Here is a 56,536-nt window from a genome sequence, read left to right on the forward strand (position 1 = left end):
TTCCTTCGGGGCGTCCCCCAAGGGGACTTCCTTCGGGGCGTCCCCCAAGGGGACTTCCTTCGGGGCGTCCCCCAAGGGGACTTCCTTCGGGGCGTCCCCCAAGGGGACTTCCTTCGGGGCGTCGGCAAGGGCGCGCGTCCGCGCGTCGCGATCCTGCGCGAGCAGGGCGTGAACTCGCATCTGGAGACGGCCTATGCATTCGATCGCGCCGGCTTCGATGCGCACGACGTGCATATGAGCGACCTGCTCGCGGGCCGCGCGAACCTCGCCGATTTCGCGGGCGCGGTCGCGTGCGGCGGCTTCTCGTACGGCGATACGCTGGGCGCCGGCGAAGGCTGGGCCAAGACGATCCGCTTCAACGCGCAACTGGCCGACATGTTCGCCGCGTTCTTCAGTCGTGGCGACACGTTCGCGCTCGGCATCTGCAACGGCTGCCAGATGATGAGCAGCCTCGCGTCGATGATCCCCGGCGCCGAAGCATGGCCGAAGTTCACGCGCAACAAGTCGGAGAAGTTCGAGGCACGCTTCTCGCTCGTCGAGGTGCAGGCATCGCCGTCGCTCTTTTTCGCCGGCATGGAAGGCTCGCGCATTCCGGTCGCGGTCGCGCACGGCGAAGGCTTTGCGGACTTCTCGCAGCAGGGCGACATGTCGAAGGTCGCGGTCGCGATGCGCTATGTCGATCACCGTGGTCAGGCGACCGAGCAGTATCCGTTCAACCCGAACGGTTCGCCCGAGGGCATCACGTCGGTCACGACGGCCGACGGCCGCTTCACGGTGCTGATGCCGCACATGGAGCGCGTGCATCGCGCGGTGCAGATGAGCTGGCATCCGCAGGGCTGGGGCGAGATCGGCACGGACGCGAGCCCGTGGCTGCGCGTGTTCCAGAACGCGCGTCGCTGGCTCGGTTGATGAGTCAGGGGGCTGCCGCCCGCGTGCGGCGGCTCCTGTTTGCGGCAGCCACGCACGCCGCCGCTGCAAATCTTGCAGCAACAAAAAAGCCGCCCACGGGCGGCTTTATCGCATTCAGGCTTCAGAGCCAGGCGGACTATCCGAAGACAATCTGCCCGCCGACCCTTACTGAATCTTCGCGTTCTTGCGCAGATTCTCTTCGAACGCCTGCAGCTTTTCCTGCTGAATCTGCTGCACGATCTGCGCACGCACCTGCTCGAGCGGCGGCGGCGTGACGGCGCGGATGTCGTCGACACGGATGATGTGCCAGCCGAATTGCGTATGCACCGGCGTGTCGGTCATCTGGCCTTTCTGCAGATGCGTGGCCGCGTCCGCGAATTCAGGCACGTAGGCCTTCGGGTCCGACCAGTCGAGATCGCCGCCGTTCTTGCCCGATCCCGGGTCCTTCGAGTACTGCTTGGCCAGGGCCTCGAAGCTCGCGCCGGCCTTGATCTTCGCGATCAGGTCCTTCGCCTGTTGCTCGTTGTCGACGAGGATATGGTGCAGGTGATATTCCTTGCCGCCCGCATCCTTGACGAGCGCGTTGTAGCGCGCGGTGATTTCGGCGTCGGTCGGCTGATTGTTCTTTACGAAGTCTTCGATCAGCGCGCGCAGCACGACAGTTTGCTGCGCGACCGCGATTTGCGCCTTGACGTCCGGACGGTTCGGCAGCCCGCGACGCAGCGCTTCCTGCATCAGGATTTCGCGATTCACGAGCTCTTCGCGCACGGCCTGCTGCAACTGCGGCGTGTCCTGCTGTCCCTGGTGAACCAGTTGCTGGATCAATGCATCGGCGCGCGACTTCGGAATCGGCGTACCGTTCACCACGGCGATGTTCTGTGCGAATGCAGGTGCGGCTGCGAACGCAGCCAGCAATACCCAGAGGCGGGTTTTCTTCAAGGTCATCGAAAGGTTCCTAGCGGGGCAACAAAGCAAATTCTTCGGGCGTATACGCCGTGATGGCAAGGGCATGAATGCCGCGCTGCATGGCATCGGCCAGCGCATCATACACCATGCGATGCCGCGCCACGCGGGGCTTCCCGGCAAACGCGACGGCCACGATCGTGACACTGAAATGACCGCCGGCCGAGGCGCCGGCATGGCCGGCGTGCTGCGCGCTGTCGTCGGTGATGCGGATCGACTCGATGGGCGCGAGCGCGGCCGTGAGGCGTGCCTCGATCAGCGCGGCGCGCTCGGCGGTGGTGGCGTGCATGAACAGGTCGCTCATGTCATTCCTCCTTCATGTACTTCGACAGCCACAGGCTCTGTCCGACGATGAACACGAGCAGGCAGCCGGTCGCGCCGAACAGCTTGAAATTAACCCACTGATCGGTCGTGTAGTGATACGCGACGAACAGGTTCAGCAGACCGAGCAGCACGAAAAACACCGCCCAGATCAGGTTCAGCTTGCCCCAGATCGCGTGCGGCAGCGTGATCTGCTTGCCCATCATCGCTTCGATCAGGTTCTTGTTGAAGCCGAGCTGCGACACGATCAGCCCGACGGAAAACGCCCAGTACAGCACGGTCGGCTTCCATTTGATGAAGGTGTCGTTGTGCAGCACGAGCGTCGCGCCGCCAAATACGACGACGACGCCGAGGCTCACCCACAGCATCGGGTCGACCTTGCGGTGGCGGAACGCCACCCACGCGATCTGCACCAGCGTGGCGACGATCGCCACTGCCGTCGCCGTGAAAATGCCCCAGATCTTGAAGGCGACGAAGAACAGGATGATCGGGAACAGATCGAACAGGAATTTCATTATCTGATCGGGAAGTCGGAGAGTGAGTCGAACGTTGAAGCGCGCCCGCCTGGCGTGCAAGGTGTGCGGTGCCCGCTGGCGAGCGGGACTGCCGCATTGGAAGGGCGCCGCGCACTTCCAATGCGGCGCCGAAGGCGGGCAGGGATGCTGCCGCGCCGCGTTACTTGGGCTCGAATTGTAACGCAGCCGAATTGATGCAGTAACGCAGACCGGTCGGCGCCGGTCCGTCCTCGAAGACGTGGCCCAGATGCGCGCCGCAGTTCTTGCACTGCACCTCGATGCGCAGCATGCCGTGTGAGCGGTCGGTCTTCTCGGCGATCACCTCGCCGTTGATGGGGCGGAAATAGCTCGGCCAGCCGCAGCCGGCGTCGAACTTGGTGTCCGATTCGAACAACGGCGTGCCGCAGCACACGCAGTCGTAGACGCCGCGTTCCCAGTGATCGTCGTAGCGGCCCGTGAACGGGCGCTCGGTGGCCGCATGGCGCGTCACCTGGTATTCCATGTCGGTCAGCTGCTTGCGCCACTCGGCGTCGCTTTTCTGTACGGCTGGGGCGTCATGCTTGAGATCGTCGGGGTTGTTCATGGTCGGGTTCCTGTCTCGGGTTTGTCTCGGTGCTTTCTCGTGGGGCGGCCGTGGCGATTCAACCGCGCTGGCGCGTCATGACGAGCAGCTCACTTCCAGTGAGTTCGCCCAGTCGGGCGGCAGGCCCGCATACGACGCGCATTCGGGCTGCTCGTCGAACGGGTGACGCAACACGGCCGCGAGCCGTCCCACCTCGGAGAAATCCTTCTCCTTCGCGCGTTGGATCGCCGTTTCCGCCAGATGGTTGCGAAGTACGAATTTGGGGTTCACGCGATTCATTGCAATGGCGCGCGCAACGTCGTCGCGTGACTCTTCGGCGAGCCGCGCGCGATAGTCGTTCGCCCATGCGTCGAAGGCGACGCGATCGAGGAACAGGTCGCGCACCGGCGTGTCGCCGCTCGCATCGTGTTTCGACAGGCGCGCGAGATGGCGGAACGTCAGCGTGAAATCGGCGCGGTTCGCGTGCATCACTTCGAACAGCCGGTTGACCAGCGCGTCGTCGCCGTCGCGCGCCTGTTCGAGGCCGAGCTTCGCGCGCATGCGGTTTTCGAGCGCCGGCGCGAAACGGTCCTTGAAGCCGGCTAGCACGTGCTGCGCATCTTCGACCGCCTTGTCGGCGCGCACGCTTTCGTCGTGCTTCTCGCCGAACAACGGCAGCAGTCCCTGCGCGAGGCAGAACAGGTTCCAGTACGCGATTTGCGGCTGCAGCCGGTAGGCGTAGCGGCCCTGCGAATCGGAGTGATTGCAGATGTGGCCGGCATCGAAGCCATCCATGAAACCGAACGGGCCGTAGTCGATCGTCAGGCCCAGGATCGACATGTTGTCGGTATTCATCACGCCGTGACAGAAACCGACCGCCTGCCAGTCGACCATCAGATCCGCGGTGGAGCGCACCGCCTCGGCAAGCAGCGCCAGATACGGATCGTCGGCCTCCTTGCAATGCGGATAGAAGCGCTCGATGACGTGATCGGCGAGCGCGCGCAACGCGTCGACACGATCGTTCGCGTAGAAGTGCTCGAAGTGGCCGAAGCGCACGAAGCTCGGCGCGACGCGCGTGACCACCGCGGCGGTTTCGATCGTCTCGCGCCGCACCGGCTGGTCGGAGCCGATCACGCACAATGCGCGCGTGGTCGGAATGCCGAGATGATGCATCGCCTCCGAGCACAGATATTCGCGGATCGACGAGCGCAGCACCGCGCGGCCGTCGCCCATGCGCGAATAGGGCGTGCGGCCCGCGCCTTTGAGCTGCAGTTCGTTGCGCTCGCCGTCATGTTCGAGCTCGCCCAGACCGAGCGCGCGGCCGTCGCCGAGCTGGCCGGCCCACACGCCGAACTGATGCCCCGAGTACACCGACGCATACGGCAGCGTGTCGGCCGGCCAGTCGCGCGTCGCGTTGCCGCAGAACAGCTCGATAAAGCCCGGATCGTGCTCGATGCCCTCGGGCATCCCGAGCCGCGCGGCGGTCTCGGCCGAGAAGCCGACGAGATAGGGTGCGTCGAGCGGCGCGGCGGGCAGGCGCGTGAGGAACGTGCCGCCGAGCCGCGCGAACGCGTTGGCTGGGGGAGTGGCGAGTGTGTTGGAAAGATCCGTCAAAGCTGCGGATAGCCCTGCAAAGCTTGGGGAAAACGACATGTTGAGCGCCTCTGGATTAGCCGATATTGTAAGTCCGCGCCCGCGGCGCTGCTGGGCGGCCGCCTTCATCGTTCGGACCATGCTGCTGCGCTCGACGCCGCCGCGATCTTGCGCCAACCCATCGACCCACTAACAAGCCGAGGAGACCCCGCCTTATGACGACGCCGCTGCTGGGCCAGATGATGGACGTGCCGCTCACCGTGTCATCGTTGCTCGCGCATGCCGCGCGGCATTTCGGCAGCACCGGGATCGTGTCGCGGCGCATCGAAGGCGACCTGCATCGCTACACCTATCGCGATTGCGAGCAGCGCGCGAAGCAACTCGCGCAGGCGCTGATCGCGCTCGGTGTCGAACCGGGCGAACGCGTCGCGACGCTCGCGTGGAACGGCTACCGGCATCTCGAAGCGTATTACGGCACCACCGGGTTCGGCGCCGTGTGTCACACGATCAACCCGCGGCTTTTCCCCGACCAGATCGCCTACATCGTCAATCATGCCGACGACGCGTACGTGCTGTTCGACACGACGTTCGCCGCGCTGGTCGACACGCTCGCGCAGCAGTGCCCGCGCGTGCGCGGCTGGATCGCACTATGCGATGAGGCGCATCGGCCGCCGATGCAAACGTCGGTGCTGTGCTACGAAACGCTGATGGACGGGCAGCACGGCCGCTTCGACTGGCCCGCGCTCGACGAGCGCCAGGCGTCGTATCTCTGCTATACGTCGGGCACGACCGGCAATCCGAAAGGCGCGCTGTATAGCCATCGCTCGACGGTGCTGCACGCGTTCGGCGCGGCGTTGCCCGACGCAATGAACCTGTCGGCGCGCGACTCGGTGCTGCCCATCGTGCCGATGTTCCATGTCAACGCATGGGGCCTCGCGCACGCAGGGCCGCTGACCGGCGCGAAGCTCGTGTTCCCCGGCAAGGATCTCGACGGCAAGTCGCTGTACGAACTGATGGAGAGCGAACGCGTCACGTGCTCGGCCGGCGTGCCGACCGTGTGGCTCGGTCTGCTGAACCACCTGCGCGAAACGGGCGCGAGGTTTTCGTCGCTCGAGCGCACGGTGATCGGCGGTTCCGCCTGTCCGCCCGCGATGTTGCGGATACTCGAGGACGACTACGGCGTGCAGGTGATCCATGCATGGGGCATGACGGAGATGTCGCCGCTCGGTACCTTGTCGAAGCTGACCTGGGAGCAGAGCCAGCGGCCGCTCGCCGATCAGCGCAAACTGCTCGAAAAGCAGGGTCATGCGATCTACGGCGTCGACATGAAGATCGTCGGCGAGGATGGCCGCGAGCTGCCTTGGGACGGCGTCGCGTTCGGCGATCTGCACGTGCGCGGGCCGTGGGTCATCGACCGGTATTTCCGCAAGGAAGACTCGCCGCTCATCGACGGCTGGTTCCCGACCGGCGACGTCGCGACGATCGACCCCGACAGCTTCCTGCACATCACCGATCGCTCGAAAGACGTGATCAAGTCGGGCGGCGAATGGATCAGCTCGATCGACGTCGAGAACGTCGCGCTCGCGCATCCGGCGGTAGCGGAAGCCGCGTGCATCGCGTGCGCGCATCCGAAGTGGACCGAGCGCCCGTTGCTCGTCGTCGTCAGACGCGCGGGGCAAGACGTCACCCGCGACGAACTGCTCGCGTACTACGACGGCAAGGTCGCGAAGTGGTGGATCCCCGACGACGTCGTGTTCGTCGACGACCTGCCGCACACGGCGACCGGCAAGCTGCAGAAGCTGAAGCTGCGCGATCTGTTCCGCGACCACGTGCTGCCGTCCGCGCTCGAAGACGGCCGCAACTGTCCGCTGACCCCCGAGTCCCAGGGGAAACCCCACTCGGGAATAAATTGAACGTTCGTTCTTTTTTGGTGTATCGTGCCTGCTGACCCCGGAACCGTCGCTTGAAAAAGTCTGACCATAAGCAGGCTCGATGAACCGGACGGGCGGCGCATCATGCGCCGCCTCAATGCATGGATCGCACGGAGGCACGCAGATGGCAGTGGACTACATAACTCGTGACGGCGTGGCCGTCCTCACGCTGAACAATCCGCCCGTCAATGGGCTCGGTCTGTCGACGCGCGCGGGTATCGTCGAAGGGCTCGAGCGTGCGCAGAACGATCCGGCCATCAAGGCCATCGTGCTGACGGGCGCGGGCAAGGCCTTTTCGGGCGGCGCCGACATCACCGAATTCAATACGCCGAAGGCGACCCAGGAGCCGACGCTCGCGACCGTCATCAAGGCCGTCGAAGGCAGCGCGAAGCCGGTCGTCGCGGCGATCCACAGCGTCGCGATGGGCGGCGGCCTCGAACTTGCCCTCGGCGCGCATTACCGCGTCGCCGCGGCCGGCGCGCAGATTGCGCTGCCCGAAGTGAAGCTCGGCATCCTGCCGGGCGCGGGCGGCACGCAGCGTCTGCCGCGCGCCATCGGTCTGGAAGCGTCGCTGAACATGATCGTGTCGGGCGCGCCGGTGCTCTCGGAAAAGCTCGCCGATTCGGGGCTGTTCGACGAAGTCGTCGCGAATCCCGCCGAACTGGCCGACGCCGCGCTCGCGTTCGCGCGCAAGGTCGGCGCCGAGGCCGGCCCGCATCCGAAGGTGCGTGACCGCAAGATCGAACATCCGAATGCGGCCGGTTTCATCCAGTTCGCGCGCAATAGCGTCGCGGCGATCGCGAAGAACTTCCCGGCGCCGCATAAATGCATCGACGCGGTCGAAGCCGGTGTGAAGGACGGCTTCGACAAGGGCCTCGCATTCGAGCGCGAATGCTTCATCGCGCTCGTGCAGACGCCGGAGAGCCGCGCGCTGCGTCACGCGTTCTTCGGTGAGCGGGCGGCGAGCAAGATTCCCGACGTGCCGGCAGATACTTCGGTGCGCGACATCGAGCGGGTGGCCGTGATCGGCGCCGGCACGATGGGCGCCGGCATCGCGATGAACTTCCTCAACGCGGGCATTCCGGTCACGCTGCTGGAAACGAAGCAGGAAGCGCTCGACCGCGGTCTCGCGACGATCCGCAAGAACTACGAGGCGACCGTCAGGAAAGGCAAGCTGAAGCCCGAGGCGATGGAACAGCGCCTCGCGCTGCTGAGCCCGACGCTCTCCTACGACGACCTGAAGCACGCCGACATGATCGTCGAAGCCGTGTTCGAAGAGCTGGGCGTGAAGGAGCAGGTGTTCCGCCGGCTCGATGAAGTCGCGAAGCCCGGTGCGATCCTCGCGTCGAACACGTCGACGCTCGACGTCGACAAGATCGCCGCGTTCACGAAACGTCCGCAGGATGTGGTCGGCATGCACTTCTTCAGCCCGGCCAACGTGATGAAGCTGCTCGAAGTCGTGCGTGGCAAGGAGACCGCGAAGGACGTGCTCGCCACCGTGATGAAGCTCGCGAAGAAGATCAGGAAGACCGCGGTGATGTCGGGCGTGTGCGACGGCTTTATCGGCAACCGGATGATCGAGCAATACGTTCGTCAGGCGCTCTTCATGCTCGAAGAGGGCGCGTTGCCAGCGCAGGTAGACAAGGCCATCGAGAAGTTCGGCTTCGCGATGGGTCCGTTCCGCATGAGCGACCTCGCCGGTAACGACATCGGCTGGGCGATCCGCAAGCGCCGCTATCTCGAACACCCCGACATGCACTACTCGAAAATCGCCGACCGTCTGTGCGAGATGGGCCGCTTCGGCCAGAAGACCGGCGGCGGCTGGTACGACTACAAGGCGGGCGATCGCACCGCATACCCTTCGGGCGTGGTCAACGAAATGATCGGCGAGTACTCGAAGGAAACCCACTCTGAGCGCCGCAAGATCAGCGACGAGGAAATCGTCGAGCGTCTGGTGTTCGCGCTCGTCAACGAAGGCGCGAAGATTCTCGAGGAAGGCATCGCGTCGAAGGCGTCGGATATCGACATGGTCTATCTGACCGGCTACGGCTTCCCGTTGCATCGCGGCGGCCCGATGCTGTACGCGGACACGGTGGGGCTCTACAACGTCGAGCGCGCGATTCGCCGCTATGCGGCGCGGCCGAACGGCGACGCGTGGAAGCTCGCCCCGAGCATCGCTAAACTCGCGGCCGAAGGTCGCGGGTTCAACGGCTGAGCGCGGCCGGCTTCAGCCCACGAATTGAGCGGTGCGGGTTCCCCCAGCATCGCTCGCATCAAACGACAGAGGCGGCGCGGCGATGCGCTTTTGAACGCACGGCAGTGAGCCGGCGCGCCACTTTCGACACTGCAATTGGAGACATGCATGACTGACGCCGTAATCGTATCCACCGCCCGCACGGGTCTCGCCAAATCGTGGCGCGGCGGGTTCAACATGACGCACGGCGCGACGCTCGGCGGCCACGTGACGCAGGCCGCGGTCGAGCGCGCGAAGCTCGATCCGGCGCGCGTCGAGGACGTGATCATGGGTTGCGCGAATCCGGAAGGCGCGACGGGCGGCAATATCGCGCGGCAGATCGCATTGCGCGCGGGCTTGCCGGTCAGCGCGGCGGGCATGACCGTGAACCGTTTCTGCTCGTCGGGATTGCAGACGATCGCGCTTGCGTCGCAGCGCGTGATCGCCGGCGAGGGCGACGTGTACGTCGCGGGTGGCGTCGAGTCGATCTCGTGCGTGCAGAACGAGATGAACCGCCACATGATGACCGACGGCTGGCTCACCGAGCACAAGCCGGAAATCTACTGGTCGATGCTGCAGACCGCCGAGAACGTTGCGAAGCGCTACTCGATCTCGAAGGAACGCCAGGACGAATACGGCGTGCGCTCGCAGCAACGCGCGGCGGCCGCGCTCGAAGCCGGTAAATTCAAGGACGAAATCGTGCCGTTGACGGTGCTCGCCGGCGTCGCCGACAAGGCGAGCGGCCGTCTCTACACGAAGGAAGTGACCGTCAGCAGCGACGAGGGCATCCGCGCCGACACGACGCTCGAAGGCGTGTCGAAGATCCGCACCGCGCAGCCGGGCGGCGTGATCACCGCGGGCAATGCGAGCCAGTTCTCGGACGGCGCATCCGCTTGCGTCGTGATGAACGCGACGCTGGCCGAACGCGAAGGGCTGCAGCCGCTCGGCATCTTCCGCGGCTTCGCGGTGGCCGGCTGCGAGCCCGACGAGATGGGCATCGGGCCGGTGTTCGCGGTGCCGAAGCTGTTGAAGAAAGCCGGCCTCAAGGTCGAGGACATCGGCCTGTGGGAGCTGAACGAAGCGTTCGCGGTGCAGGTGCTCTATTGCGCCGACCAACTCGGCATTGCGCACGACCGCCTGAACGTGAACGGCGGCGCGATCGCGGTGGGCCATCCGTACGGCGTGTCGGGAGCGCGGCTCGTCGGCCATGCGCTGATCGAAGGCAAGCGGCGCGGCGTGAAGTTCGTCGTCGTGACGATGTGCATCGGCGGCGGGCAGGGCGCGGCGGGTTTGTTCGAAGTGGTTTGAGCGGGCGTGGGCCGGCGTCATTACCAGCCCGTGTCCGACGACGGCAGGCTCAGCGTCCCCTGATCGGTGAATCGCGTCGTACCGGTCACGCCACCCGCGAGCTTACCGCGCAGAACGTACGGAACCTGTCCCGACTGCGCGGCGCCGGCTAGCGCAAAGGCTTGACGAACCGCGGCGAAAGCCGGCACGGTCAGCGGCACGGTGACGACGGTTTCACCGAAGCGCGGCACGGTGCCGCTCTGGTCGCTGACGCCGCTGGCGAACGGCTTGCCGTTCAGTTCCAGATCGAGCGACACGCCGTTGAAGCTGACCGCGGAGTCGTTGGGATTCTGCACGCGCAGCTTGACGTTGAAGCGCATCTCCATGCCCTGGCCAGCGATCGGCTCGATGCCCGCCACATTGACGCGCAACGGGTCGGCGCCGAACAGGCCCGCGCAGCCAGCGAGTGTCAGCGTGACAGCGACGACGGCGGCGAACAGGCGCCACACCCGTGAGACCAGGCCCGGCTGCAGCGCGCGAAAGAATGACATGACCTGCACCTCGAACGAAGCGGGTTGGTCATGCATTGTAACGGGCCACGTGGCGCGCGCAGCGACGTTTCAGGCGGCGCGCCGCCACCGTGTGCGCACGACGCAAGCGAGACGTCGAGCGGCTTGCAGAACGAAACCGCGTGCGCTGTGTTCAGCGTGTGCAGGCAGCACGCTGAATGCAGCGCGATCGGCCTGCGTCGCGCGGATCGACACGACGCCACGTTGCGAGGTCACAAACCGCTCACCTTCGTGCAACGTGAGCGCCGTGAGCGGGGCGTCGTTGCCGAGCCAGGCCAGCGAATGATCGCGGAAGACGAGTTGTAATGCACCTTCGACCGCGATGATCGAACTGCGCGCGCGCAAGTCGTGCAGGGCCATCTGACCGGCGGCAAGATGCGACGCCGCGGTGCAATCGACTTCTGCACCGGGTAACAAGCGATCGTGGTATGGACGCACAGGCATGACCGATTCCTTTAAACCGTCTTCGTGTCACACAGCTTAGGGAATCCGTCCGGATGAAAACAGCCGCAGCTGTCGACAATCTGAACCGGTACAGTGGTGCGTTTCGTCACGCTGTATCGGTCCGAATCACGTCGATGTGTATCTGTCGCGGCGCGCGGACTATCCGCACCATCGATTCATGAGCGAACCCCTCTTCACACCGCAAGGTCCCTCGACGGACCGGCCAGCCGAGCGCCAGCCGCTTTACCGGCAACTGGCCGACCAATACCGCCGCGCGATCGGCAACGGCGCGCTGCGCCCGGGCGACCGCATGCCGTCGATGCGCGCGTTCATGCAGCGCCACGGCGTGAGCCTCGCGACGGCGACCGAGAGCTATCGCGAACTGGAACGCGCCGCGCTGATCGACGCGCGGCCGCGCGCCGGCTATTTCGTGCGCGTGCCGCCGACGGCTGCGTTGCCCTGCGCCGCCGAGCCCGATCTCGCGATGCAGCCCGGCGCCGCCGCGCAGTTCGTGGGCATTCACTCGGAGATTTCGGCGCTCGTGTCGAAATTTCAGCGCTATCCGCATGCGCTGAATCTCGGCGGCGCGACCGCGTCGCCCGATCTCTATCCGACCGATGCGTTGCAAAAGGCCGCGGTGCGCGCGTTGCGCCGGCGGCCCACCTTGCTGACCGCCGTCGGGCCCGATCAGGGTGATCCGGCGTTGCGCGCGCTCATCGCCCGGCGCGCGCTCGAGGCCGGCATCCAGATCGGCGCGGACGACATCATCATGACGCACGGCGGCGTCGAAGCGATGAACCTCGCGTTGCGCGCGGTGACGCAGCCGGGCGACACGGTCGCGGTCGAATCGCCGTGCTTCTTCGGTTTGCTGCAGGCGCTCGAAAGTCTCGGTCTGCGCGCGCTCGAAATTCCGACCAGCCCGAGCACCGGCCTCGCGATCGAGGCGCTGGCGTTCGCGCTACACACGCATTCCGGCATCAAGGCGGTCGTGGTGGTGCCGAATCTGCAAAACCCGCTCGGCAGCGTGATGCCCGACGCGCACAAGGCGAGCCTCGTCGAACTGTGCGCGCGCGCCGGCATCGCGCTGATCGAGGACGATCCCTACCGCGAGCTCGTCGATGCCGCGCCGCCGCCCCGCTCGCTGAAGGCGTGGGACACCGATGGCACCGTGATCCATTGCACATCGTTCAACAAGACGCTGGCGCCTGGCATGCGCGTCGGCTGGATCAACGGTGGCCGGTGGCATCCGCGCATCGGCATGCTGAAGTTCGCGCAGTCGCGCCACAACGAGCAGTTGTCGCAAGTCGTGCTCGCCGGGTTCCTGGAGACGAGCGCGTACGAGCGCCATTTGCGGCGTTTGCGCGAGAGCTTGCAGCTGCGGCGCGAGCGGATGGCCGCGGCGGTGGCGGCATCGTTTCCCGACGGCACGCGGTTCACGCCGCCGCGCGGCGGGATGTTTTTCTGGATCGAATTGCCGCGTCACGTATCGTCGTCGGCTTTATTCGACGCCGCGTTGCATGGCGGTATTCGCATCATGCCGGGCACGGTATTTTCGAACGCCGGGCGTTTCGATCACTTCATTCGGCTCAGCTGTCCGAGTGCGGATCTGGATCTGACCGACGAAGCGGTGCGCAGACTGGGGCGCCTCGCGGCACGGATGGCAGCTCATGCCCCAACGCGATAGCGGGTATCATTTCCCGCCGTAGGCTCGACACGCGCCGTCGGCTACGAAATCCGATATCTGAGCCATGACCGATCCATCCACCTCATCCAGAACGGGCCATGCATCGTTGCCCGAAAGCCCCTTCATCGACCGTCTCGGCGCACAGTTGTTGTCGGCCGCCGACGGCGTCAGCGAAGTCGTGCTGCCGTTGCAACGCGATCATATGAACACGTGGGACGTCGCGCATGGCGGCGTCACGATGACGCTCGCCGACGTCGCGCTCGCGATGGCCGCGCGCAGTCTCGCCGGCGACGGCGTCGGCGTCGTCACCGTCGAGATGAAGGTCAACTTCATGCAGCCGGGACGCGGCGAGTTGCGCGCGACCGGCCGCGTGCTGCATCGCTCGACGACCATGGCCTATTGCGAAGGCGAGATCCGCGACAGCGAAGGCCACTTCGTCGCGAAAGCGCTCGGCACCTTCAAATACATGCGCCGCCTCGCGGTGGGCCGCGACGTCACGCGGCAGCGTCTGCGCAGCGACCCGGCGGCGAAGCCCGGTCCGAGCGACTGAGCACCCCATAACCCAAGGAGACGACCGCATGGCCCAGATCAATCGCCAATTGCTGCTGGTTTCGCGCCCCCAAGGCGAAGCCACGCCCGATAACTTCAAGCTCGTCGAAACGCCGCTCGCGCCGCTCGCCGACGGCGAAGTACGGGTGCGCAACCACTATCTGTCGCTCGATCCGTATATGCGCGGACGCATGAACGACAGCAAGTCATACGCGGCGCCGCAGCCGCTGAACGAAGTGATGATCGGCGGCACGGTCGGCGAGGTCGTCGAGACGAGGAATCCGAAGTTCGCGGTCGGCGACAAGGTCGTCGCGATGTTCGGCTGGCAGGAGTACGGCACCTCCAATGGCACGGACATGCAGAAGGTCGACGACACGCATGTGCCGCTGTCGGCGTTTCTCGGGCCGGTCGGCATGCCGGGCGTCACCGCATGGTACGGGCTGAACCGCATCATCGCGCCGAAGGCCGGCGAGACGGTGGTCGTCAGCGCGGCGAGCGGCGCGGTGGGCAGCGTGGTCGGCCAGCTCGCGAAGGCGGCGGGCGCGCGCGCGGTCGGCATCGCGGGCGGCGCGAACAAGTGCCGCTATGTGGTCGAGACGCTCGGCTTCGACGCGTGCGTCGACTACAAGGCCGGTAACCTGTACCAGGACCTGAAGGCCGTCACGCCCGACGGTGTCGACGGCTGCTTCGAGAACGTCGGCGGCGACGGGCTCGACGCGACGCTCGCGCGCATGAACGCGTTCGGGCGCATCGCATTGTGCGGCTTCATCGCGGGCTATGACGGCCAGCCGCTGCCGCTCAAGCATCCGTCGCTGATGCTGACGCAGCGGCTGCTCGTGCAGGGCTTCATCGTCAGCGAACACATGGACGTGTGGCCCGAGGCGCTCAAGCAGCTCGGCACGCTCGTCGCGCAAAAGAAGCTGCACTATCGCGAGACGATCGCGCAAGGGCTCGAAGCCGCGCCCGAGGCGTTCATCGGCTTGCTGAAGGGCCGTAACTTCGGCAAGCAACTGGTCAAGCTGATCTGAGCGCGACGTGATCATGCAACGGCAAGCCGCCGCTCAACCAGGGAGTCACAGAATGTTCGAATTCGCGGGCAAGGTGGCGGTGATCACCGGCGCGGGCAGCGGCTTTGGCCGCGCGTTCGCGCACAAGGGCGCGGCGCTCGGCATGAAGCTCGTACTCGCGGACGTCAACGCGGACCAGCTCGCGCAAACCGTCGACGCCTTGCGCGAAACCGGCGCCGAGGCGATCGGCGTGCCGACCGACGTATCGAACGCCGCGCAGGTCGAGGCGCTCGCGCAGGCGGCGCTCGCCGCGTTCGGCAAGGTCCACGTGCTGTTCAACAACGCGGGCGTCGGCACCGGCGGCTTCCTGTGGGAAAGCTCGGCGAACGACTGGTCGTGGGTGTTCGGCGTCAACGTGATGGGTGTCGCGCACGGCGTGCGCGTGTTCGCGCCGATCATGCTCGCGCAGAAGGAGCCCGCGCATATCGTCAATACAGCGTCGGTGGCGGGGCTGCTGGCGCCGCCGGCAATGGGCATCTACAACGCGTCGAAGCATGCGGTGGTGGCGCTGACCGAGACGCTCTATCACGACCTGAAGCTCGCGCAGGCCGGCACGGGGGGCGAGGTCGGCTGTTCGCTGCTGTGTCCCGCCTTCGTGCCGACCGCCATCGCGGAGGCCGAGCGCGCGCGTCCCGACGAGTTGCGCAACGCGGGCCGGCCGACGCGCTCGCAGATCGCGGCCGGCAAGCAGTTGCAGCGCGCGGTGCAGTCGGGCAAGCTCACGGCCGACGATGTCGCCGACATCGCGTTCGAGGCGATCGCCGCGCGGCGTTTCTATATCATCACGCATCCGGGCATCATGGCGACCGTGAAGCTGCGTCACGAGGATATCGAGCAGTTGCGCGAGCCATCCGATCCGATGTCGCTGAAGCCCGAGGTGAAGAACGCGCAGTAGCGGCCGGTGCGCCGGCTTTTGTCAACCCTTGGCGCACTGCGCGCCGCCCGATGCGCGACGCGCACCGCGTTGCCGAAACCATGCCGCTTAATCCCACGATCGAGCAGGTGCTCGACATGATCGCGCGGGCCAAACGCCCGCAGTATCACCAGATGAGCGCGCAAGCGGCGCGCGCGTCGTACGAGAGAAGCGCGCCGATCCTCGAGATCGCGAGCGCGCCGATGTTCTCCGTCGAAGATCTGCGCGTGCCGACGCGCGACGGCGCGACGATCCGCGCGCGCCTGTACTGTCCGGTCGAGCCGGGCTGGGCCGAGCCGCTGCCGGCGTTCGTGTACTACCACGGCGGCGGCTTCACGGTCGGCAGCGTCGATACGCACGATGCGCTGTGCCGGATGTTCGCGCGCGACGGCCAGTGCGCGGTGCTGTCGGTCGATTACCGGCTCGCGCCCGAGCACAAGTTTCCGACCGCTGTCGACGATGCCTTCGACGCCCTCAGCTGGCTACACGCGCACGCGGCCGAATTCGGCATCGACGGCACGCGGCTCGCGGTGGGCGGCGATAGCGCGGGCGGCACGCTCGCGACGGTTTGCGCGGTGCTCGCGCGCGACGCCGGCCTCGCGCTCGCGCTGCAATTGCTGATTTATCCGGGCACGACCGGCCATCAGCAGACCGACTCGCACTCGCGCCTCGCCGACGGCTTCCTGCTGTCGGGCGACACGATCCAGTGGTTCTTCGAGCACTACGTGCGAGATAGCGGCGATCGCGACGACTGGCGTTTCGCGCCGCTCGACGGCGAGCGCGGTGCGCCGGATTTTCGCGGCGTCGCGCCCGCGTGGATCGCGACCGCCGAATACGATCCGCTCAGCGACGAGGGCGATGCGTATGCGGAGAAACTCCGTGCGCTCGGCAATCCGGTCACGCTCAAACGCTACGCCGGCATGATCCACGAGTTCTTCAAGATGGGCGGCTTCGTGCCCGAAGTCGCGCAGGCGCATGCGGACGCCGCGGCGGCGTTGCGCGCGGCATTCGGCATCGGGTGAGGGCGGTGATCGCGAAGCGATGAGCGGCCGGCGGCGAATGCGCCGGCCAGGCGGTGCTCAAACGATCACGCCACGCTCATCCGGTCGCGCTCGACATTGAACGCGAAGCTGCGCTCGAAATCGCCGGGCCGCACGATCCGGTGCGAGCCGTTGTCGTCGCTGCGCTCGGCGACCGCGACGCCGATCACGTCGCCATAGGCGGCGACGCGCAGCGCGGTGGTGCTGCGCGTGCCATAGTCCGGCGATTCGATGAACGCCGCCGACAGCACGCGTTCGCGTTCGAGCGGAATACCGGTCGACGGCAATTCGTCGTCGCGCGCGAGCCGCGGATCGCGCATCAGATCGATCAGGCGTTCGAGCGGCGGCATCGGATCGCGCGCGAGCAGCGTGCCGAGCTCGCCGCGCTTTTTGACCAGCTTCGGCCACGCGGTATCGAGCACCGCGTTCGAGATGCCGTGCGTGCCCGGCGCGAGCAGCGCGGGACCGCTGTTTGCGTCGACGGCGCCGCGATTGCAGTACCACGCGAGCTCGCGACGCGTCCAGTCGCCGACCAGCAGATTGAAGCCGTTGTAGATGTCGCCGGATTGCGCGACGTGCCGCAGATACGCGAGCGGCGTCTCGTGCGGATTGCCGTCGGCGTCGCGCGCGGCGCTCGTGAGCCAGTCGCTGACGAGCGTGCCGCGGGTCGGCGCATCGGCGCGCATTTCGCCCGGCGCGCGGTAATTGGTCAGCGCGGCGAAGCGGCCGTCGCGCGATAACCCGAGCCACGTGCCGCCGCCCACGAGGTCGCGGCCCCCCAGCACCTCCGGCGCGTCGCGCCACCAGCCGATCGGCTCGGCCGTGCGGCGGAAGAACTCGTCGCGATTCGCGGCGAGCGTGAACAGCGGACCATCGAGCGCATCAGGTCGCCAGTCGAAAACGATCAGGCACATCGGGGAGCATCTCCCGTTCAGAGCATGGGGCGGCCGCCTGATGCAGCGACGCAGGCGGCAAACGAAAGCGGCAAAAAACAGACGAGAATAAAGCAGTCAATAAAAAACGGCGCCCGATTGCGCCGCTTCTTACCCTCTCCAACGATCAGACTTCGGCCGGCAGCCCGTAGGGCAGCGTCAGGAAGCGCAGCGCGGGGCCGTCGGCCGCGCCGACATGTACGCTGCCGCTGTCGAGCGCCGTGAGCTTGATCTCGACCAGCAGATCGACGCCGCCGCCTTGCGCCGATGCCGCGTTGACGATCATCCCGCACGGCTGGCCCGGATCGTCCGAGTGGAACAGCTCGGTGCCGGGCCGCACCGTGTCCAGTTCGCCGGCGACGTTGGCGAGCGACGTGCGCCGCTTGATCGTGCCGCGATACTGGCTGCGCGCGACCACTTCCTGACCCGGATAGCAGCCCTTGCGGAAATTGACCGCGCCGAGCACGTCGAAGTTGACCATTTGCGGCACGAACTGCTCGACGACCGGCTGCGTGATGCGCGGCTCGCCCGCGCGGACATCGAGCCAGTCCCACACGGCCGGCGACACGCGCTTTAGCCTGCCGTCGAGCGTCGGCAGCAGCGCTTCGATCCGCGCTTTCGGGCCGATCCACAGATAGCGCAGCCGCTCCAACGCATCGGGCACGCGGATCAGCGTGCCCGCTGTGCCGTCGACCTGCACGTGCACACCGTCGGGCAGCGCGTCGAACACGCCGGACAGCGCGCCGCGCACGTCGCCCGCGAGGCCGACCACCGCGAACTCGCCGCTCGCGTCGGCGAGCCTGGCCTTTGCGCGCAGCACGAACATCGACAACCGCTTTTGCACCGCGGCCTGCACGTCTTTCGATACCAGCAGGCGGATCGTATCGCCGCTGCGCCAGCTGAGGAACGACGCTAGCAGCCGGCCCTTGGCCGAGCAGTAGCCGGAGAGGCGCGCGTTCGCGGCGTCGAGATGCTGGACGTCGTTGGTCAACTGGGCGTGCAGGAAGCTCGCCGCGTCGTCGCCGGTCGTGTCGATCACGCCGAACTGCGTCAGCGGCATGTACGCGCCATGCTCGAGCACGGCGGCGAATTCTTCGGCCGACGGGCGCGGCAGGATGGGCAGGGCGGCGGGCGCCGCCGCGGCGGGAGTGAGACCGGAAGCGTTACCTGAGGCGTTCACGAGCGGTGTGTTCATGGATTCCGGGAACAGTCAATTCTGACTTTGGCTAAGGCAAACAGTCATTATATTCAGTCCAGCCCTGTCGCGTTTCGCATGTCCCTGGCGAATGAAGGCTTTCCGAGAGCCTTGCGCAGCAGGGGATTGCACGTTATCACCCTCCGGCTGTGCCCATGTTGTGACCATGTTGGGGTGTTCTGCCAGAGGGTCCGGCGCAAGATGGGCGGGCACCCGACGTGCCGGATCTGCTGTCCGCTGCCGCGGTCACAGACGAGCCGCCGCCGGGGTGGCTGCGGCGGGGCCACTGAGTAAGGCGGACGAGCCACTGTCATTCCGTGGGCGGCTTGGCCGGTGCCCAGTCCATCGGCTGCTCAGTCGTGATTTTCAGCCGTTCGCGCAATTCGGGATGCGCGATTGCCTGAATCAGAATCGCCATTCCTCCAAGCTTCCGAGCGTCTTCGTCTGTCACTGGCAACATTGAATTTTCCGGAGCATCCGGTGGGATAGTGATTGCCAGCGCTCGATCAATCGCCGCTTGCACGTGAACCCGTGAAACTGTGCACATCTTTAACTGCTGGGTATCGGCGTCATAAAAAATGACGCTAGCCCGATCCGGTTTAGTCATCTCAATATCCCCTGCATGCCTGGAATTTATCGAATGCTCGCTGTGTGCAGAGCGCATAGGTGCGTGGATCTTGATACATTGCTCGGGCCACCTGACACTGCTCCATGTCTGAATGGTAGTCCGCGAAACACTCAGCCTCATCCATCTCACTGACGCCACGCGCGGCCAGTTCCTGCACATCGCCGAACTGCGGATCCTCGGTGTACTCAAACGGCCGCGCGTCGCCGAGCGGCGTCGATACTGGCGTCGCGATGGTTCCATCTGGCAAGACGTCGCCGGGGCGGGCGTACCAGATCGCGAGGCCATCGTCGGCGGCCAGCCGCGGCAGTTTGGGGCGCTCGAATGAGCGCGCGGCACGCACCAAGGGCAGCGCCCTCCGGAATAGCTGCGACGGCGTAACGGTTGGATAGTACGGCCGGATCTGCTGTTGGACAGGCGCGCCGCGTCCGCGTGAGGCGCGCAGCTTCGGCGCGACTGCAATCACATCGCCACGCTCAAGGGCGGCCCGTAGCGCCTGGGCGAGTTGATCCGGTGCCGCGCCGCTCGCATACGCGCCGCCGCGCACATTGCGCATGAACTCGACGAGCCGCGGTAGCTGGCGCGTGTCATGCGTAAGCTCCCATGCGCTTGCCGAGGCAATGAGCTTCCGGCCGGCTCGCGCTTCGTCACTAAATGCGTTGCCGCGATATTCCTGCCGCGTATGGAGCATGCAGCCCCAGTGGGTTCCAACTTTGAACTCGATCGCCATGCGCCCCCTCTGTAACGTCAAATCAGCCGGCATACCTATGGCCGGGACCCGATCATGCGTTCCGAAAGAATGAATTCCGATGCGAACCCTATTGTTGATGTCGTATCGCCTTGGCGACCACAAGAATTTTCAGAGCGGAACGGGGCGTGGAGTCTCCCAATTGCCGCAGTTCGTGCTCGGGTCTTTCGCGGCGGCGTGCAGGTCGCCCCTGAACCGTCGTTTGAAACTGTCAACAGCGGTCAAAAGCGGCAGGAGCCGAAAAGGCGTTTGGTCGGGAATTGTCGAACCTTTGAAACTCTGACCTATGTTGTGACAGCGTACGACTTGACTAGCATCAGACCAACGCCAGCGGATTTCATATTGTTTTTTCCGGCCGTGACCATCTGGTGCCCGCATCTATACAATACAGGTCGCAAAAGGCCGACAGGGCTGCAAAACGGCACAGTCTCAATGTTGACCGACGCAAGACTTTCCCGTTAAAAATCAGTTCGTTGCCATCTAAACGCTAATTCTTTCCTGTCGTGTCCCTTCTGAAGAAATGTTTCGTCGCCGGCGCGCTCGTCGTTGTGCTGGCCGCGGCGGCCATCGCCGCTGGATACTACTGGGCTACCCGCCCGCTCGAATTGACCCCGGCGCAACTCGACATCACCGTCAAGCCGCACAGCAGCCTGCGCAGCGTCGCGCTGCAGCTCAATCGCGGCGGCGTGCCGGTCGAGCCCGAGCTGTTCATCGCGATGACGCGTTTGCTCGGGCTGCAAAGCGAGCTGAAGTCCGGCAATTACGAGTTCAAGAGCGGCATCACGCCCTACGAGGTGCTGCAGAAAATCGCGCGCGGCGACGTCAACGAATATGTGGCGACGATCATCGAAGGCTGGACCTTCAAACATATGCGCGCTGAACTCGACGCCAATCCCGCGCTGAAGCACGACACGCTCGGCATGAGCGACGCCGATCTGATGAGCGCAATCGGCGCGCCCGAGGCGTCGATCGGCAACGGCGAAGGGCTGTTTTTCCCGGATACCTACCTGTTCGACAAGGGCACGAGCGACCTCGACATCTATCGCCGCGCGTACCGTCTGATGCGCGTGCGTCTCGACGAGGCGTGGCTCTCGCGCGCGCCGAACCTGCCGTACAAGTCCCCGTACGACGCGCTGACGATGGCGTCGATCGTCGAAAAGGAAACCGGCAAGGCGTCCGACCGGGCGCTCGTCGCCGCGGTGTTCGCCAACCGTCTGCGCGCCGGCATGCCGCTACAGACCGACCCGACCGTGATCTACGGAATGGGCGACAGCTACGCCGGCCACATCAGGAAGAAAGACCTGCAGACCGACACTCCATACAATACCTACACGCGGATGGGCCTACCGCCGACGCCGATCTCGCTGCCGAGCGTCGCGTCGCTGCAGGCGGCGATGAACCCGGCGCAAAGCAACGCGCTGTACTTCGTGTCGCGCGGCGACGGCAGCAGCATCTTTTCTGACACCCTCGGCGAACACAACAAGGCCGTGGACAAATACATTCGAGGGCAATGATGGCGCGCGGCAAATTCATTACGTTTGAAGGCATCGACGGCGCGGGCAAGACCACCCACCTGGGCTGGTTTCGCGAACGGCTCGAGGCGAAGCTCGCGCCGAGCGGCCGCTCGGTCGTGATGACACGCGAGCCGGGCGGCACGCCGCTCGGTGAGCAGATCCGCGATATCGTGCTGCATCAGAAGATGGATCTCGAAACCGAGGCGCTGTTGATGTTCGCGCTGCGCCGTCAGCATCTGGCCGAGGTGATCGAGCCGGCGCTCGCGCGCGGCGATTGGGTGCTGTCCGACCGTTTTACCGATGCCACTTTCGCCTACCAGGGCGGCGGCCGCGGCTTGCCGCGCGACAAGCTGGAGACGCTCGAGCGCTGGGTGCAGGGCGGTTTCCAGCCGGATTTGACCGTGCTGTTCGATTTGCCGCCCGCCGTCGCCAACGAGCGGCGCAGCGCGGTGCGCAATCCGGATCGTTTCGAGAGCGAGTCGGCGGCGTTTTTCGAGCGCACGCGCGCCGAATACATGCGCCGCGCCGAAGAAGCGCCATACCGATTCGCTATCATCGACTCTTCGCAGAGCATCGTTCGGATTCAGAAGCAGCTTGAGGAGTTGATTGCAACCCTCTGATTCAAAATAGATATAACCACTTCTTATAATCTCGTGCGAAGTTCACTCGACATCTGAAGTAGCGCCTACAACCGATTGATTCAAAAAGACAAACGATGATCTATCCGTGGCAAGCCGATGACTGGAATCGCCTGCAGCAGCTGCAAGGCCACTGGCCGCACGCATTGTTGCTGCACGGCCAGGCGGGCATCGGCAAGCTGCGTTTCGCGCAGCACCTCGCGCAGGGTCTGCTGTGCGAGGCGCCGCAACCGAACGGCGAGCCGTGCGGCGCGTGCGTGGCCTGCAACTGGTTCGCGCACGGCAATCATCCCGACTACCGCATCGTCGTGCCGGAGGCACTCGCCGCCGAAGCCGGCCTCGCGAACGCCGCGAACGGCGCCGACGACAAGGCCGAAAAAGCCGATGGCGACGAAGGCAAGAAGACCCGCACGCCGAGCAAGGAAATCAAGATCGAACAGATCCGCGGTCTGCTCGACTTCGTCGGCGTCGGTTCGCATCGCGGCGGCGTGCGCGTCGTCGTGCTGTATCCGGCCGAGGCGCTCAACGTCGCGGCTGCCAACGCGTTGCTGAAGACGCTGGAAGAGCCGCCCGCGGGCGTCGTGTTCCTGATGGTGTCGGCGCGCGTCGACCGTTTGCTGCCGACCATCATTAGCCGTTGCCGTCAGTGGCCGATGAGCGTGCCCGCGCCGGACACCGCCGCGCAGTGGCTGGCCGCGCAAGGCGTCGACGACGCCCGCGCGCTGCTCGCCGAAGCAGGTGGCGCGCCGCTCGCCGCGCTCGCGCTCGCCAGCGACGAAAACCGTCCGCTGCGCGACTGGACGCTCAAGCAGCTCGCGGCCGGCGCCGGGTGCGACGCATTCGCGTGCGGCGAGGCGCTGCAGAAGCTCCCAGTCCCGCTCGTGCTCGGCTGGCTGCAGCGCTGGATGTACGATCTGCTCGCGCAGCGCACCGCCGACGCGCCGCGCTATTTCCCGCAGGCGTCGGCCGCGCTCACCCGCTGCGCCACCCAGGCCGACGCCAATGCATTCGCGCGTTTTCTGCGCACCGTCACGCGCCAGCGCGCGGTCGAGAACCATCCGTTGAACGCGCGGCTCGTGTTCGAGGAACTGTTCATCGGCTATCGCGCGCTGTTTGCGTGAGCCCGCAGCCGGACAGCCTTGCGTCTTTTTTCATTCAAGCCAACCCGCCATGAGCCTTTCCTACCGCGACGCCACGCTCGACGATCTGCCCGCGATCGTCGCCATCTACAATTCGACGATCCCGTCGCGCCAGGTCACCGCGGACCTCGAGCCGGTCAGCGTCGAGAGCCGGCATGGGTGGTTTCATGCGCACAGCCCGCAGAAGCGGCCGCTGTGGGTGGCCGAAGATCCGAAGCAGGCGGGCCGCGTGATCGCGTGGCTCAGCTTTTCCGATTTTTATGGCCGGCCGGCTTATCAGCGCACCGCCGAAGTCAGCATCTATCTCGACGAAAGCGCGCGCGGCCAGGGACTCGGCAAGCAACTGCTGGCGGCGTCGCTCGAGGCGGCACCGGGTCTTGGCATCGATACGGTGCTCGGCTTCGTGTTCGGTCACAATGAAGCGAGCGTGCGGCTGTTCCGCGGCTTCGGCTTCGATGCATGGGGCACGCTACCGCGCGTCGCGGTGCTGGACGGCGTCGAGCGCGATCTGGTGATTCTTGGCAAGCGTCTTGCGCACGCCGGTTGAGCACGCTGCGCAAGCAGCGCCACCTGAGCTGTCCCAAGCGGCCCCGGCCACGCCATCGCCCAGCCGCAAGCCCCTTTTTCGCAGGACCTGACCATGTTTGTCGATTCACACTGCCACATCAACTTCGAAGGACTCGCGGACCGTCTGCCGCAAGTGCTCGAAAACATGCGCAGCCATTCGGTCTCGCACGCGTTGTGCGTGTCGGTCGATCTTGAAACGCTGCCGTCGGTGCTGGACGTCGCCAGCCGCTATGACAACGTGTACGCGTCGGTCGGCGTGCATCCCGATCACGAGCACATGCGCGAGCCGAGCGTAGCCGAGCTGGTTGAGCTGGCCGGGCACCCGAAGGTCGTCGCGATCGGCGAAACCGGGCTCGATTACTACCGCCTCGAAGGCCGCTCGATCGCCGACATGGAGTGGCAGCGCGAGCGCTTTCGCACACACATCCGCGCCGCGCACGCGACCAGCAAGCCGCTGATCATCCACACCCGCTCGTCGTCGGAAGATACGTTGCGCATCATGGCCGAGGAGCGCGCCGGCATGCCGGGCGGCGTCATGCATTGCTTCACCGAACCGTGGGCCATCGCCGAGCAGGCGCTCGCGCAGAATTTTTACATTTCGCTGTCGGGCATCGTCACGTTCAAGAGCGCGACCGATGTGCAGGACGTCGCGCGCCGCGTGCCGCTCGACCGTCTGCTGATCGAAACCGACTCGCCGTACCTGGCGCCGGTGCCGTATCGCGGCAAACCGAATGAACCTGCGTACGTCAGTTATGTCGGACGCTTCATCGCGCAGCAACGCGAGATGCCGGACGAGGCGCTGGCCGCCGCCACCACGCAAAACTTCTTCAGACTGTTCGGACTCGCCGCGCCGGTCGGAATCTGAGCCAAAAAGCCAATTAACATCAAAGGGATAGGAAGATTTCCTAAAGTACCACATGAAAAATATTTCGACGTCGTCCGCTGATTTCCAACCGCTGTCCGCCGGGTCGGCCGCCCGGGCTCTCGCGCCGGCGCGCCGTCTCGCCTGCGCCGCCGCGCTCGCGTGCGCGGCGCTCGTCGCGGTGCCCGCGCATGCGGCGCCCATCGACTCGCTGATCAAGTCGGTCAAGTTCGACGACGTCGACGGCGTCAACAAGCTGCTCGCGAAGGGCATGGACCCGAACAGCGTCGACAATCAGGGCATCCCGCTGCTCGTGATCGCCGCGCGCGAGAAATCCGACAAGGTCGCGGCCGCGTTGCTTGCGAATCCAAAGACCGATATCGAGATTCAGGACAAGGCCGGCGAAAACGCGCTGATGATGGCGTCGCTGGTCGGCGACCTGAACTTCGTGAATCTGCTGATCGCGAAGGACGCCGAGGTCAACAAGAAGGGCTGGGCGCCGCTGCACTACGCGGCCGCGAACGGCCACGACGACATCGTCAAGGTGCTGCTCGACCACTCGGCCTACGTCGACGCGGGCTCGCCGAACGGCACCACGCCGCTGATGATGGCCGCGCGCGGCGGCCACGTTTCCACCGTCAAGCTGCTGCTCGACAACGGCGCGGACCTGTCGGTGAAAAACCAGATCGGCATGACCGCGCTCGATTTCGCCAAGACCTACAAGGAGCCGGACGTCGTCGAAGGGCTCACGGCGCGCATGCAGCAGACGCAGCAGCAGAAGCAATGACGTTTTGTCGGCAGGCGGCGCGGTGCGCCCGCGGAGCGTCAGGCGCCTCGCCATGCCGTGCCGCTTTGCAGCCGTTTTGTCCGAGCCGCGCGGCTGCCGGCCTGCTGCCGCCGCGTAAAACAGTGCAGAATGACGACTTCGGCGCGCCGCGTAGCGCGCCGTCCGGACGCGGCAGAAAGACCGCGTGAATAAACAACCCTGGAAAGGAACACCATGCTGCGGGCTTTGATTTTCGCCGGCGCGCTTGCCTTGCCGCTTTCGGCAGCCGCGTTTACGGGAGGCGACCTCAACAAGCTGTGTACCAAGACGGACGTGGCTTCGCGTAGCGCCTGCGCGGCCTACATCGAAGGCGCGGCCGACGGCATCTTCAACACGATCGACGCGATCGGCGGCACCACCGGTCCGCGCGTCGGCCAGTACTTCTGCCTGCCGCCGGATGCGCGCTCGGCGCAGTTGACCGACGCGGTGCGCAAGTACATCGCCGAGAACCCGAACGCCGCGGGCTACAACGCGAGCACTGCGATTTCGCTGGGTCTCGGCAAGGCGTTTCCCTGCAAGAGCAGCGGCTGATCGATAACCGCGGCGCATCGAGGAACCCGTTGTAACGCCCAGGCGCGGTCGTGCGCCCCGGATGTCAGTAGTCGCGCAGGCGCGCCGCCGCTCATCGAGCCCGGAGGAAGATGCCCGTTATGCCTACTATCGACGACTTCTACCGCGTGGCGGCCGCGCCGCTGCATACGTGGCTCGGCACGCTGATCGTGACGGCCATCGTGGCGATCGTGGCGAGCGGCATTCACCGCTTCGGCGCGCGCATCGTGAAGCGTCTCGCGCGGCCGCACGCGCTGACGAGCGTCGTGCTGCGCTACATCGACAAGCCGTCGCTGTTCGCCCTCGTGATCCTCGTGTTCGCGTGGGTCTGGTCCGAGGCACCCGACACCCTCAACTTCATCGAACCGGTGCGCGACATCACCGGCATCGCGCTGATCGCCGCGCTGACGTGGCTGTCGGTGCGCTCGGCCGCGGCGATCGGCGAAGCGATCATCCGCGCCCATCCGCTCGATTCCTCCGATAACCTGCAGGCGCGCCGCATCCATACGCAGGCGCGCGTACTCGCGCGCTCGGTGATGATCGTGATCGTGATCATCGGTGTCGGCGGTGCGCTGATGACCCTGCCCAACGTGCGGCAGATCGGCGCGAGCCTGCTGGCGTCGGCGGGTGTCGCCGGTCTGGTCGCCGGTATCGCGGCGCGGCCGGTGCTCGGCAACCTGATCGCCGGTTTGCAGATCGCGCTGTCGCAACCGATCCGCCTCGACGACGTCGTCGTGATCCAGAACGAGTGGGGACGCATCGAGGAGATCACGGGCACGTACGTGTCGGTGCGGCTGTGGGACCAGCGCCGTCTGATCGTGCCGTTGCAATGGTTTATCGAAAATCCGTTCTCGAACTGGACCCGCAGCAGCTCGCAGATCATCGGCACCGTGTTCCTGTTCGTCGATTACCGGATGCCGCTCGCGCCGCTGCGCGAGGAGCTTGCGCGCATCGTCGAGAACGCGCCCGAGTGGGACCGTCGCGTGCAGGTGCTGCAGGTGACGGACTGCACCGAGCGCGCGATGCAGTTGCGCGCGCTCGTCAGCGCGCCCGATTCCGGCCTTGCGTGGGATCTGCGCTGCCGTGTGCGCGAAGGGCTGCTCGATTTCGTTCATCGGCATTACCCGGAATACCTGCCGCGGGCGCGTGCCGAGGTGTCGGCGGAGCTGGAGACCGGTGGCGCTGGCCCGAGCGACTGGCTGCCGCGCAGCCGGCAGGCGCCAGCCGGCAGCACCGCCGCGCATACCGAAGCCGATCCGGTGGCGAGCCGCATCGGCCGCACTGGCGCGGGCGAGGTCCCGCAGAAGGCGAAGGAGCAGGCTTAGCCGGGCGTTGCGGATCGCGAATCGCGCGTGACGAGTGGTAAATCGCGAGTTGGGTATCGCGAGCGGCGAGCGGCGACCGCCCTCGGCAAGCCCGGCGATGCGTGGGCACGCCGATTGCTGCTCACGGGCGCGCCACGCCTGCTCAAGCGTTGCGGCGCATCGCAAGAATGACGGAGGACATGCACTATGGGCCGATTGATCGTCGTGTCGAATCGCGTCGCGACGCCGACGGAGACCAAGGGATCGGCGGGCGGACTCGCGGTCGGCGTATTCGGCGCGCTGAAGGATGCAGGCGGCGTCTGGTTCGGCTGGAGCGGCGACGTAGTCAGCGAAACGGTCGCCAACGCGGGGCCGATGCTCGAGCAGGACGGCGCGGTGACCTTCGCAACCGTCGGCCTCACGCGCAAGGACTACGACCAGTACTACCGCGGCTTCTCGAACGCGACGCTGTGGCCGGTATTCCACTACCGCAACGACCTCGCGCGCTACGAGCGCGAGGAGTACGCGGGTTACCGGCGCGTCAACGCATGGCTCGCTCACAAGCTGGTCAAGCTGCTCGAACCCGACGACATCATCTGGATTCACGACTACCATCTGATCCCGTTTGCCGAGGCGCTGCGCAGCGAGGGCGTGACGAACCGCATCGGTTTCTTCCTGCATATTCCGTTTCCCGCGCCGCAGATCCTGCTCAACATTCCGCCGCACGAGGAACTGGTGAAGTCGATGTCGTGCTACGACCTGCTCGGCTTCCAGACCGCCACCGACCAGCAGGCATTCCACGACTACGTGACGCGTCACGCGCGTGGCACGGTGAGCGCGGAAGGCGTCGTCGAGGCGTTCGGGCGCAAGCTGCGCACCGGCGTCTACCGGATCGGCGTGTTCCCCGACGAAATCGCCGAGCAGGCCAAGCGCTACGAAAGCCGCCAGCACGTGCTCGAGCTGAAGCAAAGCCTCGAGGGGCGCAAGCTGGTCATGAGCGTCGACCGGCTCGACTATTCGAAGGGACTGGTCGAGCGCTTTCGCGCGTTCGAGTTGCTACTCGAACGCTCGCCCGAATGGCGCGGCAACGTCACGCTCGTGCAGATCGCGCCGCCTACGCGCTCGGACGTCGCGACCTATCAGAAGATCCGCCAGGATCTCGAATACGAGGCAGGGCGCATCAACGGCCGCTACTCGGGGCTCGACTACACGCCGATCCGCTATCTGAACCAGCAGTACGACCGCTGGAAGCTGATGTCGCTGTTTCGGGAGTCGCAGATCGGCTTCGTCACGCCGCTGCACGACGGCATGAACCTCGTCGCGAAGGAGTACGTGGCCGCGCAGAATCCCGACGATCCCGGCGTGCTCGTGCTGTCGATTTTCGCGGGCGCGGCCGCCGAGCTCTCCGGCGCGCTGCTCGTCAATCCGCACGATGCGATCGGCATGTGCGAGGCCTTGCAACGTGCGCTGCAAATGCCGCTCGACGCGCGCCAGCGGCGTCACGAGATCAACATGGCCGCGCTGCGGAAGAACGATCTCGGAGTGTGGCGCGACAGCTTCCTCAGGGATTTGCGCAGCATGCCCGTGCGCGGGTCGGGCGAGGGCGGCGGCCACCAATGACGGCGCGGCGACGGCCCAAAGCCCGCGCAAACCCGGCGCGTGGCCGCGTGTCACCGGATGTAAGCCGCTTGTAACAGCACCGAGCAATTGCAAGACCTGCGGCTTTTCGACCGATGCCAGGGAATAATTTCTCCGTAACGACGATGCATGCGACGCTTAGGGACCGCGCGCATTGTTCCGACGTCATGGCGCTGTCATACTCGGCGTCGCCGACGGCATCGCGATTGCGCGCCAGCCGCCGGCTCACGGAGACACAATATGAAGATTGCGCAGATCGCCCCGCTGACCGAATCGGTGCCGCCGAAGCTCTACGGCGGCACGGAGCGCGTCGTGTCGTACATCACCGAAGCGCTGGTCGAGCAGGGCCACGACGTGACGCTGTTCGCGAGCGGCGACTCCGTCACGAGCGCGAAGCTCGAAGCGGTGTGGCCGCGCGCGCTGCGGCTCGATCCGGGCATTCGCGACCGCATCGCGCCGCATATGCTGTTGATGGAACTCGTGCGCCGCCAGGCCGAAGAGTTCGACGTGCTGCATTTCCACCTCGACTACTACTCGTTCTCGGTATTCAAGCGGCAGGACACGCCGTTCGTCACGACGATGCACGGCCGGCTCGATCTGCCCGAGCAGCAGCCGGTGTTCGACACATTCAACACCGCGCCCGTGATCTCCATTTCGAACGCGCAGCGTCATCCGCTGCCGCAGGCGCGCTGGCTCACCACGGTCTATCACGGCCTGCCGGCGCAGCTCTATACGCCGCAACCGGTCGAGCAGAAGTACCTCGCGTTTCTCGGCCGGATTTCGCCGGAAAAGCGCGTCGATACGGCGATCCGCATCGCCGGCCGCTGCGGCATGCCGATCCGTATCGCCGCCAAGGTCGATGCGGCCGATCGCGAGTACTTCGAGCGCGAAATCCGGCCGTTGCTCGACCTGCCGTACGTCGAGTACATCGGCGAGATCGCCGATCATCAGAAGGCCGAGTTTCTGTCGGGCGCGCATGCGCTGCTGTTTCCGATCGACTGGCCGGAGCCGTTCGGTCTCGTGATGATCGAGGCGATGGCTTGCGGCGCGCCGGTGATCGCGTTCAACCGCGGCTCTGTGCCCGAAGTGCTCGAAGAGGGCGTGACCGGCTTCATCGTCGAGGACGAGATCGGCGCGGTGGCGGCCGTGAACCGGCTGCACAAGGTGTCGCGCGCGGGGGTGCGGCGGCGTTTCGAGGAGCGCTTCACGTCGCACCGGATGGCGCGTCAGTATGTGGAGGCGTATCAGTCGGTGATTCGCGCACAGAAGCGTTCGAGGCTCAAGGTGGTCGATTCGTCGGGCCGTTGACGCGGGATCGTTGGGACGTGTCGAAGCGAAGGACGGCGGTGCGCGATGCGCGGCGCCGTTTTTTTGCGCGCGAGTTTTTCCGTTCCCGAGCGTCGGCATCGGCATACATAACAAAAAGGCCGCGCGACGACCGGCACAGGATCCTCCGCGCGGCCTTCGCCGCGATGCGCGCAAGTGATCAGTGGAGCGCGCCGATGAGCGCGCTCAGATCTTCAGCCGCGTGACCTTCGTGCCTTGCAGCGAGACGTCGCCCATCAGGCCCGCGTTCGTCAACACGAAAACCTGCACCGGCGCGGTGGCCGTGGTCGTGTCGACGGCGCCGTTCGCGCCGATCTTCACGAGCGCGACCGATGCATCGACGCCGGCCGACCAGCCGTCCGCGTTGCGGAATTTATCGAGCGAATCCTGCGTCATGAACAGGAAGATGATCGCCTTCGACTGCGCGCCCGCCTGCAGGCCAAACGAGCCCGACGCGGTGCTGTAGTAGCCGACCGTCGCGCCGCCCACCCGCAATGCGCCTTCGCCATACTGGCCGCCGACGATCAAGCCCGCCTGCAGCACCGACGGGAACACCAGCACGCCGCGCGCCTTCGACACCAGCTCGCGCGAGCCCGGCACGGTCGTGAACAGCTTGGACAGCGTGCCGTCGACGCTGGCGTCGATCGACTGTCGTTTCGAGGCGTCGACATGCGCATTTTCCGGCGTGTTGCCCGTCGTCGTGCACCCGGCGAGTGCAAGGCCTCCGAAAGCAAGCGCAGCGGTCGTCTTCAACATGAAGTGTCGTCTTTGCATCGTTTTTCTCCGTCATGGATCCGGGGCGCAACCGTGGTGGTGTCGCCTGGTTGCCTTTGAGTTATAACACAGGCTGGTGCAAAAGGCGCGTTGCGTCACAACGCGAAAAGCCTTATGGGACAAGGGTTTGAGCCTGATCGCAAGAAGTCTTCCCAGTAAATTTGACCGGCCTTGCGCGTGACTTCCGAGCACGCGTCGAGCGACGATCCGAGGGGCGACGCCGAACAGCGCCCGAGTCGCGGCGATTGTGGGGACGCTTCGGCGTGGCCGCACGATGCGCCGGTTTTTACCGATTTTCGCGTCGCGCGGCGGCCCATCGACATGGCAATGAGAGTGTTGTTTCGGCGCAGCAAATTGCGGCGAAGTGCAAGCGGCGCGGCCGCCGCTCACCCGTGATTCGCCGGACTCTTGACCGCGGGCGGGCGGCGCAGCGCGCGGCGCACCATGCCGATGATCGCGCCGATCGCGAACAGCATAGCCGCCGGCACGATCCAATAGCCGACGAATGCGTGCCACAGATAGGCCAATAGCGTCGAGCGGCGCACGCTGTATTCGTTGATCGCGTCCTGCTGGCGCGGCGCGTTGGCGGCCAGCACGTCGGCCGGGCAGCCCGCCGCCTTGGCCTCGTCGGGCTTGCCATGGCAGTGCGCGGGCGCCCCGGCGGTGCGCTGCGCCTGGGTGAAATTCCAGGTGGTGAGCGCGCGGTCGAGATCGACCGCGTTGTACGACATTTCCTCGCGGATCTCGTTGACCGCGACGATCGCCACAGGCACGGCCCAGAATATGATGACCAGCAACCACCGCCTTAACCAGCGGTTTTTGTGCTTCGATACCATCCTTGCCTCCGATCGATGCTCAGTAGCACCAACGACAAGATGGCGGCCCGCGTAGTTGTCTGGTTCTATATGAGTGAGGGTGGGCCGTCTCCGCAGCCATCATAGAAGAAAACGGCGCGTTGCGGCGGGTGGACGACGCAGCGGGGGGACTCGATCGGAGCGCCGCGTGGGCGCAACGATGCGCCGGCGCCGCGTCGATCGGAGGGCGCCGGCGTGGGGGACGGCTCCGCCTTTCGCTCAGTTGGCCGGCGCCGAGGAGGACAGGCAGGTCTTCATGAAGGCCTTGCGGTCGTCGCCTTTCTTGTCGGCCGCCTGCTTGTTGCACACCTTCATCTTGTCCTGCTGGCTCATCGGCGCGGCGGCGGCCGGCTTCGCGGAAAGACAGGTTTTCATGAACGCCTTGCGCTCGTCGCCTTTCTTGTCGCCGGCCTGCTTGTTGCAGTCGGCCATCTTGGTTTGCTGGCTGTTCTGCGCAAACGCCGGCGATACGAGTACCGCGCCCAACACCAGCGTGGCGATAGCGGATTGGATTTTCATGGGACACTCCATCGGTGGTGAAAACGTTTCTGATCGTTCATGCGCGCGGGCGACGACGGCATCCATGGGCCCATCGGCGCATCCATTATGGCAAATGCCGTCTGCGAGAACGGCTCAAAATGCATTCCGGTTGACAGCGGTCCGCGCTCGTTTTCCCTGAGCAGCGTGGCGCAACCGGCGCTGCGGCGCTTGAAACAATCGAATGAACGAGAGCGCGAATTTTGTCATGCAATGCAGATTGCCCGGGGCGATTATTTCAAGCTTATTGAAACGAAATTACGGTTTCCGCTATTTTGATCTATGGTTAACAGGCAATGAGAATTTTCATATTGCTGCGAATGCAACTGAATAGAAAATAGGCATGAAATTCGGTAGTCGCCGTTATCCTCAACTGCGCTCCGGTGCATGCCGCTCCCTGCCAACCCTCAACCTCGCGAAGAGACTCACCATGCATTACCTGTTGATGTACGAGTTGGTACCCGACTATCTGGAGCGGCGCGGCGAGCATCGCGACGCGCATCTGAAACTCGCATGGGCCGCCGCCGAGCGCGGCGAACTGCTGCTGGCCGGCGCGCTCGCGGAGCCGACGGACGGCGCGGTGCTGCTCTTCACCGGCGCGTCGCCTGCGGTGGCGGAGGCCTTTGCTACCGCCGATCCGTACGTACTCTCCGGACTGGTTACGCGTTGGCGCGTGCGCGAATGGACCACGGTCGTCGGCGAGCATGCTTCGAAACCAGTGCGCCCGTAACGTCGTTCGAAGCGACTTCGTCGCTTCTGTCACGCCTCGAACTCCGCGCCTGCGCGGCGGCCGCGTGTGCGCCTCCCGTTGCCTCCATGTCACCGCGCGGGCGCGTCGCAGTCCTTTCGCCGATGCTCGAAACCGATGTTCACATCAACCGTCAAAGCGCATAGAAATGCATGCTGGATCGGCAATTACATTTCTAAATCCCATTCTGTTCGGTCATGCGGTATTGTGCTGTGCAATAGACAGATCCGATGCCGGATAAGCAGCGGCTTCTGTTACGGCAATACGAGAATCGACGCAGCGAAACCGACAAGATTGTTTCTATCCGTAACACTTGTCTCAACTGTACTCATGCAAAGATTGGAATGGTATGCTTCGTGCACAAATTTTCCCACGCACGAGTGAGACCGCGTTTTGTGCTTCGTAATAGGGAAGAGCCGCACCACGTGTGGGCGGGCTGCTCCAGCGAGCCGAACGGACCAAACAAATTTGTGCAACCGAGGGCCGCACACGGGTCGTGAACGCTGAGAACCCGTGGCAGGCCCAACGCCGCGGCCAGGCCAGGCCGCGTGGAGAAAATCCAATGTTTTTCGATGAGCTAAACAACGACGAATGGGCGCTGCTCGCGCCGCTCGTCTCCGACGAGCCGGCCGTCCGTCTGAACCGGCGCGGCCGGCCGCGCGCCGAACCGCGCATCGTGACGAATGCCGTGCTGTGGATCATGACCACCGGCGAGCCGTGGTCGAAGCTGCCGGGCCGCTATCCGTCCGGTCCCACCTGCCGCCGCCGCTTCGAAGAGTGGCAACTGAACGGCATACTGCTGGAGATGGTCCGTCTGCTGTCGCAGAGCGGGCGCACGTTCGCATACATTCCCCAACCGGCGCCGCCCGTTACGGCCAGACCCGCGGCACCGGTTGCGCAAACCCCGAGCCCGCGCGAAGACAATAATCTGCGCGGCGTGTCGTGGAAGAGTCCCGAGTCGTGGCAGGCGCCCGGCGTCGCGAGCGCGTTGAGCCAATGGCGTACGGCCGATCCGATCGGCGACATCACGCGGCAATTGTCGGGGCTTGCGCCGGCGAGCGCGGTGGCGACATCGGCGTTCGCGACGTCCGCAGTGGCGACGTCCGCGATGGCGGCGCAGATGCGCGTCGAACCGGCCGCATCCGGCACGGTCGAGCCCGTCGCGGCCGACGACCCGCGCCCGTCGCTGACGCTGGGCCTCGCCCCGCGCGGCATGCAGGTCGCCGATTCGCGCGGTTATCTGATCTACGTGGTGGTCGAGGAAGTGCCGAATGCGATGTATCGCGGGTGGGCGGAGATCATCAGGGACGGCAAGCGCGTCGAGCGCTCTGGCCTCGTCGGCCCGCGCTTCGCGGATGCGCAGCACGCGCAGCAGTTCGCGCTCGACTGGGCGCGTCAGTGGATCGATCGCGAATGCGCGACCGACGCGGCGGCCACGACGATGGTCCACGCAACGGCCGCGCTTGCGTCGGCGAACCTTGCGCAGCGGTCCGCGGACCGTTCGTTGTCAGGCCTGCGTCATGCGCCGGAACCGGCGTCGGTCAATGGCATCGCGAATCACCCGGGCAATCACGGCGCGCCGTTGCACGGGCCGCTGAAGCCATCACTGAATGCATTGCGCGGGCCGCTGCGCCGCTATCCGTCGGACACCGCGACCGCGGGCGGGGCAAGCACGCCCACGGTGACGACCGACAGCGGCACCGCGGAGCGCTTTTCCGCAACCTACAAAGAACTCATCTCATACGTGGGATGAGCCCGGCGGTTCCCGCGGCCGCTTTGCGCCGCCGCAGGTTCCCGCTTCGTCATTGCGACCGCTCGCGCCTCATTGCCTTCCGTACGTATCGTCGAAGCGCACGATATCGTCTTCGCCGAGGTACGAACCCGACTGCACCTCGATCATTTCGAGCGGCATCTTGCCCGGGTTTTCGAGGCGATGCGTAACGCCGAGCGGAATATAGGCCGACTCGTTTTCGGACACGATAAAGCGTTCGTCGCCGCGCGTGACGAGCGCGGTGCCGCGCACGACGATCCAGTGCTCCGCGCGATGATGATGCATCTGCAGCGACAACCGCGCGCCCGGCTTCACGACGATCCGCTTGACCTGGAAGCGCTCGCCGGTGTCGACGGAATCGTAGTTGCCCCACGGCCGATGCACCTTGCGATGATTGGCCGCTTCGAGCCCGCCATCCTCGCGAATCCGGTTGACGATCTTCTTGACGTCCTGCACGCGTGACTTGTCGGCGACCAGAATTGCATCGGCGGTCTCGACGACGACGAGATCCTGCGTGCCGACGCAGGCAATCAGTCGTCCTTCGGAATGCGCGAAGGTGGAGTTCGCGCCTTCGAACATCACGCGGCCGCGGCTCACGTTGCGATCGGGGTCCTTCTCGCTGATGTCCCAGATCGCGTCCCACGAACCGACGTCGGACCAGCCGGCCGCAAGCGGCACGACCACGCCCGACGCGATGCTCTGATCGGCACCGAGCTTTTCCATCACCGCGTAGTCGATCGAATTCGACGGCGAGCCGCTGAACGCATCGCGTTGCAGCCGGAAGAAGTCGCCGTCCGCCGTGCTGCCCGCGAAGGCCGATTCGCATGCTTCGTAAATGGCCGGCTGAAAATGGCGGATCGCTTTGAGCCACGTCGATGCGCGCACGATGAAAATCCCGCTGTTCCACCAGTATTCGCGTGATTCGACATAGCGCTGCGCGAGTTCCAGATGCGGCTTTTCGACGAAACGGTCGAGGCGATGCGCGACGGGGCGAGCCGCTGCTGCGGTCTGCACATCGTCAGAACCGAGCGGCGCGCCGATGCGGATATAGCCGTAGCCGGTTTCGGCACGCGTCGGCACGATTCCCATGGTGACGATATGGCCAGCGGCCGCATGCTGTACGCCGGCGGCGACCGCCGCGTGAAATCCTGCGCTGTCGGTGACCGCGTGATCGGCGGGCATCACGACCATGATGCCGTCTTCATCCTGCGCGGCGACGGACAACGCGGCTACCGTCAACGCGGGCGCGGTGTCACGGCCCGCGGGTTCGAGTATCAGCCGGCTCGGCTTGGCGCTCGTGCGCAACTGTTCGGCCGTCGTGAAGCGCTGTTCTTCATTGGCGACGACCACGAGCTGGCCGGCAAGCGGATAACCGGCTTCGAGCCCATCGAGACGGCGGGTCGTCGATTGCAGCAGCGACTCTTCGCCGAGCAGGCCGATCAGTTGCTTCGGATGCTGCTCGCGCGACATCGGCCACAGCCGGGTGCCCGAGCCGCCCGCGAGAATCACGGGATGAACCTTGAGCTTGACGCTGGTTGCGGTTGAGGGCATGGGCGATTGGGCGGGGGTGGGCCGGGTGCCGGCAGGCGTGACCGGGGCCGGAGCTGTCATGGTGAACTCTCCTCGAGGCTGGATGAATGCGTCGAGTTTTATCACGAAGTCGCGAATCAATAAAAGCGCGTTAAATACAATTCCGATAAAAGGCGCGTCGCATTCATTCGAAATTCACCAAAAAATGTCTCGTCGATTTATTTATAAATAAAAATTACCTGAAAAAAAATCAGCCAGCATTTTTTTCGCTTAATGATGCGCAAGAATGACAGCACGAGTAGCGCCCGAGCTTCGCGCCAGGACTGTTGGCAAAGCGAAAGCTTCTATGTGAAAGCGCTCGAATGGGCTGCCCGGAATGTTCTGTCGGGCCGCATTGCGGCAACAATTGCCGCACAAAATGCATAAAAAATGTCGAAATTTTGACCGATACAATTTGAGATTTTTTGCGGTCTTGTCGTGGGAATTTTAATACCGCTTTATTGAGGTATGAACAAGGGTATTCACTCATTCGCATTCGGATTTTTCGGTCTGGCCATTCAGGCTGATTCGGTCCAATCGCGCCGCCAGGCAGATCGGAAATAAAAAAGCCCAACGATGAAACCCGCATGCAACAGCCATTTCAATCAACCGACGGATCGCACTTGACTGACGAACAGAGGGGCGGCGCATGCTGAGCGTTCTAGCGAGAATCATCGACATCGCCATGGTCGCGCTCGCCGCGGTGCTGGCGGCGGGCGTGCACAGTGGCAGAGTGGTATGGCTCGACGATATGCAAAGCGTGTCGCTTGCGTTCGGCTGCCTGCTCGTGGTGGTGTTCTTTCCGCCGCTCGGCATCTATCAGTCGTGGCGTGGCAAGCCGCTCTACGATCTGCTGTCGCGCGTCACGGGCGGCTGGCTGATGGTCGAAGTGACGGGCGTGCTGATCAGCTTCAGCGTGCACCGCGCCGACAGCCTGTCGCGGCTGTGGCTCGTTTACTGGGCGCTCGCGTCGATCGTGCTGCTGGTCGTCACGAAGGTGATCGTCTATTCGATCCTGCGCGGGCTGCGCCGCGAGGGCTTCAATCAGCGCGCGGTCGCGATCGTCGGCGGCGCGCCGTACGGCCGCTTCCTGATCGAACAGATGCGCGGCCGTCCCGAAGCTGGCTTCAAACCCGTCGTCGTGTTCGACGAGGACGGCACGATCAATCCCTACGAAGACCCGGACGCGGCGCACGCGGTCGCGGGTGTGCCGGTCGAGCGCGACTATCAGCGCATGATCGAACTGGTACGGCAGCGCGCGATCCGCGAGTTGTGGCTCGCGCTGCCGATCTCGAAGGAGAAGGCGATCCATCGCTTCGTGATGGATCTGCGCAACGACTTCGTGAACATCCGCTTCATCCCCGACGTCGGCAGCCTGACGCTGTTCAATCAGCCGATGGTGGAACTGCTCGGCGTGCCCGCGATCAATCTGGCCGCCTCGCCGATCACCGATCTGCGCGTGCTGCCCAAGCGCGTGTTCGACAGTGTGTTCGCGCTGGGCGCGCTGACCGCGCTCGCGCCGCTGATGCTCGCGATCGCGCTGATGGTGAAGCTCAGCTCGCCGGGGCCGGTGTTTTTCCGCCAGCGGCGCAAGGGGATCGACGGCCGCGAGTTCGAGATCTTCAAGTTCCGCTCGATGAAGGTCCACACGGAAGCGGCCGGCAAGATCACCCAGGCGACGCGGCGCGATCCGCGCATCACCGCGGTCGGCGCGTTCCTGCGCCGCACCAGCCTCGACGAGCTGCCGCAGTTCATCAATGTGCTGCGCGGCGAGATGTCGGTGGTAGGTCCCCGTCCGCATGCGCTCGAGCACGACGACATATACAAGGATCTGGTGAAGGGCTACATGCACCGCTACCGGATCAAGCCGGGCATTACCGGCTGGGCGCAGATCAACGGTTATCGCGGCGAAACCGATCGCATCGAAAAGATGATGGGCCGCGTAAAGCTCGATCTGTACTACATGCAGCACTGGACCTTCTGGCTCGACATCAAGATCGTCGTGCTGACGCTGTGGAAGGGCTTCGCGGGCAGCAACGCCTATTGAACGCGGGGTGCCGGGCCGCGCCGATGCCACGCATCGCGCGAGCGCATTCCTGAATCAACTTTTTTACCGAGGTGCAATCCATGAACCTGACGATCATCGGTAGCGGCTATGTCGGCCTCGTGACCGGCGCGTGTCTGGCCGACATCGGCCACGACGTGTTCTGTCTCGACGTCGACGCGCGCAAGATCGACGTGCTCAACAACGGCGGCGTGCCGATCCACGAGCCGGGGCTGCAGGAGATCATCGCGCGCAATCGCCGCGCGAAGCGCCTGACGTTCTCCACCGACGTCGAGGCCGCGGTCGCGCACGGCGACATCCAGTTCATCGCGGTCGGCACGCCGGCCGACGAAGACGGTTCCGCCGATCTGCAATACGTGCTCGCGGCCGCGCGCAACATCGGCCGCCATATGACCGGCTTCAAGGTGATCGTCGACAAATCGACGGTGCCGGTCGGCACCGCGTCGCGAGTGCGCGAAGTGGTTGCCGCCGAGCTGGCCGCGCGCGGCGTCGAGCAGATGTTCTCGGTCGTGTCGAATCCGGAGTTCCTGAAGGAGGGCGCGGCCGTCGAAGACTTCACGCGGCCCGATCGCATCGTGCTCGGCTGCGACGAGGACGTGCCCGGCGAAAAGGCGCGCGAACTGATGAAGCGCCTGTATGCGCCGTTCAACCGCAATCGCGAGCGCACGCTGTATATGGACGTGCGTTCGGCCGAATTCACCAAGTACGCGGCCAACGCGATGCTCGCGACGCGCATCTCGTACATGAACGAGCTCGCGAATCTGGCCGATCGCGTCGGCGCGGATATCGAGGCGGTGCGCCGCGGCATCGGTTCCGATCCGCGCATCGGCTATGACTTCCTCTATGCGGGTTGCGGCTATGGCGGCTCCTGTTTTCCGAAGGACGTGCAGGCGCTGATCCGCACCGCGGCCGACCACAATGCGAACCTGCGCATTCTCGAAGCGGTGGAAGCGGTCAACGATGCACAGAAGCAGATCCTCGCGCAGAAGATCGTCGCGCGTCTGGGCGAGGATCTGTCGGACCGCACGTTCGGCGTCTGGGGTCTCGCATTCAAGCCGAACACCGACGACATGCGCGCGGCGCCGAGCCGCGAGCTGATCGCCGGGCTGCTGGGCCGCGGCGCGCGCGTGAAGGCCTACGACCCGGTCTCGATCGACGAAGCGAAGCGCGTGCTCGCGCTCGATCTGAAGGACGTGCCGCAGCAGCATGCGCGACTTTCGTTCGTGAGTGAAGAGATGGAAGCGGCGAGCGGCGTCGATGCGCTCGTGATCCTGACCGAATGGAAGGTCTTCAAGAGTCCAGATTTCGATGCGCTGAAGCGCATGCTGAAGACGCCGCTGATCTTCGATGGCCGCAATCTGTACGAGCCGGACGTGCTGCTCGAACTCGGCATCGAGTATCACGCGATCGGCCGGCGGCATGCGTTGCGCAACGCGCCGGCGCGTGTCGGCGCGAACGGTTCGATGCAGGCGGCGGACCTCGCCGCGACGGCAGCCTCCGGCCGCTGAGGCCATCGCGATCGCCGCGCGAGAGAGTCCGCCATGTTCGACAACGTTCTGATCGTGTGCCACGCCAACGTGTGCCGCTCGCCCGCCGCCGAGATGCTGTTCAAGGCGAGCCAGGCGCGCGCGCCGCGCTCGGGGGCCGCACCTATCGCGTTTCATTCGGCGGGCATTCGTGCGGTGAACGGTCACGGCATGGACCCGGTGATGCGGCGCCTGCTCGAAGAGCGCGGCGTCGCGGCCGGCGTTCACCACGCGCGGCGCCTCGAGCGCTCGCTCGTGCGCGCGGCCGATCTCGTGCTGGTGACCGAGCGCGCGCAGGTGAGCGAGGTCGAAGCGCTCGATCCGTCCGCGCGCGGCAAGGTCTATCCGCTCGGCAAGTGGGAAGCCGATTCGGACGTCGCCGATCCGCACGGCGGCGCGGAAGACGAATACAGGGAGAGTCTCGTGCTCATCGAACATCTGGTCATGGGATGGCTGAAAAAAATATGCTGAAGAAACCCCGCATCGAAAATTCATTCGCGAGCTTGCGCACGAAGCTCGCCGCCTCACTTCTGCTGACGTCCTTTCTGTCGGCCTGCGCGACCGCACCGGGCAATTACCTCGACACGTCGCGGCTCAAGGACAACGATCAGGCGCCGAGCGAAACCTATCCGGTCCATCTGATCGACGCGAACCTGATCATGGCGCAGGCGCAAGCCGCCGCCGCGAAAACCCAGCCGTTGCCGCCAGCGGCGCTGTCCGATCCGTCGCTGTACGTGTACCACCTCGCGCCGCAGGACATTCTCGGCATCACCGTGTGGGATCACCCCGAGCTGACCACGCCGCAGGGCAGTACCTTGTCCTCGGGCGGCAATACCACGCAGACGATCGCGGGTGCGTTGCAGCAGCCGTATACGGCCGCGCTGCCGGGCCAGGCCGATCCGTACGGCCAGACCATCGCCGCCGACGGCACGATCTTTTTCCCGTTCGTCGGCCGCATCCAGGCCGCGGGCAAGACCACGACCGAGCTGCGCGCTCAGCTCGCCGCCCGCCTCGTGCCTTATATCCGCAATCCGCAGGTCGACGTGCGCGTGCTGTCGTATCGCGGCAAGAAGGTGCAGGTCACGGGCGAAGTGAAGCAGCCGGGACCGCTCGCGGTCAGCGACGTGCCGCTGACGCTGGTCGACGCGATCACGCGCTCGGGCGGCACGAACCCGGACGCCGACATCCAGCGCGTGCGACTCACGCGCAACCACAAGCTCTATGTGCTCAATGCCGATCGCATGCTCGATCAGGGCGATACCACCCAGGACGTGATGCTGCAGAACGGCGACGTGGTCAACGTGCCGGACCGCACCGACAGCCGCATCTTCGTGATGGGCGAAGTGAAGACGCCGATCCAGGTGCCGATCGCGCGCGGCCGCATGACGATCGCCGACGCGCTCACGCAAGGGGGCGGCATCCTCAACACCGACGCCAATCCGCGCCAGATCTACGTGATGCGCGGCATGCGCGAGCATCCGACCACGCCCGAGGTGTTCCGCCTCGACATGACGCAGCCGGACTCGATCATGCTGTCCTCGCAGTTCCAGTTGCAGCCGCTCGACGTCGTGTACGTGGGCACCGCCGCGTCGACCACGTTCAACCGTGTGTTGCAGCAGGTGCTGCCGAGCGTGCAGACGCTGTTCTATCTGAAGCAGCTGACGCGCTGAACGTTTGGCCTGTAACGTCCCGCGCCGCTGTTGTCCGGGCGGTGCGGGACGCGCAACGAAAGCAGAAGTACCGCTGACGCGAAAGCCGAAGCCAACGACACGGGATGGAACAGTGAGCAATCAACTCTCTCCACACATGGCTGGTCCGATCAAGACCGAAGAAGAAGACGTCGTCCTCGGGCAACTGGTGCAGGTGATCCTCGACGACATCTGGTGGCTGCTCGCGATCACCGCGATCATCGTCGCGATGGCGGTCGCGTACTGCTACCTCGCCAGGCCGACTTATTCGGCCGATGCGCACGTGCGCGTCGAGCAGTCCGACAGCATGTCGCAGGCGCTCACGCAAACGCAGACCGGCGCCGCGATCACCAGCGGCTCGACGTCGCTGCCGACCGACGCCGAGATCGAAATCATCAAGAGCCGTGGCGTGGTCGCGCCGGTCGTGCAGCAGCTGAAGCTGAACTTCAGCGTTACGCCGAAGACGATCCCGCTGCTCGGCAGCATCGCCGCGCGCCTCGCGACGCCGGGCCAGCCCGCGCGCGCGTGGCTGGGGCTCACGTCCTACGCATGGGGCGGAGAAAAAGTCGACGTCGATTCGATCGACGTGACGCCGTCGCTCGAAGGCGAGAAGCTGCTGCTGCGCGTGATCGACGCGCAGCACTATGAACTGTTCGCGCCGAACGGCTCGCTGCTGTTGCGCGGCCAGGTCGGGCAGCAGGCGCAGGGCGGCGGCGTGACGATGGTCGTCAACACGCTGATCGCGCGCCCCGGGCAGGAGTTCACCATCGTGCGCTCGAACGATCTCGATGCGATCACCGCGTTCCAGTCGGCGATCACGGTGCAGGAGCAGGGCAAGCAGACCGGCGTGATCCAGATCTCGCTGGAGGACAAGAGTCCAGAGCATGCGGCGCTCGTCGCCAATGCGCTCGCGCAGTCGTATCTGCGCGAGCACGTGTCGAACAGGCAGGCCGACGCAAGCAGGATGCTCGACTTCCTGAAGAGCGAGGAGCCGCGCCTGAAGGCCGATCTCGAACGCGCGGAGGCCGCGCTGACCGCTTATCAACGTCAGTCCGGCTCAATCAACGCGAGCGACGAGGCGAAGGTCTACCTTGAAGGCAGCGTGCAATACGAGCAACAGATCGCCGCGTTGCGTCTGCAGATGACGCAGCTCGCCGAGCGCTACGGCGACGACCATCCGACGCTCGTCGCCGCGCGTCAGCAGATGGCCGAGCTGGAGGCGCAGCGCACCAAATACGCGGACCGCTTCCGCAATCTGCCGGCCACCGAAGTGAAGGCCGTGCAGTTGCAGCGCGACGCGAAGGTCGCCGAAGACATTTACGTGCTGCTGCTCAATCGCGTGCAGGAGCTGTCGGTGCAGAAGGCGGGCACCGGCGGCAACGTCCATATCGTCGACGCCGCGCTGCGCCCCGGCGCGCCGGTCAAGCCGAAGAAGATGTTGATCATCTCGGCGGCCGTGATTCTCGGGCTGATCGCGGGCACCGGTTTCGTGTTCCTGCGCCGCAATCTGTTCAAGGGCATCGACGACCCCGATCACGTCGAGCGCGCGTTCCATCTGCCGGTGTTCGGCCTCGTGCCGCAAAGCGCCGAGCAGGTGCAGCTCGAAAACAGCTATGCGCGGGGCGGCGAACGGCTGCGTCCGGTGCTTGCGAACGCGCGGCCGAAGGACGTGACGATCGAAAGTCTGCGCAGCCTGCGCACCGCGATGCAGTTCACGCTGATGGACGCGCGCAACCGCATCGTGATGCTGACGGGGCCGATGGCCGGCGTCGGCAAGAGCTTCCTCAGCGTGAACCTGGCGATGCTGCTCGCCCATTCGGGCAAGCGCGTGTTAATGATCGACGGCGACATGCGGCGCGGCACGCTCGAACGTTACGTGGGCGGCTTGCAGGAAAACGGCCTGTCCGAGCTGCTGAGCGGCCAGATCTCGCTGGAGGAAGCGATTCGCGGTTCGAGCATCGAGGGCCTGAGCTTCATCTCGTGCGGCCGCCGTCCGCCGAATCCGTCCGAGCTGCTGATGTCGCCGCGACTGCCGCAGTACCTCGACGGCCTCGCGAAACGCTACGACGTGATCCTGATCGACACGCCGCCGGTGCTCGCGGTGACCGATGCGTCGATCATCGGCGCGTATGCGGGCTCGACGTTCTTCGTGATGCGCTCGGGCATGCACAGCGAGCTCGAGCTAGCCGATGCGCTGAAACGCCTGCGCTCGGCGGGCGTCCACGTGCAGGGCGGCATCTTCAACGGCATGCCGGCGCGCTCGCGGGTCGGCTACGACCGCGGCTACGCGGCGACTCAGGCATACCTGAGCACGTGACGCGGGCTCCGCACTCGAGCACCGACTTCTGCACGACAGGAACAGAGGACATCACGATGAAACTGACGGTACTGGTACCGACTTATCGCCGCCCGGCCGATCTGGCGCGCTGCCTCGCGGCGCTCGAGCGGCAATCGCGCGCGCCCGACGAAGTGATCGTGGTCGCGCGCGTCGACGACGACGCGACCCATGCGTGCCTGCGCGATCCGTCCACGGGCGGCCGCCTGCCGCTCGTGATCGCGCCGGTGGACATACCCGGCCAGGTCGCGGCCCTGAATCGCGGGCTCGACGCCGCGAGCGGCGACGTGATCGCGATCACCGACGACGACGCCGCGCCGCGCCGCGACTGGGTCGAGCGCATCGCGGCCGCGTTCGAAGCCGATGCGCGCCTCGGCGCGCTGGGCGGGCGCGACTGGGTGCACGAAAGAGGCCGCGTGCTCGACGGCGAGCGGCCGCTGGTCGGCAAGGTGACCGCGCACGGCAAGATCATCGGCAATCATCATCTGGGTGTCGGTGCGGCGCGCGAGGTCGACATCCTGAAGGGCGCCAACATGAGCTACCGGCGCGAAGCGGTGCGCACGATCCGCTTCGACGCGCGTCTGCGCGGCGCGGGCGCGCAGGTGCACAACGACATGGCGTTCAGCCTCGCGGTGAAAAACGCGGGCTGGAAGCTCGTGTACGACCCGCAGATCGCGGTCGATCATTTCCCGGCCGAGCGTTTCGACGACGACAAACGCGACGCGCAGACGATGGCCGCGCTGCGCAACGCCGCGTTCAACTTCCATCTGATCCTGCGCGACCAGTTGCCGCCGCTGCGCCGCGAAGCCGCGTGGTGGTGGTGGACGCTGGTGGGCACACGGCTTTATCCGGGCCTCACGCATGCGGCGCTCGCGCTGCTGTCGAAGCAGGCGCAGTTGAAGCTGTCGCGCTGGCGCGAGGTTCGCGCAGGCGCCCATGAGGCGCGGCGCGCGCTGTCGAAGAGCGGAGTGTCCGCATGAGTACGAAGGTTCACGTTCATCTCTTTTACGGCGCCGATCCGCGTTTTTATCGCAAGGGCGACGATATCGGCTGCCTGTACGGTTATCACCATGCGCAGTCCGAAGCATTCGCGCTGACTTATTCGCAAGACGCGCGCGAAAGCCGGCCCGTGCGGCTCGTACGGCGCGCGCTGAAGGCCGCGCTCGGCTTCGATTTCATCCATACGTGGCGCAATCGCGCGGAGATGCTGCGCTCGGACGTGATCTGGACGCATACCGAGCAGGAGTGGCTGGCCGCCGCGCTGATGCTGCTGCTGTGCGGGCGCAAGGCGGGGCCGGGCGCGTCGCCGCTGCTGCTCGCGCAAAGCGTGTGGCTGCTCGACAAGTGGCCGTCGTACGGCATCGTGCGCAGCTGGTTGTATCGCAAGCTGATGACGCGGGCGGATCGCTTGACCACACTCGCTAGCGAAAACGCCGGGTTGTGCCAACGCTATTTCCATCGCGACGCGACGCCGCTGCTGTACGGCCTGAACACGCGCGACTTCCCGGTCACCCCGCCGACGCAGTGGACGCCGCGCACGCCGCTGCGCATCGCGGCGATCGGCAACGATCGCGACCGCGACTGGGAGACGCTGATCAAGGCGGTCGGCAACGATCCGCGCTACACGGTGAAGCTCGCGACGCGGCGGCGTATTCCCGCGTCGCTGCGCGCGTCGAATGTCGAGATCGCGCTGTTTTCCGGCATCCAAAAGCAGCACGAGCTGTACGACTGGGCCGACGTGATCGTCGTGCCGCTGCGGCCGAACTCGCACGCGTCGGGTATCACGGTGATGCTCGAAGCGGCGGCGGTCGGCAAGCCGATGGTCGCGACCGACGTCGGCGCGCTGCGCGATTATTTTCCCGCCGACGAAGCCGCCTACGTGCAGCCGTTCAAGCCGCAGGCACTGCGCGATGCGCTCGACCGGCTCGCCGCCGAGCCTGACGAGGCGCTACGCCAGGCGCAGGCAGCCGCGGCCGGTCTGCTCGCGCGCGATCTGACCACCCAGCACTACGCGATGCAGCACGTGCGGATCACGCGCGAGATGCTGAGCGCGCGCGGGCAGGCGAGCGCGCATGCCGGCGCGGCCACGCACGCGCAGCCCGCCGCACCCGGGCGCGAATCGCGCGGAGGCCTATAGGCGATGTCGACGATTCCGCGCGCGAACCCGTTGCCGCCGACAGGCGCGGCCAACGCCGGCCCTGCAAAAAACGCCGCGAGCGGGCTGCTGTCAGGCGGCCCGCGAGAATGGCTGCCGCCGCTCCTGCTGTGGCTGATCGCCGCGGTGCTGATCGTCGCGCATCAGGGCACGGTGCTCACGCTGGCGTTCCCGGTGCTGGCGATCCTCACGGGTCTGTGGCTCTACTTCAAGAGCCCGGCGCGCTACATCGGCTTCATGTGGTGGCTGTGGTTCCTGAGCCCCGAAGTGCGGCGTCTCGCCGACTGGTCGAAGGGCGCGTTCACGCCGACGAGCCTGATCCAGGTCGCGCCGCTCGCCGTCACGATGATCAGCGGGCTGTCGCTGCTGCGCTACTACCGGCTGCTCGCGCAGCGCCGAGGCTTGCCGGTGCTGCTGATCCTGCTCGGCCTGATCTACGCGTTCCTGATCGGCGTGATGTCGAGCGGCCCGCTCGCGGCCACCTACGACCTCGCGAATTGGCTCTACCCGATCCTGATCGGCTTTCACATCATGGCGCACACGCGCCAGTATCCGCAGTATCGCGACACGATCATCAACACGTTCATCTGGGGGATGCTGGTGATGGGCGGCTACGGCCTGATCCAGTTTTTCATCATGCCGCCGTGGGACGCGCTGTGGATGCTCGGCTCGCAGATGAACTCGCAGGGCGACCCGGTGCCGATGGGCGTACGCGTGTTCAGCACGATGAACTCGTCGGGCCCGTTCGCGTTCGCGATGATGGGCGCGATGGTGTTCGTGATGGCCGCGCAGCATCGCGTGCGCTGGATCGCCGCCGCGCTCGGCTTCTTCTCGTTCGCGCTGAGCCTCGTGCGCTCGACGTGGGGAGGCTGGGTCATCGCGCTCTTGATCCAGCTCGTGAAGTCGAACAACAAGGTGCGCGTGCGCATCGTCGCGAGCGCGGTACTGCTCGCCGGCTTGTGCGTGCCGCTGCTCGCGGTCGGCCCGGTGGCCGAGCGGATGCAGGCGCGGCTAAACACGATCGTCAATCTGCACGACGACCAGAGCTACGCGGCGCGTAACGAGTTCTACGCGACCTTCGCGAAGACCGCGTTTACCGACGTCTCGGGCGAGGGCATGGGCGCGACCGGCACCTCGACGAAACTTTCCAACGACGGCGGCCAGCTCGGCCAGTACGGCAACTTCGACAGCGGCGTGATGAACATTCCGTTCGTGCTCGGCTGGCCCGGCACCTTGCTGTACATGTCCGGCATCGTGTGGCTGCTGACGCGCGCGGTGCTCGGCTCGTTCAGGCTGCGCGACGACAAGTTCGTCTCCGCGTGCCTGAGCCTGTGTCTTGCGACCTTCGCGATGCTCGTGTTCACGAACTCGCTGGTCGGCACCGGCGGCCTGCTGCTTTTCATGGGCGCTTTTTCGATTCTTTCCGCGGTTCACCACGAAAAAATGAACCGCGCACGCACGCTATTTCTCCACGGAGGCACGGATTGAGAGTCGCCATTGTCACGCACGTAGTGCGCCATAACGACGGCCAGGGGCGCGTCAACCACGAGATCGCGCGCGCGGCGCTCGACGAGAACATCCGCGTGACGCTGGTCGCGTCGCACGTGGCGCCCGAGCTGCTCGCGCATCCTAACGTGCGCTGGGCGCCGGTGAAGATCGGCCGCTGGTGGCCCACCAATCTGCTGCGCCAGCAGGTGTTCGCGGCGAAGAGCGCACTGTGGCTGCGCGCGCATCGCCGCGACTACGACGTGCTGCACGTGAACGGCTTCATCACCTGGATGCGCGCCGACGTCAATACCTCGCATTTCGTGCATAGCGGCTGGTTCGCGAGCAAGTACTACCCGTTCGGTCTCACGAAGGGCGTGTGGTCCGCGTACCAGTCGGTCTATACGCGCTGCAACGCGTTGCTCGAGCGCTGGGCGTACCGGCGCTCGAAGGTGATCACAGCGGTGTCGCAGAAGGTCGCCGACGAAATCCGCGCGATCGGTCTCACGCCGCGCAACCGCGTGGACGTCATCTACAACGGCGTCGACACGCAGGGCTTCGCGGCGGCGAGCGGCGATCGCGCAAAGTTCCAGCTACCAGACGATGTGTTCCTGCTGCTGTTCGTCGGCGACCTGCGCACGCCGCGCAAGAATCTCGGCACCGTGCTCGCCGCGTTGAAGCATCTGCCCGAGCATGTGCAGATCGCGGTGGCCGGCTTTCTGCCGGGCAGCCCGTATCCGGACGAGGCGAAGGCGCTCGGCATCGCGCATCGCGTGCATTTTCTCGGGCTCGTGAAGGAGATGCCGGTGCTGATGCATTCGGTCGACGCGTTCGTGTTCCCGTCACGCTACGAAGCGATGAGTCTGTCGCTGCTCGAAGCGATGGCGGCGGGGCTGCCCGTCGTGACCGCGCGCACCGCCGGCGGCGCCGAGATCATCACGCCCGAGTGCGGCATCGTGCTGGACGATCCCGACGACCCGCAAGCGCTCGCGCGCGCGGTCGCGCAACTCGCCGGCGATGACAGCGCGCGCCACGCGATGGGCAAAGCCGCGAGCGAACTCGCGACCGGCTTCGGCTGGGCGCGCATGGCCGCGCAATACATCGCGCTGTACCGGCAGCTGGCCGGGCAGCAGGAAAACCGCCGGCGCAGCCAGACGGAAGCGACGGTCGTCGCGCAGAACGATGCGCTGACGCTGAACCATCTCGCCGGACAGAAGAGCGTGGAATGACCGCGCGAAGCGCGCCATCCACGTCTGCACATAGCAACTCACCGCAAGCAACACACAGGGGCACACCATCATGACGACTGGCTCAATCAAATCACTGCAGATCGGGATGCACTGGTTTCCCGAACGCGCGGGCGGCCTCGACCGCATGTACTACTCGCTGGTCGGCGCGCTGCCGGGCGCGGGCGTCGCGGTGCGCGGCGTCGTCGCCGGCTCGCCGAAAGTCGCGGCCGATACCGGTGGCGCGATCAACGGCTTCGGCCCCGCCGCGCAATCGCTGCCGCTGCGGCTAATGGCGGCCCGCCGCGCGCTACGCCACGAAATCCGCACGTCGCGGCCCGATGTGATTTCGTCGCACTTCGCGCTCTATACGTTTCCGGGGCTCGACGTGACGCGCGGCATTCCGCAGGTGTCGCATTTTCAGGGACCGTGGGCCGACGAGAGCCACGTCGAAGGCGCCGATTCGTTCGGCCAGCGCGCGAAGCGTTATCTGGAGCAGTCGGTATACGCGCGTTCGTCGCGGTTGATCGTACTGTCCGACGCGTTCGGCAAGATTCTCACGACGCGCTACGGCATCTCGCCGGAGCGCGTGCGCGTGGTGCCGGGTTGCGTCGATGTCGAGCAGTTCAATCTGCCGATCACGCAGGCCGAGGCGCGTCTGCGTCTGCAATTGCCGCAGGACCGACCGATCGTGCTGGCGGTGCGACGGCTGGTGCGGCGCATGGGTCTCGAAGATCTGATCGATGCGGTGAAGCTCCTCAAACGCAGCGCGCCCGACGTGCTGCTGCTGATCGCGGGCAAGGGTCGGCTCGAAGGTGAGCTAGAGGCGCGCATCGCCGACGCGGGGCTCGAACACAACGTAAAGCTGCTCGGCTTCGTGCCCGATCAGCATCTGGCGGCGCTGTATCGCGCGGCCAATCTCAGCGTCGTGCCGACCGTCGCGCTGGAAGGCTTCGGGCTCATCACGGTCGAATCGCTCGCGTCGGGCACGCCGGTGCTGGTGACGCCGGTCGGCGGATTGCCCGAGGCGGTGGCGGGATTGTCGCCCGATCTGGTGTTGCCGGAGACCGGCGCAGCTGCGATCGCCGCGGGTCTCGCCGGCGCGCTGAACGGTACGCTGAAGTTGCCCGATGCGGATGCATGCCGCCGCTATGCGCGCGAACGCTTCGATAACGCAGTGATCGCGAAGCGGGTCGCGGCGGTATATGCCGAAGCGATTGCGGGGAACGTGCTGCATTGAAGCGCAGCGGCGGCGGTTCAATCGAATGAAAAAGGGGCGAGGCTCGGATCGCTGCGTTCGGGCCTCGCGTTCATGTCGCCTCGAGACCGGCAAAAAAACAGGCCATAAATAACGGCACTTTTCTGTTGAACTTGAGCCCGGCTCAGCCCTTAGCCGCGATTTTCCGACCTTATTTTTCAAATCCCTGAAACGTGGCGCCCGGCGTCGACTTCGTCACGTTGACGTCACACATCCGCGACGATAATCCCCGCGCCCGAAAGTACAAAAACACACGGGCGTCCCGCCAGAAAGCGGGGACCTTGTATTTTCAGATCTCGGGGATTTTCAGATGACCATCCGCCACCGCATCACGCTTCTCGTCATTCTGATGCTTGTCGCGCTATCCGCCATTGGCGGATACGCCGTGCTTCAGACCCGCAACAGCGCCGCCAACGTCAGGCAGGTCACCCAGGGCGTCGTGCCGAGCGCGCTCGCGTCGGCAGACCTCGTATCGCAGGTCAAGGACGTGCAGCTCGCGATGATGACGCTCGTCTATGCGCCGGACGCGAACATGGTCTCGCTGGCTCAAGACCTGCTGAAGAGCAAGGAAGCGTCGTTGCAGGCGGCGCTCGACGTGCAGGCGAAGGCCGCGCAAGGTCAGGCCCAAACCGGGCTCGTGAGCCAGGCGCGCGACAGCCTCGCGAATTATTTCAACGCGGTCAACGACACCGCGAAGATGAAGGCCGACGGCAAGAACGAACTGGCGCAGGCCTATCTGTTCGCGAACGTCGCGCAATACCGCGATGAACTCGAAGGCATCGTCGAGACGCTGCGAATCGAAAAGAACCGCCAGAAAGATGCCGCGATCGACGAACTGAACAGCGCACTCGCCACCACGACGACGGCGATCGGCGCCGCGACCGGCGCGGCCATCGTCGTGCTGTTGCTGATCAGCGCGCTGCTGTATCGCCAGATCACCCGGCCGCTGAGCCGCATGCAGGTGGAGATGAGCGAGATCGCGGCGAGCCAGGACTTCACGCGTCGCGTGCCGGTCGGACGCATGGACGAGATCGGTCATTCGATCGTCGCGTTCAACGGCATGATCGAGAAGATCCAGCAAAGCTCGCTGCAACTCAAGCAGAAGACCGCCGATATCCAGGCGATGCTGCAAAACATGCAGCAGGGGATTCTGACGGTGGTCGAAGGCGTGGTCGTGCATCCGGAGTACTCCGCCTATCTCGAGGCCATCTTCGAGACGCGCGAGATTGCGGGCCGTCCGTTGCTCGATCTCGTGTTCGGCGGCACCGGGATCAACAGCGATGCGCTCTCGCAGATCGAAGCGGCGCTGCAGGCATGCATCGGTGAAGACAGCATGAACTTCGAGTTCAATCAGCACCTGCTCGTCAACGAGATCGCCAGGCCGATGGCCGATGGCCGCGTGAAGACGCTCGATCTGAGCTGGTCGGCGATCACCGACGAACACGACGTCGTGCTGCGTTTGATGCTGTGCGTGCGCGACGTGACCGAACTGCGCGCGCTCGCCGCCGAGGCCGGCGAACAGAAGCGCCGGCTGGAAATGATCGGCGAGATTCTCGCGGTGAGTCAGGAGAAGTTCCATCACTTCGTCGAAAGCGCGACGGGCTTCATCAGCGAGAACGAACGGATCATCCGTCAGCATCACGAGCCGAGTCACGAAGCCGTCGCCGAGCTGTTCCGCAACATGCACACCGTCAAGGGCAATGCGCGCACGTACAGCCTTCAGCATCTGACCGGCATCGTCCACGAAACCGAACAGCGCTACGACGCATTGCGCCGCGCTGACAGCAGCGAAGCGTGGGACCAGCAGCTTTTGATCGAGGATCTGCAGCGGGTGAAGGCCGCGCTCGAAACCTACGCGACGATCAACGAAGTGAGCCTCGGCCGCAAGGGGCCGGGCCAGAGCGGCGCGGTGGATCGCTACCTGATGGTCGATCGCGGGTTGATCCAGAAGCAGCTGGATCTGCTCGAAAGCGCCGATCCGGACGACCGGGACGCGCTCGTGTCGATGCGCGAATCGTTGCAGCGCGAGCTGCGTCTGTTGGGCACCGAATCGATCTACGAAGCGCTCGCGGGCGTGCTCGACTCGCTGCCGTCTCTGGCGGCCGAACTCGGCAAGGAGGCGCCGGTCGTCAGCATCGACAACAACGGCTACCGCGTGCGCAGCGAGGTCAGCCATACGCTGCGCAATGTGTTCACGCACCTGCTGCGCAACTCGGTCGACCACGGCATCGAGCCTGCCGCCGAGCGTGTCGCGAACGGCAAGGACCCGGCCGGCGTCATCGAACTGGAAGTGGGCGTCGACCATCACGCGCTGCAGATCACCATCAGCGACGACGGCCGCGGTCTCGCGCTCGCGAAAATCCGTGGGGCCGCGATCGAACGCGGCTGGATCGACGCCGATGCGGCGCTCAGCGACGAAGCGATTGCCGAGATGATTTTCCGTTCCGGCTTCTCGACCGCGCAGACCGTCAGCGAGATTTCGGGCCGCGGCGTCGGCATGGATGCCGTGCGCGATTTCGTGCGGCGCGAGCATGGCCGCATCGAATTGCGTTTCACCGACGATCGTCGCGGCGCGGACTATCGCCGCTTTCAGACCGTCGTGTCGTTCCCCGAGGACTGGGCGGTGGACAGTCTCGACGCGTCCGCCGATGCAGCGCGCGAGCGTGACGCGGATGCGTTGGCAGGCTGATGACGGCCTGATGGATTGAACGAAGCGATGGGAGCAGGTTGTGCTTGAAAGTTATCTTTTGGCCGCAGGCGTTGGCGGTATCCTCTGCGCACTCGCGACGGGAATTTTTTATCGTCGGAAGCTTCGCGCGGGTGCGCAGGCGCAACGTGTCGACGCGCTCGCGCGGCAGGCCCTCGAGCAGCAACTCGACGCGGCGGTCCGGCTCGGCGAGCAGGCCAACAGCGAGCGCGCCGCACTGGAGTCGATGCTCGCCGATCTGCGCGCGCAAGCCGGGCAGTGCGCGCACGATCGTGAAGCGTTGCAGGCGTCGTTCGACGCCGCGAGTTCGCGAAGCGACGAATGGCTGCAGCATGCGACGCGGATCGCACACGAGGCGGGCCGTCTGAAGACGCTGACCATCACGTTCGAGCGTTGGCACGAGCAGATGATTTCGCTGATGTCGCAGAACCGCGACATGCACAAGAAGAACCAGGAGCTGTCGTCGATCGTGCAGCACGTGCTGATCGTTTCGCTGAATGCGTCGATCGAAGCGGCGCGCGCCGGCACCGCGGGTCGCGGCTTTTCGATCGTCGCGGGCGAAGTGCGCTCGCTGGCGTCGCGCTCGCAGGAGTTGTCGAAGAGCTATCGCGAGAGCCTGCATCGCAACGACCTGACGACGGCGGCGACGTTCCAGGACATCCAGGCCGGCGGCAAGATGATCACGGCGTCGCTCGGCGGCGTCGAAGTGCTGGCGACCCAGTTCCAATCCCGGCTCGAGCAGGCCGCAGCGTGATTACCGATCAGGCGAAGCAAAGCATCGCGGACATCTTCTGTCACGCGGCCCGCGCGAGATTGCCCGCGACGCCGGGCGATTCGTGCGAGATCACGGCGGTGCCGAGGTGGGATCGCGATCATCCGGCCGGACCTTGCGCGATGGCGTTGACGATCTCGTCGATCGGCTTTCGTCTGCTGTTCGTGCTGCATTTCGGCAAGGACGACGCGACGCACGCCTACTACGTTAGCGGCGACACGACGCGTTCGCTGTCGGAAACGCTGATGGAACTCGGCAACCTGTGCTGCGGCTACATGAACCAGCAACTGGTCAATCATTTCCCCGATCTTGGCATGTCGACGCCGTATGAATTGAACAGCGCCTGTGTCGAGTATCTGGACGAGTTGCGGCCCGATCACGTGTGGGCGTACGAGCTGACGATCGGCGGTGCGGCCCGGCTGGGTGTCACGTTATGTCTATGCGCGCAGGCGCCCCTCGATTTCAAGGCTGAACTCGCCACGGCCGACGAGGCCGAAGGCGAGCTCGAACTTTTCTAGCCCCTCAACACTGCATTCGCAGACTGAAACACGATGAATACCAGCAAGCCCGTCAGCAAGCTGCTCGTGCTCGACGAGTGTCCGGCACACGCGCAAGCGCTGAAGCTCTTTTTCGACGAACACAACCTGATCGCACTGAAGGTGCGCGACAGCAACCGCCTCGGCTCGGTACTGGCCACCAATATCGATCTCGGCGGCGTTCTGCTGGCGGATAACTACGGCGGATCGGTCGAGCAGGCGGCTACGAGCGCCGCGCGCATCAATGCCTTGCGCCCCGAACTGCCGGTGATCCTGCGTTCGAGCGGCCACGCGCCACTCGAACGGCTTCCGAAGCCGTTGACGAACGCGGCATGCGCGCATTTCAATGCCGCCGATCTGACGGCGCTACGTGAAGCCGTCGATCGATACATCTTCAGCCTCGACTTCCCGAACGCGCTCGTGCGCGGTATCGCGGAGATCACGCAAGCGCGGCTCGCCACGTTGTTCGACGGCGTCACGGTGCAACGCGACACGCCCAGTATCGTGCGCGATCGAATCATCTTCGGCGAGGTCTTCAGCCTGATTCCGCTCGAAGGCAGCTGGTGTCGCGGCTATATGTTGATGCAGGCCGAAGAGGAGCCGCTGCTCGGCATGATCGATCGCGATCGCGCGGCACGCGACCCCGGCATGGGCACGGGGCAACCGGGCTTTCGCGATCTGAACGACGTGCTCGGCGAATTGACCAATCTGATCTGGGGGGCATTCAAAAACCGCTTCCTCGGTCAGCAGAACGCTCGCGAAGCAAGTCAGGTGCAGGTGCCACTGCTGGTCAATCACAAGCATCGCTACATCTCGTTCGGCTCGGACAATCCGCAGTTGCGGTTTCAATATCGATTGAGCGACGCCGCGAGCGGACAGTCGGTGTCGATCGACCAGCGCTTCGTTTTCAACCTGAGCTGGTCACCCGAGGATTTTTCTGAAAACGCGGTGGATGTCGACGATCTCGTCGAGTCCGGCGAACTCGATCTGTTTTGATACGACGCGTCGGTGACGCAAGGGAACGGTTATGGCAAAGATTCTGGTGGTGGACGATTCGAGCACGGTACGCGATGAAGTCGCGGGTTTTCTGGCGAAAAACGGTCTCGACGTCGCGACGGCCATCGACGGCAAGGATGGCCTTGCGAAGCTGAAAATGGATTCGAATATCCGCCTGATCGTCAGCGACGTGAACATGCCGAATATGGACGGCCTGACGATGGTCGAAAAAATCCGCGGCGAACTCGCGAACAAGACCGTCAACGTGATCATGCTGACGACCGAAAGCAGCCCCGCGATGAAGGAGCGCGGCAAGGCCGCCGGCGTGAAGGGCTGGATCGTCAAGCCGTTCAAGGGCGATGCGGTGCTGGAGACGTTCCGGAAACTGGCGGGTTGACGGGGCAGTGTGCGGCGAGCGCCGCCGCACACGGATGCCGTGTTAGAACGTCTCGTGGTGCTCGTTGCGCGCGATGTCCGCCTGCACCATCATCTGGCAAAGCTGTTCGAGCGAGGTTTGCGGTTGCCAGCCGAGCGTGTCGCGCGCCTTGTCCGCGCAGCCGATCAGCAGGTCCACTTCGGCCGGGCGATAGAACTTCGGATTGACGCGCACGAGCGTCTTGCCGGTCGCGACGTCGATGCCGGTCTCGCGCTCGTCCTTGCCCGACCATTCCAGCTGATAGCCGGCCGACGTGAACGCCATGCGCACGAAATCGCGAACCGTTTCGGTGCGGCCGGTCGCGAGCACGAAGGTGTCGGGCGCGTCGGCCTGCAGCATGCGCCACATGCCCTCGACGTATTCGAGTGCGAAGCCCCAGTCGCGCTGCGCGCTCAGGTTGCCGAGTTCGAGCACGTCCTGCTTGCCGAGCTTGATCTTCGCGACCGTGTCCGAGATCTTGCGCGTGACGAATTCGCGGCCACGTAGCGGCGATTCGTGATTGAACAGAATGCCGCTGCTCGCGAACAGGTCGTACGACTCGCGATAGTTGATCGTCGACCAGTGCGCGAACAGCTTCGCGACGCCATACGGGCTGCGCGGATAGAACGGCGTGCTTTCGCGTTGCGGCACCGCCTGCACGAGGCCGAACATCTCG

53 protein-coding genes (1 of these 53 only partly in view) are annotated in these 56,536 nt (G+C 65.3%); 37 read left to right on the forward strand and 16 right to left on the reverse strand.

Features of this window, described 5'->3' with window-relative positions; all coding sequences use genetic code 11:
- The coding region (locus HDG33_RS22450; protein WP_260330566.1) for a phosphoribosylformylglycinamidine synthase subunit PurQ at positions 1-909 on the forward strand (909 nt) is incomplete at its 5' end.
- Between the two features lie 165 nt (positions 910-1,074).
- On the opposite strand, the gene HDG33_RS22455 is transcribed toward HDG33_RS22450, so the two are convergent.
- The 5 genes from HDG33_RS22455 to HDG33_RS22475 form a co-directional block, all read right to left on the reverse strand.
- Positions 1,075-1,854, reverse strand: a complete 780-nt coding sequence (locus HDG33_RS22455; protein WP_184033484.1) for a peptidylprolyl isomerase — start codon at positions 1,852-1,854, stop codon at positions 1,075-1,077.
- Between the two features lie 10 nt (positions 1,855-1,864).
- Positions 1,865-2,176, reverse strand: a complete 312-nt coding sequence (locus HDG33_RS22460) for a BolA family transcriptional regulator (RefSeq protein WP_184033487.1) — start codon at positions 2,174-2,176, stop codon at positions 1,865-1,867.
- A 1-nt stretch (position 2,177) separates the two neighbouring features.
- Positions 2,178-2,708: a septation protein A gene (locus HDG33_RS22465; RefSeq protein ID WP_013089414.1), complete on the reverse strand. Its 531-nt coding sequence runs from the start codon at positions 2,706-2,708 to the stop codon at positions 2,178-2,180.
- Between the two features lie 160 nt (positions 2,709-2,868).
- Positions 2,869-3,291: a peptide-methionine (R)-S-oxide reductase MsrB gene (gene msrB / locus HDG33_RS22470; protein ID WP_184033490.1), complete on the reverse strand. Its 423-nt coding sequence runs from the start codon at positions 3,289-3,291 to the stop codon at positions 2,869-2,871.
- Positions 3,292-3,366: 75 nt separating this feature from the next.
- On the reverse strand, positions 3,367-4,923 hold the full coding sequence (locus tag HDG33_RS22475; RefSeq protein ID WP_184033493.1) for a YdiU family protein: 1,557 nt from the start codon (positions 4,921-4,923) through the stop codon (positions 3,367-3,369).
- Between the two features lie 155 nt (positions 4,924-5,078).
- On the opposite strand from HDG33_RS22475, the gene HDG33_RS22480 reads away from it, so the two are divergent.
- The 3 genes from HDG33_RS22480 (at position 5,079) to HDG33_RS22490 (ending at position 10,335) form a co-directional block, all read left to right on the forward strand.
- Positions 5,079-6,776 (forward strand): 3-(methylthio)propionyl-CoA ligase, encoded by a 1,698-nt coding sequence (locus HDG33_RS22480; protein ID WP_184033496.1) that lies wholly within the window; start codon positions 5,079-5,081, stop codon positions 6,774-6,776.
- A gap of 142 nt (positions 6,777-6,918) precedes the next feature.
- Positions 6,919-9,009 carry a 3-hydroxyacyl-CoA dehydrogenase NAD-binding domain-containing protein gene (locus HDG33_RS22485; RefSeq protein WP_184033499.1) on the forward strand — a complete coding sequence of 697 codons (2,091 nt, stop codon included), beginning with the start codon at positions 6,919-6,921 and terminating at the stop codon, positions 9,007-9,009.
- 147 nt (positions 9,010-9,156) lie between these two features.
- Complete coding sequence (locus tag HDG33_RS22490; RefSeq protein WP_184033502.1) at positions 9,157-10,335, forward strand: acetyl-CoA C-acyltransferase; 1,179 nt, start codon at positions 9,157-9,159, stop codon at positions 10,333-10,335.
- Between the two features lie 20 nt (positions 10,336-10,355).
- Here HDG33_RS22490 and HDG33_RS22495 read toward each other — a convergent pair whose 3' ends face one another.
- The gene (locus HDG33_RS22495) at positions 10,356-10,865 is read right to left on the reverse strand and encodes an LEA type 2 family protein (RefSeq protein ID WP_026225391.1); all 510 of its coding nucleotides are present in this window, start codon (positions 10,863-10,865) and stop codon (positions 10,356-10,358) included.
- A 69-nt stretch (positions 10,866-10,934) separates the two neighbouring features.
- Complete coding sequence (locus HDG33_RS22500) at positions 10,935-11,327, reverse strand: hypothetical protein (protein WP_184033505.1); 393 nt, start codon at positions 11,325-11,327, stop codon at positions 10,935-10,937.
- 178 nt (positions 11,328-11,505) lie between these two features.
- Here HDG33_RS22500 and HDG33_RS22505 point away from each other — a divergent pair, with 178 nt between their 5' ends.
- The 5 genes from HDG33_RS22505 (at position 11,506) to HDG33_RS22525 (ending at position 16,562) form a co-directional block, all read left to right on the forward strand.
- Positions 11,506-13,011, forward strand: coding sequence for a PLP-dependent aminotransferase family protein (locus tag HDG33_RS22505; RefSeq protein WP_184033508.1), 1,506 nt, complete (start codon positions 11,506-11,508; stop codon positions 13,009-13,011).
- 64 nt (positions 13,012-13,075) lie between these two features.
- Entirely contained in the window at positions 13,076-13,561 is a 486-nt protein-coding gene (locus HDG33_RS22510; protein WP_026225390.1) for a PaaI family thioesterase, read from the forward strand.
- A gap of 28 nt (positions 13,562-13,589) precedes the next feature.
- Positions 13,590-14,588 (forward strand): NADP-dependent oxidoreductase, encoded by a 999-nt coding sequence (locus tag HDG33_RS22515; protein WP_184033512.1) that lies wholly within the window; start codon positions 13,590-13,592, stop codon positions 14,586-14,588.
- A 52-nt stretch (positions 14,589-14,640) separates the two neighbouring features.
- Entirely contained in the window at positions 14,641-15,522 is an 882-nt protein-coding gene (locus tag HDG33_RS22520) for an SDR family oxidoreductase (protein ID WP_184033515.1), read from the forward strand.
- 80 nt (positions 15,523-15,602) lie between these two features.
- A complete protein-coding gene (locus HDG33_RS22525) occupies positions 15,603-16,562 on the forward strand; it encodes an alpha/beta hydrolase (RefSeq protein WP_184033518.1) in 960 nt (319 codons plus the stop codon).
- A 65-nt stretch (positions 16,563-16,627) separates the two neighbouring features.
- On the opposite strand, the gene HDG33_RS22530 is transcribed toward HDG33_RS22525, so the two are convergent.
- The 4 genes from HDG33_RS22530 to HDG33_RS22545 all read right to left on the reverse strand — a co-directional run bounded on the left by HDG33_RS22530 (position 16,628) and on the right by HDG33_RS22545 (position 20,062).
- Positions 16,628-17,494 (reverse strand): NRDE family protein, encoded by an 867-nt coding sequence (locus tag HDG33_RS22530; RefSeq protein WP_184033520.1) that lies wholly within the window; start codon positions 17,492-17,494, stop codon positions 16,628-16,630.
- A 145-nt stretch (positions 17,495-17,639) separates the two neighbouring features.
- On the reverse strand, positions 17,640-18,707 hold the full coding sequence (locus HDG33_RS22535) for a folate-binding protein YgfZ (protein WP_184033523.1): 1,068 nt from the start codon (positions 18,705-18,707) through the stop codon (positions 17,640-17,642).
- A gap of 310 nt (positions 18,708-19,017) precedes the next feature.
- Positions 19,018-19,314 carry a hypothetical protein gene (locus tag HDG33_RS22540; RefSeq protein WP_090804775.1) on the reverse strand — a complete coding sequence of 99 codons (297 nt, stop codon included), beginning with the start codon at positions 19,312-19,314 and terminating at the stop codon, positions 19,018-19,020.
- A gap of 1 nt (position 19,315) precedes the next feature.
- Positions 19,316-20,062: a hypothetical protein gene (locus tag HDG33_RS22545; RefSeq protein WP_184033526.1), complete on the reverse strand. Its 747-nt coding sequence runs from the start codon at positions 20,060-20,062 to the stop codon at positions 19,316-19,318.
- A gap of 521 nt (positions 20,063-20,583) precedes the next feature.
- On the opposite strand from HDG33_RS22545, the gene mltG reads away from it, so the two are divergent.
- From mltG to HDG33_RS22595, 10 genes are all read left to right on the forward strand, one after another.
- Positions 20,584-21,594: an endolytic transglycosylase MltG gene (gene mltG / locus HDG33_RS22550; RefSeq protein WP_184033529.1), complete on the forward strand. Its 1,011-nt coding sequence runs from the start codon at positions 20,584-20,586 to the stop codon at positions 21,592-21,594.
- Positions 21,594-22,214, forward strand: coding sequence for a dTMP kinase (gene tmk, locus HDG33_RS22555; protein ID WP_090804781.1), 621 nt, complete (start codon positions 21,594-21,596; stop codon positions 22,212-22,214). The genes mltG and tmk overlap by 1 nt, the downstream gene beginning before the upstream one ends.
- 95 nt (positions 22,215-22,309) lie before the next feature.
- Positions 22,310-23,353: a DNA polymerase III subunit delta' gene (locus tag HDG33_RS22560; RefSeq protein WP_184033532.1), complete on the forward strand. Its 1,044-nt coding sequence runs from the start codon at positions 22,310-22,312 to the stop codon at positions 23,351-23,353.
- Between the two features lie 49 nt (positions 23,354-23,402).
- Positions 23,403-23,918 (forward strand): GNAT family N-acetyltransferase, encoded by a 516-nt coding sequence (locus HDG33_RS22565; RefSeq protein WP_184033535.1) that lies wholly within the window; start codon positions 23,403-23,405, stop codon positions 23,916-23,918.
- Between the two features lie 93 nt (positions 23,919-24,011).
- The gene (locus HDG33_RS22570) at positions 24,012-24,803 is read left to right on the forward strand and encodes a TatD family hydrolase (protein WP_184033538.1); all 792 of its coding nucleotides are present in this window, start codon (positions 24,012-24,014) and stop codon (positions 24,801-24,803) included.
- Positions 24,804-24,855: 52 nt separating this feature from the next.
- The gene (locus HDG33_RS22575) at positions 24,856-25,587 is read left to right on the forward strand and encodes an ankyrin repeat domain-containing protein (RefSeq protein ID WP_184033540.1); all 732 of its coding nucleotides are present in this window, start codon (positions 24,856-24,858) and stop codon (positions 25,585-25,587) included.
- 213 nt (positions 25,588-25,800) lie between these two features.
- Positions 25,801-26,157: a Rap1a/Tai family immunity protein gene (locus HDG33_RS22580; protein ID WP_184033543.1), complete on the forward strand. Its 357-nt coding sequence runs from the start codon at positions 25,801-25,803 to the stop codon at positions 26,155-26,157.
- A 119-nt stretch (positions 26,158-26,276) separates the two neighbouring features.
- The gene (locus HDG33_RS22585; RefSeq protein WP_184033546.1) at positions 26,277-27,500 is read left to right on the forward strand and encodes a mechanosensitive ion channel family protein; all 1,224 of its coding nucleotides are present in this window, start codon (positions 26,277-26,279) and stop codon (positions 27,498-27,500) included.
- A gap of 186 nt (positions 27,501-27,686) precedes the next feature.
- On the forward strand, positions 27,687-29,099 hold the full coding sequence (otsA, locus tag HDG33_RS22590) for an alpha,alpha-trehalose-phosphate synthase (UDP-forming) (RefSeq protein ID WP_184033549.1): 1,413 nt from the start codon (positions 27,687-27,689) through the stop codon (positions 29,097-29,099).
- A gap of 258 nt (positions 29,100-29,357) precedes the next feature.
- Positions 29,358-30,425: a glycosyltransferase family 4 protein gene (locus HDG33_RS22595; RefSeq protein WP_184033553.1), complete on the forward strand. Its 1,068-nt coding sequence runs from the start codon at positions 29,358-29,360 to the stop codon at positions 30,423-30,425.
- Between the two features lie 204 nt (positions 30,426-30,629).
- Here the strand turns inward: HDG33_RS22595 and HDG33_RS22600 are convergent, their stop codons facing one another.
- The 3 genes from HDG33_RS22600 to HDG33_RS22610 all read right to left on the reverse strand — a co-directional run bounded on the left by HDG33_RS22600 (position 30,630) and on the right by HDG33_RS22610 (position 32,590).
- A complete protein-coding gene (locus HDG33_RS22600; protein ID WP_184033556.1) occupies positions 30,630-31,217 on the reverse strand; it encodes a YSC84-related protein in 588 nt (195 codons plus the stop codon).
- 386 nt (positions 31,218-31,603) lie between these two features.
- A complete protein-coding gene (locus tag HDG33_RS22605) occupies positions 31,604-32,053 on the reverse strand; it encodes a hypothetical protein (protein WP_184033559.1) in 450 nt (149 codons plus the stop codon).
- A gap of 237 nt (positions 32,054-32,290) precedes the next feature.
- Positions 32,291-32,590: a PsiF family protein gene (locus HDG33_RS22610; RefSeq protein WP_184033562.1), complete on the reverse strand. Its 300-nt coding sequence runs from the start codon at positions 32,588-32,590 to the stop codon at positions 32,291-32,293.
- A 39-nt stretch (positions 32,591-32,629) separates the two neighbouring features.
- Between HDG33_RS22610 and HDG33_RS22615 the strand changes: the two genes are divergently transcribed.
- The 3 genes from HDG33_RS22615 to HDG33_RS22625 all read left to right on the forward strand — a co-directional run bounded on the left by HDG33_RS22615 (position 32,630) and on the right by HDG33_RS22625 (position 35,109).
- On the forward strand, positions 32,630-32,887 hold the full coding sequence (locus HDG33_RS22615) for a hypothetical protein (RefSeq protein WP_184033565.1): 258 nt from the start codon (positions 32,630-32,632) through the stop codon (positions 32,885-32,887).
- 151 nt (positions 32,888-33,038) lie between these two features.
- Positions 33,039-33,338: a YciI-like protein gene (locus tag HDG33_RS22620; RefSeq protein ID WP_018418036.1), complete on the forward strand. Its 300-nt coding sequence runs from the start codon at positions 33,039-33,041 to the stop codon at positions 33,336-33,338.
- 580 nt (positions 33,339-33,918) lie between these two features.
- Positions 33,919-35,109: a transposase gene (locus tag HDG33_RS22625; RefSeq protein ID WP_184033568.1), complete on the forward strand. Its 1,191-nt coding sequence runs from the start codon at positions 33,919-33,921 to the stop codon at positions 35,107-35,109.
- Positions 35,110-35,178: 69 nt separating this feature from the next.
- Here the strand turns inward: HDG33_RS22625 and HDG33_RS22630 are convergent, their stop codons facing one another.
- On the reverse strand, positions 35,179-36,738 hold the full coding sequence (locus HDG33_RS22630) for a mannose-1-phosphate guanylyltransferase/mannose-6-phosphate isomerase (protein WP_409259058.1): 1,560 nt from the start codon (positions 36,736-36,738) through the stop codon (positions 35,179-35,181).
- A 607-nt stretch (positions 36,739-37,345) separates the two neighbouring features.
- Between HDG33_RS22630 and HDG33_RS22635 the strand changes: the two genes are divergently transcribed.
- The 15 genes from HDG33_RS22635 to HDG33_RS22705 all read left to right on the forward strand — a co-directional run bounded on the left by HDG33_RS22635 (position 37,346) and on the right by HDG33_RS22705 (position 55,842).
- Positions 37,346-38,743 carry an undecaprenyl-phosphate glucose phosphotransferase gene (locus HDG33_RS22635; protein WP_184033583.1) on the forward strand — a complete coding sequence of 466 codons (1,398 nt, stop codon included), beginning with the start codon at positions 37,346-37,348 and terminating at the stop codon, positions 38,741-38,743.
- An 80-nt stretch (positions 38,744-38,823) separates the two neighbouring features.
- Complete coding sequence (locus HDG33_RS22640) at positions 38,824-40,269, forward strand: UDP-glucose/GDP-mannose dehydrogenase family protein (protein WP_184033586.1); 1,446 nt, start codon at positions 38,824-38,826, stop codon at positions 40,267-40,269.
- A gap of 33 nt (positions 40,270-40,302) precedes the next feature.
- Positions 40,303-40,758 carry an exopolysaccharide biosynthesis protein gene (locus HDG33_RS22645; protein WP_090804816.1) on the forward strand — a complete coding sequence of 152 codons (456 nt, stop codon included), beginning with the start codon at positions 40,303-40,305 and terminating at the stop codon, positions 40,756-40,758.
- Positions 40,752-41,957 carry a polysaccharide biosynthesis/export family protein gene (locus HDG33_RS22650; protein ID WP_184033588.1) on the forward strand — a complete coding sequence of 402 codons (1,206 nt, stop codon included), beginning with the start codon at positions 40,752-40,754 and terminating at the stop codon, positions 41,955-41,957. The genes HDG33_RS22645 and HDG33_RS22650 overlap by 7 nt, the downstream gene beginning before the upstream one ends.
- Positions 41,958-42,093: 136 nt before the next feature.
- A complete protein-coding gene (locus HDG33_RS22655; RefSeq protein ID WP_184033818.1) occupies positions 42,094-44,292 on the forward strand; it encodes a polysaccharide biosynthesis tyrosine autokinase in 2,199 nt (732 codons plus the stop codon).
- A 56-nt stretch (positions 44,293-44,348) separates the two neighbouring features.
- Positions 44,349-45,290: a glycosyltransferase family 2 protein gene (locus HDG33_RS22660; protein WP_184033591.1), complete on the forward strand. Its 942-nt coding sequence runs from the start codon at positions 44,349-44,351 to the stop codon at positions 45,288-45,290.
- The gene (locus HDG33_RS22665) at positions 45,287-46,447 is read left to right on the forward strand and encodes a glycosyltransferase (protein ID WP_184033594.1); all 1,161 of its coding nucleotides are present in this window, start codon (positions 45,287-45,289) and stop codon (positions 46,445-46,447) included. Before HDG33_RS22660 ends, HDG33_RS22665 begins: the two co-directional genes overlap by 4 nt.
- 3 nt (positions 46,448-46,450) lie before the next feature.
- A complete protein-coding gene (locus tag HDG33_RS22670) occupies positions 46,451-47,953 on the forward strand; it encodes a glucose-6-phosphate isomerase (RefSeq protein ID WP_184033597.1) in 1,503 nt (500 codons plus the stop codon).
- A complete protein-coding gene (locus HDG33_RS22675; protein ID WP_184033600.1) occupies positions 47,950-49,179 on the forward strand; it encodes a glycosyltransferase family 4 protein in 1,230 nt (409 codons plus the stop codon). Before HDG33_RS22670 ends, HDG33_RS22675 begins: the two co-directional genes overlap by 4 nt.
- 70 nt (positions 49,180-49,249) lie before the next feature.
- Positions 49,250-50,416 (forward strand): glycosyltransferase family 4 protein, encoded by a 1,167-nt coding sequence (locus HDG33_RS22680; RefSeq protein ID WP_018418024.1) that lies wholly within the window; start codon positions 49,250-49,252, stop codon positions 50,414-50,416.
- Positions 50,417-50,744: 328 nt separating this feature from the next.
- Positions 50,745-53,123: an ATP-binding protein gene (locus tag HDG33_RS22685; protein ID WP_184033602.1), complete on the forward strand. Its 2,379-nt coding sequence runs from the start codon at positions 50,745-50,747 to the stop codon at positions 53,121-53,123.
- 40 nt (positions 53,124-53,163) lie between these two features.
- Positions 53,164-53,895, forward strand: coding sequence for a methyl-accepting chemotaxis protein (locus tag HDG33_RS22690; protein WP_184033605.1), 732 nt, complete (start codon positions 53,164-53,166; stop codon positions 53,893-53,895).
- Positions 53,892-54,431 carry a hypothetical protein gene (locus HDG33_RS22695; protein ID WP_184033607.1) on the forward strand — a complete coding sequence of 180 codons (540 nt, stop codon included), beginning with the start codon at positions 53,892-53,894 and terminating at the stop codon, positions 54,429-54,431. Before HDG33_RS22690 ends, HDG33_RS22695 begins: the two co-directional genes overlap by 4 nt.
- A 33-nt stretch (positions 54,432-54,464) precedes the next feature.
- On the forward strand, positions 54,465-55,445 hold the full coding sequence (locus HDG33_RS22700) for a chemotaxis protein CheX (protein WP_184033610.1): 981 nt from the start codon (positions 54,465-54,467) through the stop codon (positions 55,443-55,445).
- A gap of 31 nt (positions 55,446-55,476) precedes the next feature.
- Positions 55,477-55,842 (forward strand): response regulator, encoded by a 366-nt coding sequence (locus HDG33_RS22705; RefSeq protein ID WP_184033613.1) that lies wholly within the window; start codon positions 55,477-55,479, stop codon positions 55,840-55,842.
- 42 nt (positions 55,843-55,884) lie between these two features.
- Here the strand turns inward: HDG33_RS22705 and gmd are convergent, their stop codons facing one another.
- A protein-coding gene (gene gmd, locus HDG33_RS22710; RefSeq protein ID WP_184033616.1) for a GDP-mannose 4,6-dehydratase crosses the window boundary here: on the reverse strand, positions 55,885-56,536 show its 3' portion. 392 nt of this gene lie beyond the right edge of the window; only the last 652 of its 1,044 coding nucleotides appear in the window; its start codon lies off the right edge, out of view; the stop codon is at positions 55,885-55,887.

This window comes from Paraburkholderia sp. Cpub6 (assembly GCF_014201065.1).
Classification (GTDB): domain Bacteria; phylum Pseudomonadota; class Gammaproteobacteria; order Burkholderiales; family Burkholderiaceae; genus Paraburkholderia; species Paraburkholderia tuberum.

Bases quoted from the DNA above. Each gene is read 5' to 3' on its own strand.
- HDG33_RS22455 (WP_184033484.1), bottom strand. From the start codon at position 1,854: ATGACCTTGAAGAAAACCCGCCTCTGGGTATTGCTGGCTGCGTTCGCA.
- HDG33_RS22460 (WP_184033487.1), bottom strand. From the start codon at position 2,176: ATGAGCGACCTGTTCATGCACGCCACCACCGCCGAGCGCGCCGCGCTG.
- HDG33_RS22465 (WP_013089414.1), bottom strand. From the start codon at position 2,708: ATGAAATTCCTGTTCGATCTGTTCCCGATCATCCTGTTCTTCGTCGCC.
- msrB (WP_184033490.1), bottom strand. From the start codon at position 3,291: ATGAACAACCCCGACGATCTCAAGCATGACGCCCCAGCCGTACAGAAA.
- HDG33_RS22475 (WP_184033493.1), bottom strand. From the start codon at position 4,923: ATGTCGTTTTCCCCAAGCTTTGCAGGGCTATCCGCAGCTTTGACGGAT.
- HDG33_RS22480 (WP_184033496.1), top strand. From the start codon at position 5,079: ATGACGACGCCGCTGCTGGGCCAGATGATGGACGTGCCGCTCACCGTG.
- HDG33_RS22485 (WP_184033499.1), top strand. From the start codon at position 6,919: ATGGCAGTGGACTACATAACTCGTGACGGCGTGGCCGTCCTCACGCTG.
- HDG33_RS22490 (WP_184033502.1), top strand. From the start codon at position 9,157: ATGACTGACGCCGTAATCGTATCCACCGCCCGCACGGGTCTCGCCAAA.
- HDG33_RS22495 (WP_026225391.1), bottom strand. From the start codon at position 10,865: ATGTCATTCTTTCGCGCGCTGCAGCCGGGCCTGGTCTCACGGGTGTGG.
- HDG33_RS22500 (WP_184033505.1), bottom strand. From the start codon at position 11,327: ATGCCTGTGCGTCCATACCACGATCGCTTGTTACCCGGTGCAGAAGTC.
- HDG33_RS22505 (WP_184033508.1), top strand. From the start codon at position 11,506: ATGAGCGAACCCCTCTTCACACCGCAAGGTCCCTCGACGGACCGGCCA.
- HDG33_RS22510 (WP_026225390.1), top strand. From the start codon at position 13,076: ATGACCGATCCATCCACCTCATCCAGAACGGGCCATGCATCGTTGCCC.
- HDG33_RS22515 (WP_184033512.1), top strand. From the start codon at position 13,590: ATGGCCCAGATCAATCGCCAATTGCTGCTGGTTTCGCGCCCCCAAGGC.
- HDG33_RS22520 (WP_184033515.1), top strand. From the start codon at position 14,641: ATGTTCGAATTCGCGGGCAAGGTGGCGGTGATCACCGGCGCGGGCAGC.
- HDG33_RS22525 (WP_184033518.1), top strand. From the start codon at position 15,603: ATGCCGCTTAATCCCACGATCGAGCAGGTGCTCGACATGATCGCGCGG.
- HDG33_RS22530 (WP_184033520.1), bottom strand. From the start codon at position 17,494: ATGTGCCTGATCGTTTTCGACTGGCGACCTGATGCGCTCGATGGTCCG.
- HDG33_RS22535 (WP_184033523.1), bottom strand. From the start codon at position 18,707: ATGAACACACCGCTCGTGAACGCCTCAGGTAACGCTTCCGGTCTCACT.
- HDG33_RS22540 (WP_090804775.1), bottom strand. From the start codon at position 19,314: ATGACTAAACCGGATCGGGCTAGCGTCATTTTTTATGACGCCGATACC.
- HDG33_RS22545 (WP_184033526.1), bottom strand. From the start codon at position 20,062: ATGGCGATCGAGTTCAAAGTTGGAACCCACTGGGGCTGCATGCTCCAT.
- tmk (WP_090804781.1), top strand. From the start codon at position 21,594: ATGGCGCGCGGCAAATTCATTACGTTTGAAGGCATCGACGGCGCGGGC.
- HDG33_RS22560 (WP_184033532.1), top strand. From the start codon at position 22,310: ATGATCTATCCGTGGCAAGCCGATGACTGGAATCGCCTGCAGCAGCTG.
- HDG33_RS22565 (WP_184033535.1), top strand. From the start codon at position 23,403: ATGAGCCTTTCCTACCGCGACGCCACGCTCGACGATCTGCCCGCGATC.
- HDG33_RS22570 (WP_184033538.1), top strand. From the start codon at position 24,012: ATGTTTGTCGATTCACACTGCCACATCAACTTCGAAGGACTCGCGGAC.
- HDG33_RS22575 (WP_184033540.1), top strand. From the start codon at position 24,856: ATGAAAAATATTTCGACGTCGTCCGCTGATTTCCAACCGCTGTCCGCC.
- HDG33_RS22580 (WP_184033543.1), top strand. From the start codon at position 25,801: ATGCTGCGGGCTTTGATTTTCGCCGGCGCGCTTGCCTTGCCGCTTTCG.
- HDG33_RS22585 (WP_184033546.1), top strand. From the start codon at position 26,277: ATGCCTACTATCGACGACTTCTACCGCGTGGCGGCCGCGCCGCTGCAT.
- otsA (WP_184033549.1), top strand. From the start codon at position 27,687: ATGGGCCGATTGATCGTCGTGTCGAATCGCGTCGCGACGCCGACGGAG.
- HDG33_RS22595 (WP_184033553.1), top strand. From the start codon at position 29,358: ATGAAGATTGCGCAGATCGCCCCGCTGACCGAATCGGTGCCGCCGAAG.
- HDG33_RS22600 (WP_184033556.1), bottom strand. From the start codon at position 31,217: ATGCAAAGACGACACTTCATGTTGAAGACGACCGCTGCGCTTGCTTTC.
- HDG33_RS22605 (WP_184033559.1), bottom strand. From the start codon at position 32,053: ATGGTATCGAAGCACAAAAACCGCTGGTTAAGGCGGTGGTTGCTGGTC.
- HDG33_RS22610 (WP_184033562.1), bottom strand. From the start codon at position 32,590: ATGAAAATCCAATCCGCTATCGCCACGCTGGTGTTGGGCGCGGTACTC.
- HDG33_RS22615 (WP_184033565.1), top strand. From the start codon at position 32,630: ATGCGCGCGGGCGACGACGGCATCCATGGGCCCATCGGCGCATCCATT.
- HDG33_RS22620 (WP_018418036.1), top strand. From the start codon at position 33,039: ATGCATTACCTGTTGATGTACGAGTTGGTACCCGACTATCTGGAGCGG.
- HDG33_RS22625 (WP_184033568.1), top strand. From the start codon at position 33,919: ATGTTTTTCGATGAGCTAAACAACGACGAATGGGCGCTGCTCGCGCCG.
- HDG33_RS22630 (WP_409259058.1), bottom strand. From the start codon at position 36,738: ATGACAGCTCCGGCCCCGGTCACGCCTGCCGGCACCCGGCCCACCCCC.
- HDG33_RS22635 (WP_184033583.1), top strand. From the start codon at position 37,346: ATGCTGAGCGTTCTAGCGAGAATCATCGACATCGCCATGGTCGCGCTC.
- HDG33_RS22640 (WP_184033586.1), top strand. From the start codon at position 38,824: ATGAACCTGACGATCATCGGTAGCGGCTATGTCGGCCTCGTGACCGGC.
- HDG33_RS22645 (WP_090804816.1), top strand. From the start codon at position 40,303: ATGTTCGACAACGTTCTGATCGTGTGCCACGCCAACGTGTGCCGCTCG.
- HDG33_RS22650 (WP_184033588.1), top strand. From the start codon at position 40,752: ATGCTGAAGAAACCCCGCATCGAAAATTCATTCGCGAGCTTGCGCACG.
- HDG33_RS22655 (WP_184033818.1), top strand. From the start codon at position 42,094: ATGGCTGGTCCGATCAAGACCGAAGAAGAAGACGTCGTCCTCGGGCAA.
- HDG33_RS22660 (WP_184033591.1), top strand. From the start codon at position 44,349: ATGAAACTGACGGTACTGGTACCGACTTATCGCCGCCCGGCCGATCTG.
- HDG33_RS22665 (WP_184033594.1), top strand. From the start codon at position 45,287: ATGAGTACGAAGGTTCACGTTCATCTCTTTTACGGCGCCGATCCGCGT.
- HDG33_RS22670 (WP_184033597.1), top strand. From the start codon at position 46,451: ATGTCGACGATTCCGCGCGCGAACCCGTTGCCGCCGACAGGCGCGGCC.
- HDG33_RS22680 (WP_018418024.1), top strand. From the start codon at position 49,250: ATGACGACTGGCTCAATCAAATCACTGCAGATCGGGATGCACTGGTTT.
- HDG33_RS22685 (WP_184033602.1), top strand. From the start codon at position 50,745: ATGACCATCCGCCACCGCATCACGCTTCTCGTCATTCTGATGCTTGTC.
- HDG33_RS22700 (WP_184033610.1), top strand. From the start codon at position 54,465: ATGAATACCAGCAAGCCCGTCAGCAAGCTGCTCGTGCTCGACGAGTGT.
- HDG33_RS22705 (WP_184033613.1), top strand. From the start codon at position 55,477: ATGGCAAAGATTCTGGTGGTGGACGATTCGAGCACGGTACGCGATGAA.